Source organism: Sphingomonas pruni NBRC 15498 (genome assembly GCF_001598455.1).
Lineage (GTDB): Bacteria > Pseudomonadota > Alphaproteobacteria > Sphingomonadales > Sphingomonadaceae > Sphingomonas > Sphingomonas pruni.
Genome location: NZ_BCYZ01000040.1, coordinates 1 through 41,263, shown reverse-complemented (window position 1 = coordinate 41,263; position 41,263 = coordinate 1). Strand labels below are relative to the sequence as shown.

Here is a 41,263-nt window from a genome sequence, read left to right as displayed (position 1 = left end):
TTGGGAGAGGGAGGGAGCGCCGAAGGCGCGGAAGGGTGAGGGTGGCATCACGAACAAGTTCCGCCCGTCGGCGTGTGCGGCAGAGCCCGCCCGGCCGCAACGCCGGTAAGCTTGCCGTTATCAACCGCGACCTTGCCGTTGACGACGACGGTCTTCACCCCGGTCGCTGGCAGGGTTGGCTGTTCATAGGTCGCCTGCGCGGCATAGGTCTTGGGGTCGAACACGACCACGTCGGCGAACGCGCCCGGCTTCAATTCGCCACGCCCGGTCAGGCCGAACCATTTGGCGGTGACCGACGAACTGCGCTCGATGAAATCGCGCAACGAGATAACCTTATCGGCGACGACATATTTCGAATATTTGCGGGCGAACGTGCCCCAGACGCGGGGATGGCCGCTCGAGGCGTCGCTGTCGGTCATCACCCAGGGTTGCTTCATGAACGCGGCGATATCGGCTTCGCTCTGGTTGAACGAGACGACGCCGGCATCGTGTACCCGGATCGCCGCGATGGCCGCAGAGATCGGATCGGTCTTCATCGCCGCCGCGATCTCGTCGAGCCGCTTGCCGCGCCATTGGCCCTCGGTGATCAGCAGCGAATGCGGGCCGCCGCGCTTGCGCATATTCTCGGCGATGCCGTCGCGCAGTTTCTGCTTGAGGCTGGGATCGTCGAACCGCTTGATCAGCGCCGCCGTGCCGCCGTCCTGCGCCCAGAGCGGGATCAGCGAGGCGACCAGGCTCGTGCCCGACGCCGACCAGGGATATTGGCTGGCGGTGATGTTGACGCCCGCCGCGCGCGCGGCGTCGATCCTGGCGATGATCGCCGGCGCCATGCCCTGGACGTCGACGCCAAGCGCCTTGATGTGGCTGATATGGATCGGCATCCTGGTCGCCTTGCCGATGTCGATGGCTTCGTCGATCGCGGCGGCGAGCCCGACGGTATAGCTCGATTCGTCGCGGATATGGCTGTCGTAATAGCCGCCACGCTTGGCCGCTTCCTCGGACAGCGCGATCACCTCGTCGGTCTTGGAGAAACTCTGCGGCGCGTAGAATAGCCCGGTCGAAAAGCCGATCGCGCCTTCGCACATGCCCTTGGCGACCAGCGCCTTTTCCTTGTCGAGCTCGGCCGGGGTGGGCGCGCGCTTGGCGGCGCCGATCACTTGCTCGCGGATCGTGCCGAAGCCGATATAGGTCACGAAATTGACCCCGACCGGCTTGCTCTTCGGCATCGACAGCGTGCCGGCGACGTCGGTGCTGCCGCCGCCGTCATTGCCGATGAACGCGGTCGTGACGCCCTGGAGCAGGAAGGCGGGGATCAGCCGCGTCCTGGCATCGGCCGAGGCGAGCCACGGGCCGGCATGGGTGTGCGGATCGATGAAACCAGGGGCGACGATCATGCCGGTCGCGTCGATCGTCCGCGCAGCGGCGATCTTCAGGCTGGGCCCGACCGCGACGATCTTGTCGTCCTTGATCGCGACGTCGCCGGTGAACGGCGCATCGTCGCCGGTATAGACAGTGCCGCCCCGCAGGATCAGGTCGGCTTGCATGGCGGGGGAGGGCGCGGCGCCGATCGAACAACCGGCGAGCAGGGTGGCGGCGAGAGCGAGGCGCAGCTTCATGAAAGCGATCCTTTCGGGCGCGGCGGGTGCCGTCAAGGATGGGCTAGCGATTCCTCGGTGGTGGTATAGCTCGAGTGCATACCCTTGTCGGCCGGCACGTCGGTCGCGAAATAGGCGATACCGGTGCCGCTGGCGGGGTCGATCCACAATCCGGACTTGAGGCCATAGGCGTCGCCGAGGTGACCGACACGGCGCTTGCCGTCACCGAACAGGTCGTCATGGCATCCCGCCTGCGGTGTCGGGATCACGAACATGCCGAGGCCATAGCTGCACACCCAGCCGTCGCCGACGTCACCATTGCGGCCGTCATAGGTCCAGGCGGGCGTCTCCATCAGCTTGACCGAGGCCGGCGAGAGCAGGCGCACGCCGTCGACCTTGCCGTTGCCGAGCAGCATTCGCCCGATCTTCTCCAGGCCGCGCGCGGAGATGTGCAGGCCCGATTGCGGGGCGAACATCGCACCGTTGGCGCCTGCCTTCCAGCGCGACAGGTCGCAACTGCCGTCGCTCGCTGGCGTGACCGGACAGGCCGGGCGCTTGCCGTGATTGTCGTCCTTCGTAACCTCGCCGCCGCGGAACAGGACCACGCCGTGCGCGATCGTCGCGTCGTCGCACGTATCCCATTGGTAGCATGCTTCGAGCCGGAGCGGCTTGATCACCAGCCGGTCCATCAACCGGTCGAACCGCTCGCCGGTCGCGCGCTCCATCACCGCGGCGACGACCGGGAAGTTGAAATTGGTGTAGCGGAAGAACGTGCCGGGCGCGTGCGCGGCGTCCCAGGCCTTCGGATCGGCCAGGGTCGCGCGCATGTCGCCGTCGAGCGGCAGGACATAGTCGATCGTGTCGGTCAGGCTGGAGCGGTGCGAGAGCAACTGCCGCAAGGTGATCGGCGCGTCGGGAAAGGCCGGGTTGCGGAAAGTGTAGCCGAGCCATTTGGACACGTCGCTGTCGAGGTCGAGCTTGCCCTGCTCGACCAGCCGCATCACCCCGATCGTCGTCACCATCTTGGAGATCGATGCGATCCGCACCGGGTCGTCGGGCGTCACCCCGCGATTGACCGCGGGATCGGCGAAGCCTTCGGCGCGGGCGGACGTCTCGCCCTTGCGGTCGAAGGTGACGCGGACCGAGGCGACGGGTTGCGCCGCGCTCGCCGCGGCGAACAGGAAGAAGGACAGCATGGGGTGAACGCTACGTTCTGTTCACGTCAGCTGCAATGACCCCGTCCGCAGGATTGTAGTCATCCGTGAAGTCGTGCCGGAATCCTGCCCGGCGAGGGCTGACGTTCGGTCGGCGATGCTTTCGGCTCGCGGGCTTCATCCTTTGTTGGCGGTGAGAGCATGCAATGCCGGATCGATCAGTTCGTCGAGGAACAACGCGATCAGGCTGCTCTGGTTGTGGACGCCGGCCTTGCCATAGATTTTCGCCAATTGCGCCCTGACGGTACCTTCCGCCGAGCCGCGAAATGTCGCGATATCCGCAATGTCGCAGCCCTTCAGCGCGAACAGCGCGACATCGGCCTCGGCGGGCGTCAGTCGCCATTCCGCGAAGCGCAGACGCATCAACTCGCCCAATACGCCACGGGCCGCGGCAACCTGCGTTTCATCGGTGCGCGCACGCAGGACCAGAGTTCTGACGTGCCAGGCGCCGAACAGGATACCCGAAAATAAAGCCAGGACGGCGCTTGCTTCGGCGGCCAGGTGGGGTCCCAGGCCATCCTCGGCGACATCGCCGGCGGCGTCACTCAAGAAGAAGATCGCGGCGAACAGTTGCAGCATGACGACCATACCGAGGATAACGGCCGTGCGGTTCAATGCGCTGCGACGATCCTTCATCCTGTCCATGCCCACCATTGTATTAGCGTCGGCCGGGCATCATTCATGCAGCTAGGGCACGTCCGTTCCGGCGGGTCTCGACTAGAACGCCGCTGTGGGGAAGCGCGATAAGTAATTACAACAGGTGGACCCTTATCTAGCCGCCGCGTAAACGGCCTTGGTCTGCACCGGCTCCCGCCAACGCTGATCGAGCAATCGGCCAGGCGATAAGGGCCACAGGCGTCCGACGCTCGCGCGCTTTATTGGTGCGGTCGAATGCCCGCACTGATGGGTTTATTTGCTCAGCGTGCCCGGCGAGGCCGGAATGCTGGTGCTGCCGCCCTCTTCGAACGACCCCGCGCGATAGAGCAAGGTTATCGACACGCGGCGGTTGCGCGGATCGGCAGGGTTGTTCTCGATCATCGGCTCGCGGTCGGCGACGCCCTCGATACGATAGAAGCGATCCTCGATCAGTCCGCCCGACGCCAGCCGGCGGCGGGTCGCCTCGGCGCGTCCCGTCGACAGCATCCAGTTGTTCATCGCCAGCGGATTGCCATAGGCGAGATTGTCGGTGTGGCCGCGGATCATGATCGGGTTTTCCATCGCCTTGACCGATCCCGCGATCATCCCGATCAGGTCGCTCGCCGCTGGAACCAGCTGGGTCGTGCCCAAGGCGAACATCGAATAATCAGCGTCGTCGACCAGGTCGATGCGCAACCCGTCGCGGGTCTGGATGAATTTCACGTGGCTGGCGAGCTTGGCGAGCGCGGGCGACTTCATGGCCTGCTCGAGCTTGCGCTTCATCTGCTCGAAATTCTGATTGTCCTCGGCGGTCAGGCGCGCCTTGAGCGAGCCTTTCTCGCCCGATCCGATTTTCGCGCCGCCGGTCGCGCCGACCGGAATGGTTAGCGACTTGGTGCCGGTTTGCGAGGCGCGGTTCGGGTAATTGTCCTTGTCGGTGATCGACGACCCGCCGAACATGCCGTTCGAACCCGCGCTGTTCTCCTTCATGTTGACGAGCGTCGGGGAGAAGTAGTCGGCGATGCCCTTGCGCTGCTTCTCGGTCGTGGCGCCCAGGATCCAGAGCAGCAGGAAGAAGGCCATCATCGCGGTCACGAAATCGGCATAGGCGACCTTCCACGCGCCGCCGTGATGCGCGCCATGGGCCTCGATATAGATCTTCTTGACGATGACCTTAGGCGGCTGATTGCTGCCATGTGGAGCGCGCGCGGCGGCCATTATTTGGCGCCTCCGGCGCGGGGGAGCGGGCTGGCACCGTCAATCATAACTCAGCGCCCACGCAGGCCGTCGAAGACTTCGGCGAAAGCGGGCTGATTGGAATGGGCGATGCCGGAGCGCGCGGCCTCGATCACCAGGGGCTGCGGGTGGCCGTGGAGCGAAGCGATGATGATCTGCTTGACGACGTGATAGATTGCGGCGTCGGCGTCGAGGATCTGCTTGAGGCGCGTCGCCAGCGGACCGACCAGGCCATAGGCCAGCAACACGCCCATGAAGGTGCCGACCAGTGCCGATCCGATCATCGCGCCAAGGATCGTCGGCGGCTTGTCGATCGATCCCATCGTCTTCACCACCCCCAGCACCGCGGCGACGATACCCAAAGCGGGCAGGGCGTCGGCCAGGCTCTGCAGTGTCCCCTGCGGTCCCTCGACTTCGTGGTGGTGCGTCTTGATCGCGTTATCCATCACTTCCTCGACCGCGTGCACGTCGAGCGTGCCCGACGAGACGACGACGAGGCGGAGCGTGTCCGCGATCAGGTTGACCAGCGTGTGATCGGCCAAGAGGCGGGGATATTCGGCGAAGATCGCCGACGATTTGGGATCCTCGACATGGGGTTCGAGCGCGATCGGCCCGTCCATGCGCAGCATCTTCATCAGCTTCGAGACGAGGAAGATGACGTCGAGATAGTCCTGTTTCTTGTATTTCGGCCCCTTCATCACTTTCATGATGCCGCCGCCGAGCGCCTTGAGCTCCTTGGGCGAGTTGCCGATGATCAGCGCGCCGGCCCCGGCGCCGCCGATGATGAGCATTTCGTGGGGAATCGCCTCGAGCACCGGTCCCAGCGCCCCGCCGGTGAAGGCAAAGCCGCCGAAGACCATGGCCAGCAGAACAACGAGGCCGATTGCCGGAAACATCTTAGCTCTACTTACCCCCTGCAATCACGGCCTAACCGGATAACGACCGGTTCGATCGATGGTTAACCGGCTTTTCGTAGCCAACCGGTTAAGGATATTTCGTTTTCGACATTTTGCGCGTCCCGCGGGCACATGGCCGGTCCTCGCGGCATCGCTGCGAACACTTATTTGAGGAAGTTGAACAGCGACATGCTGGCCAGCTTGGTGAAGCTCGCCTGGGTGGCCTGCAGCACCGTCATGGTCTTCTGCAAATTGGTGATCGTCGCCGTGACGTCGGTGTCTTCCAGCGCCGATCGGGCCGCTTCGCGATCGGTCGCGACATCCTTGAGCCGCGAGGTTTCGAGGTCGACGCGCGCGGCGCGGGCGCCGAGCCCGGCCTGCACGCTCGCCGCCTGGTCGTTGGCCGCCTGAAGGGCGTCCCCCGCGCTGCCGGCGATCGCCGAAACGTTGCCCGATCCCCTGAGCGCGGCAGACAGCGAGGAAATGGTGGAAAGGATGTTGCCGCCGCTCGCGTCGACGAACACGCGCGCGGCCGAATCGCCGGGTTGGATCGTCTCGTTGGCGCCGACCGGGATCGATGTCGGGCCCGCTGCCGCAAAGCTGAACGTGCCGTCGGCATTCTTGGTCACGGCATCTGCGTCGCCATTGGCGAATACCGCGGCGCCGCGCGAATCCTTGACGTTGGCATAGCTGACCAGGTTGGTGACGATCGCGTCGAGCTGGTCGGCGATCGCCACGCGATCGCTTGCCGACAGCGTGCCACTGTTCGCCTTGACCGCGAGCTCCTTGGCCTGCTGGAGCGCGTCGGTGATCGAACTCAGCGTGCCGTCGGCCTGGCTCAGCGTCGTGCCGACCAGCGTCAGATTGCCGCCAAAGGCAGTGTCGTCGGCGGCAGCGCTGGCCAAGCCCTGCAGCCGCCGCCACGACACGGCGTCGTCCGATGGAGCGTTGATCCGATGCGTGGTCGAGATTTGCGTCTGCAAGTCGTCGGCGGTGGCGCCGAGTGTGCGCATGCTGTTCTGGTTGAACGTGTAGAATTGGTTCGTCGAGATCTGCATCGCGCTTACCTGATATCGAGGATTGTCTGGATCGTCTCGCGTGCGGCCTGGATGACGCGGCCGGTCGCCGCATAGGCCTGCTGGAACCGCATCAAGTCGACCGCTTCGTTGTCGAGATTGACCCCGCTGGCACTGTCGCGCGCGGCGATGGCATTGTCGTGGATGGTCGATTGCGCGCCTGCCACGGCCTTGCGTTGCGCGAGTGTCGCCGCGTTGGCCGTCGTCATGTCGACGATGCGGTTTTCGTACCCGGCAGAGGTTCGCAATTGTGCCAGCGCCATCAAATTGGTGTTGTCGCGCGTGCCGCCGCCGACCGCGGCCGCGGCGATGCCGCGCGGGTCGTCGAGCGACATCGTCATTTGCGCGGTGCCGCCGGTACCGAGCGCAAACATCGCCTGGCCGGGATTGCCGTCGAGATCGCGGCCATTGGTCTGGATCGCATTGACCCCGTCGGCAAAATTCTGGGCGATCGTTTTGAGTTGGGCCTTGGCATCGACCACGCGCTGCATCGAATCGGCAATGCCGGCCAGCGCGCCGCCGGTCGGGGCGAGCGTCTGCATCGAGGCACCGTTTAGGACGTTGAAGGTAACCGCGCCCGCCGCGTTGGAGGCGTAGACGACCGTCGCGGCCTGACCGGCATCGACCAGCACCGGCCCCGCTGTCCCGCCGCCGCGAACGGTGGCTCGGCCGAGCGAGTCGAACTGGACGTTGATGTCGGTCAGCGCGCTCATCTGCTCGAGCACTTGGTCGCGCTGGTCGAGCAGGGCCGCCGCGCCCGACGTGCCGGGGGTCGAGCGGCTGATGCCGTCATTGATGCGGGCAAGCGTCGCCGCCGCCGAATTCAGCGAGGACACCGACGATTGCGCGGTGCCGCTGAGATCGATCTGAACCTGGTCGAGCGCGGCTCCCGTACTCGAAAAGGCGTTGGCCGCTCCGGAGGCTGCTTCGAGCATCGAGGCGCGTGCGCCGAGCGACGTGGGATCGGCGGCCAGCGTGGTCGAGGCAGTGAAGAAATTGGACAGCCGGGTGCTGAGCTGGTTGCCGTCGAGCCCCGTTTCGATGCGGTCCAGCCAAGTCACGCTGGTCTCGGTCTTGGCGAGATCGGAGCCCGCCGTGCGAACCTGAGCGGTGGCATAGAAATCACCCGCGCGGACGATCCCGGTGACGACCGATCCCAGGCCGTTGATTGCAGAATTGGGGCTGGCCGCGGCAACCTCTGCCGTCGATGTGCTGCGACGCGAATAGCCGACCGTGCCCGAATTGGCGATGTTCTCGGAAACGGTGTTGAGCGCGACCTGATAGGCCTTGAGCCCGCTCGCACCGATCGACAGCATATCGCTCATGATGGGGTTCCTGCGTCAGGCGCGGGTGACGAGCTCGACGTGGCCGAAGCCGCCGCTGCGTCCTGCAGCGCCTTTTGCGATTTCGCGAGGAACTCGGTCATCGCCTTGCCGATGCCGATCGGCTGGTGTGCGGCCATGCTCTCCGCGACTTGCTTGTCCTGCATGTCGCGAAAGGTTTCCGAATTCTTGGTGTCGAGCAGGCCGCCGTCGTCGAGCTTGGCCTGGCGCATCGACTTGAGCATCATGTTGATGAACACCGCTTCGAACTGCTGCCCCGCCTTTTTAAGATTGGCGCGCGAGGTCAGCCGGCTGGTGTCGGTCGAGATGCCTGCGACCGGCTGGGCGGCGGGCTGTGTCGGGGTCGCGATGTCGGTCACAGGATGATCAGGTCCGCTTTGAGCGCGCCCGCTTCCTTGAGCGCTTCGAGGATCGCGACGAGGTCCGACGGCGTGGCGCCGATCGCGTTGACCGCCTTGACGATGTCGGCGAGCTTGGGCCCCGGGTTCATCAGGAACATCGGGCGCTTCTCTTCCTCGACATTGACGCCGGATTTCTGCTCGTTGGCGGTCTGACCCTGGCTGAAGGGTGCGGGCTGAACGACGGTCTGTTTCTCGTCGATGCGGACGGTCAGCTTGCCATGGGTGATCGCGGCGGCGCCGACACGGACGGTCGAATTGATCACGACGGTGCCGGTGCGCGCATTGACGATCACACGCGCCGGCGGCTCGGCCGAGGTGACGGTCAGGTTCTCGATTTCGCTCATCATCGTCGCGCGCACATCGGCACCGGCGGGGGCGTTGACCTTGATCGACACGCCGTCGACCGCTTCGGCGACACCGCCGCCAAACCGCGCATTGATCGCGGTGGCGACGTTCTGGGCGGTGGTGAAATCGGACCGGGCGAGGTTGAAGACCAAATTCGGCGCGCTCTCGAACCCGGTGTCGACCGTACGTTCGACCGTCGCGCCTTCAGGAATGCGGCCGGTCGAGGGGACATTGACCACGACGGACGATCCGTCCTTGCCCTCGATGCCCAAGCCGCCGACCGCGAGATTGCCCTGCGCCATCGCATAGATCTGGCCGTCGGCACCCATTAGCGGGGTCATGATCAGCGCGCCGCCACGCAGCGACTTGGCCTTGCCCATCGACGCGACGGTGATGTCGATCCGCTGGCCGGGCTTGGCGAAGGCCGGCAAGTCGGCGGTGATCATCACCACCGCGGCGTTCTTCAGACCGGGATTGACCCCGGCCGGGAGCTGCAGGCCGAAGCGCGACGCAACCGCCTTCATCGACTGCATGGTATATTCGAGATTGTCGTCGCCCGTACCGGCCAGGCCGACGACGATGCCGTAACCGGTCAGCTGGTTGCTGCGGATGCCCTGGAATCCACCCAGGTCCTTGATGCGATCGGCGGCGGCCGGCGTCGCGGCGAAACCGGTCATCAGAGCCAGAAAGACTAGCAGGGCACGCAGCATGGGAGACTATCCAATCATTCGATCAGGTCGGCATGTGGCATGGAGATGGTTAAGACGATGCTAACCATCAAAACGGGCTGATCACCGAGAAGAAGCGGCCGAGCCAGCCCTGGCGGCCGGCGCGGGCGACGTCGCCCTTGCCGGTATAGGCGATGCGGGCGTCGGCGACGCGCGTCGACAGCACGCGGTTGTCGGCGCTGATGTCGGCGGTGCGGACGATGCCCTTTATCTGGACGAACTCGTCGCCGCGGTTGAGCGTGACGCGCTTCTGCCCCTGCACCAGCATGGTGTTATTGGGATAGACCGCGACGACGGTGACCGAGACTTCGCCCGACAGCGAGTTCGACTGGTCGGCCGTGCCCTTGCCGTTGAAGTTGCGCGCACCGCTGACCGAGGCGTCGGTCGGTTTGAATAGCGACAGCGCCCCGGTGCTCGGCGGGGTCAGGCTGAACCCACCGCCCGAATCGAGCTTGGACGACGAGGATTTCGATGCCTGGGTATTCTCGACCAGGACGATCGTCAGCGGATCGCCGACCTTTCTCGCCACCGAGCCCTCGTAGAGCGCGGCATAGCCGTTCTGCGCCTGGAAGATCGATCCATTGGCCGGTACCGGCGGCGGTGCCACCGGCGGGGCGGCGGAATAATCCTCGGCCGGCTTCTTCTTGCCGAAAATGCCTGCCTGGGCCGGCGCGGCACAAGTGACGATGAAGGCGGCGGTGCCGAGGCCGGCGGCGATATTGGAGAGCGTGCGCATCAGATGTTCTGGTTCACATATTTGAGCATGTCGTCGGTCGCCGAGATCATCTTGGAATTGACTTCGTACGCACGCTGGCACTCGATCATGTCGACCAGTTCTTCGACGACGTTGACGTTCGACGCTTCGAGCATGCCCTGGCGGACCATGCCGCGGCCGTCCTCGCCCGGTACGCCGAGATTGGCGGCACCCGACGCGGCGGTTTCGAGCATGTAATTGTCGCCCTTCGACTGCAGGCCTCCCGGATTGGCGAAGGTCGCGACCTGAAGCTGGCCGAGCTGGGCGGGTTCGGTCTGGCCGGCGATCGTCGCGGAGACGGTACCGTCGGTGCCGACGGTGATCTGGGTCGCACCCTGGGGCACGGTGATGCCGGGCATCACCTGATAACCTTCGTTGGTCACCAACAGACCTTCGGGCGAGCGCGAGAAATTGCCGGCGCGGGTATAGCCGAGCTGGCCGCCAGGCAGCTGAACCTGAAAATAGCCGTCGCCGTCCAGCGCCATGTCGAGGCTGTTGCCGGTTGTCTGCATCGATCCCTGCGTATCCATCCGGGCGGTGCCCTGGATGCGTACGCCGGTGCCGAGATTGAGGCCGGTCGCGTATTTGCTGTCGTTCGACGATTGCGCGCCGGCGGCGGTGACCGTCTGGTAGGACAAGGTCGCGAACGACGCGCGGTCCTTCTTGAACCCCGTCGTGTTGACGTTGGCCAGGTTGTTCGAGATCACCCGCATCCGCATGTCCTGGGCGTCCAGGCCGGTGCGGGCGATGTGCATCGCTGCGCTGCTCATCTCATTCTACTCCTTAGCTCGGCATCCGCATCACGGATGCGGCGCTTTCGTCCATGTCCTTGGCCGACTTCATCAAATTGGCCTGTACTTCGTAGCTGCGCTGGTTCTCGATCATGTCGACCAGCGATTGCGTCATGTTGACGTTCGATTGTTCGAGCGCGCCCGAGATGCACTGGGCATTCTCGTCGGTCGGCAGGATGCCGCCGCCTTGCACATGGATCAGGTTGTCGAGACCCTTGATGGTCTGCGATCCTTGCGCGCTGGCCAATTTGATGCGGCCGATGACCTGCGGGTTCTTGGCGTCGCCGCCGACCGGAATGATCGAGATCGTCCCGTCCTGCGCGATCGAGACCGAGGTTGCGGGCGGCACGGTGATGGGGCCCCCCGACCCCATCACCGGGAAACCGTCGCCGGTTTCCAGAACGCCCGTCGCAGAGATGTTCAGATCTCCGCGGCGCGTATAGCCCTCCGTACCATCATTCGCCTGAACCGCCATCCATTGGTCACCCGGAATGGCAATATCGAGATTGCGCCCGGTGGTGGTGATGGCACCGGCGCTGCGATCGAAATCGGTCACTTCCTCCGAGGCCGGCTGGCGGCTGTCGAAGCCGGCGCCCTTGAGCATCAGGCTGTTGAAATTGATCTTCTCGGCCCGGAAGCCGATCGTCGACGCGTTCGCCATGTTGTTGGCGATCGCCGCCTGCGCCGCCATGTGGCTCTTCAGCCCCGACGCCGCCGTGTAGATCAGCTTATCCATGCTTCAGCCCCCAATGTCCTGCGATCATCAGCTACGGATGTTGAAGATCGTCTGCGAAATCTGGCTGGCGGTATCGAGCGCCTTGGCATTCGCTTGGAAATTGCGCTGCGCCGCGATCAGGCTGACAAGTTCCTCGGTGATGTCGACGTTCGACCGTTCGATGGTCGACGACATCAGGTTGCCGAAGCCGTCGCTGCCCGGCGAGCCGACCACAGGCGCGCCGGACACGCCGGTCGCCGCCCAGGTCGAATCGCCCAGCTGGCGCAGGCCAGCCGGGTTGGTGAAGTTGGCCAGCACGACCTTGCCCAGCGCCTTGACGTCGCCATTCGAGAAGCTTGCCTTGACCATGCCGTCGCCGTCGACCGTCACGCCCTGAAGCTGGCCGATCGCGGCGCCGTCGGCGCTGCGCGAGGTGACGTTGAATGCCGTCGGCGTCTGCGCGCTCGCCGCGCCCAGGGTGAAGGTGATCGTCTGCGCCGCGGTGGCGCCGGCCGGGGTGACCGGATCGAACGTCGTCGCACCGCTCGGCGCGGTCATCGCGCCGGTCGCATCGAACGACATGGTGATGTGATCCGACCCGCCCGAGGTCAGCGCCTTGTCGCCGATGAAGCTATAGGCCGACCAGGTCGACGGCGTTCCCGTCGTCTCGCGCTTGAAATAGGTGGTCATGGTCTGCGGATTGCCCGCCGAGTCATAGACCGTGGTCTGCGCCGACTGATTGTAGCTCGACGGGTCGAAGCGGTCGAAGGTCGCGGTGGTCGGCACCGCGGCGGTCGACGGCATATTGACCGTCATGCCGACATTCTGGGTCGGGCTCGGCGTGCCGCTGGTCGCCGGCAGCTGGAGGCTGATGGCCTGGCCAAGGCCGCTCGCGACGACCGCGCCCGATCCGTCGACCGGATAGACCTGGAGATAATTGCCCTGCGCGTCGGTGACATAATGGTCGGGATCGACCTTGAAGCCGCCGTTGCGGGTATAATTGACGTTCGAGCCGTTGAGCTGAGGCTTGATCGCGAAGAAGCCGTCGCCCGAAATGGCGAGGTCGAGCGCCGAGGACGACTGGATGAAATTGCCCTGGCTGAACTGCTGGACGTTACCCTTCACCATCGTGCCGGCGCCGACCATCATCGTCGGCGACAGATTGACGCTCGACGCGATGACGTCGGCGAACTCGGTGACGCTCTTCTTGAAGCCGTTGGTGTCGACGTTGGCGAGGTTGTGCGAGATCGTCGACATCTGGGTCTGGGCGGCGGTGAGGCCGGAAAGCGACGTGTAGAAGGACATGGTTCAGGCTCCTTGGGAGATTGGTTGGATCAGCCGATCTGGCGAATGGCGGAGAGGTCGACGTTGCCGATCCCGGCGACGTTGAGGACGGGGCTGCCCGAGCTGGGCATCGAGACCGAGGTGACCGGCGCCCAGACCAAAGTGTTGGTGGCCACCCTGGCGCCATTGGCATTGGCGTTGCTGACGACCTTGAACGGACCCGCGCCGGCATCAGTGCCGGCCTCGGTCTTGCCGTCCCAGTCGAAATTGACCGTGCCCTTGGTCTGCGCGCCGAGGTCGAGCGTCTTGAGGACGTTGCCGGACTGATCCTGGATCGTGACCTTGAGGTCGCTCGCTGCGCTATCGACCTCGACCGCGCCGGCAATGCCGCCGGTGGTGCGTCCGAACGCGGTGTCGCCCTGGGTCAGCACAGTCTTGCCGACATAAGCGAGCGCGTCGTTGGCCGAGGTGCCGGTCAGCTTGTCGGCGATCGACTTCAGCGTCGAGTTCATCTCGGAAATGCCCGAAAGCGACGAGAATTGCGCCATCTGGGCGACCATCTGGGTATTGTCGACCGGGTTGAACGGATCCTGGTTCTGCATCTGCGCAGTCATCAGCTTCAGGAAATCGGCCTGGCCGAGCGTCTGTCCGGATCCGGCCGGCGCCACCGTCGGCGTCGACGCGCCGGTACGGCCGATGCCGATATTGGCCAGCGTGGTATCGAAGGTCGAGGTCATCTCTTATTTCCCGAGCTTGAGGGTATCGAGGATCAGCGACTTGGCGGTCTGCATGACTTCGACATTGTTCTGGTAGCTGCGGCTGGTCTCCATCATGTCGACCAGCTCGCGGGTCTCATCGACCGCCGATTCCCAGACATTGCCGTCCTTGTCGGCCATCGGGTTGGCGGGATCGTAGCGCTTCGTCGGGTTCTCGCCGGCGGTGACGACGCTTTCGACGTCGACCGTCGACATGCCGCTCGCTTTGTCGAAGCTCGTGCGGAACACCGGCTTGATCGTGCGATAGGCCGTGTCGGCGGAGCTCGCGACCGACCCGGCATTGGCCAGGTTGGAGGCTGTCGTGTTCAGGCGCACGAGCTGCGCGCTCATCGCGCGGCCCGAGACCTGAAAGATCGTCATCGGTCCGTTGCTCATGATTATTCGCCCCTCAGCGCGCGGGTGATCTGGCCGATCCGCCCGTTCAGGAAGGAAAGGGTCGACTGATACTGGACGGCATTCTCGGCGAACGCGGTCTGCTCGGTCGACAGGTCGACCGTATTGCCGTCGAGGCTGGGCTGCGTCGGTACGCGATATTTGGTCGCGCCCGCGAGGCCGCCATCGGTCAACCCGCCGGGGCTGGTCGCCGCCGACAGCGCCTGTTGAAAGTCGATGTCGCGCGCCTTGAACCCAGGGGTCGAGGCGTTCGCGATGTTCGAGGCGAGCACGCCCATGCGCTGACCGCGCACTTCGAGCGCCGCCCCGTGTATCCCGAACAGAGTGTTGTCGGCCATTGCCGTCACCTCGCGTGAAATCCTGCGCGAGAGGTCAGCAAGGGGCGTGCCAATTGCCCGACAAAGGCGGATTTGCCGGTTTTCGCTCCACCAAGCCGACAGGAGCGGCAAAGCTTTGCCGGTTGCGGCAAGGTGATTTGCCGGTTTGCCGGCGTCACCGTCGCCCCGGCGGAGGCCGGGGCCGCTCGATTGCCGGGCTTCCCACCTGCTACATAACGGCCCCGGCCTCCGCCGGGGCGACGGATAAGAAACTGGCACCGCGCTTGCAGTAGATCGCGTATATGACGACGGATCCCATCACGCTCGGCGCTTTCCTCGATCCCGCCGCAATCGGCATCGTGGCTGGCGGCACCGTATTCGCGACCTTGTTGCGGACCTCGCTTGGCGATGTCGGGCGCGGCGTTGCCGCGCTCCGCGCGCTGACGCGAAAGCCGTTCGACGCGACACCCCTGGTCGACCAGGTCGCCGCGCTCAGCCGGATCGCGCGCCGGCACGGCATGCACGCGCTCGACCGCTCGGTGATCGCCGACCGCGATGTTGCCGCAGCGGTCGCCGAAATCGTCGACGGCGCGACGCCCGACGAGGTTACGCGCCAGCTCGACGAGCGCCGCCGCGCCCGCATCCTGCGTCATGCCGCCGCCGCCGATATGTGGGCGGGCGCCGCCGAGGTCGCGCCGGCAATGGGCATGGTCGGTACCCTCGTCGGGCTGGTGAAGATGTTCTGGGCGATGACCGACCCGGCGGCGATCGGCGCCGGAATGGCGGTCGCCCTGCTCGCGACGCTCTATGGCGCGCTGGTCGCCAATCTGATCGCGATGCCGGTCGCGGTTCGCCTGCGCCGTCGCGCCCGCGCAGAAGCCGAGGAGCGCACGCGGCTCGTCGCGCCGCTTGCCGCGCTCGCCGAAAAGGGGCGGATCAAGGCGCCGACCAGCTTCATGCCGGCGGCGGTATGAGCGAGACGGACCTGCTCGATCCGCCGCCCGCGCGGCCGCTCTGGCTATGGACGCTGGCCGACCTCGCCTTGTTGCTGGTCGGCTTCTTCGTGCTGGTCCAGGCGACCGATCGCCAGGCTTTGGCCAAGGGACTTCGTGAAGGATTCGGCGGCAAGCCGGCGACGGCTGCCGCGATCTCCACACCCGCCGATCCGATCCCGCTCGCGTCCGCCGCCGCCGGGTTCGCGCCCGGCTCGGCCAGGATCGTCATCACCGACGGCCTGCTCGACTTCGCGATGGAAAGCCTGCGCGATCCGCGCGTGACCCTGCGCATCGCCGGCAGCGCCGAGGGCACGAAAGCCGACAGCGACCCGACCACCGGCAGCGCGCAGATCCTGGCCAGCGACCGCGCCCGCGCCACCGCCAGCTGGCTGATCGCGCATGGCGTGGCCGCCGACCGCATAATGATCGCGACGCCGGGAACCGGCCGCCGCATCGCGCTGGTGACGATGAGCTTTACCGGCGATCCCGACAGGAAGAGACCATGACTCGAACCTTATCCCTCATAGCGCTGATGGTCGCGGCGAGCCCCGTCGCGGCGCAGAGTTTCCAGAGCACCACGCTGATCGATAAAGCCGTCGCCGGCTTCACCGGTCACGCGATCGGGGAGTCGGGGGGCGCGCGTACCCCGGTCGACACGCGGCTGAAGCTCGCGGTCTGTCCGATGGTCTCGCTCAACTGGCGGACGGACAGCCACGATTCGGTCGTGGTGACCTGCACCGATCCGCAATGGCGCATCTTCGTGCCGGTGATGATGCCGGCCACTCCGGCGCCTACTGCGACGCCGGTCGCGGCGCCCATCGTTGCGGCCAAGGCGCCGATCGTCATCAAGCGCGGCGATCCCGTCACGGTGGTGGCGGGCGATGGCGGCTTTTCGGTGACCAGGGACGGTGTCGCGACGACCGACGCTGCCGCCGGCGCCCGCGTGCTGATCCGCGTCCAGGACGGTAAGCCGCCGATCCAGGCGATCGCGGTCGAGCCGGGTAAAGCCGTGATTCCGGGCGCGGAATAATTTTTTCTAAAGAATTCGGGCAGGCGGACGTTCGATGATCCAGACACGCTTCAGGGTGGACAATGGTGGACTCGATCGGACCGAAGGGCTCAACGCCCAATGCCCGCATCGCTCCGGTGCTCGGAGCGGCGGCCGCCGCGAAGATCGCGTCGGCCATCGCTACGCCCGAGCAGCAGATGCAGGCGGCGCACCCGGTGGGCCAGCTGGCACAGGAACTCGCCGCAAAGCCTCCGGTGGATGCGGCGCGCGTCGACCGGTTTCGCCGGGCGATCGCCGATGGCAGCTTCCAGCTCGACCCGCAGAAGGTCGCGGACCGGCTGTTGTCGCTAAGGGGGGAATGGATCGATGACGCGGCGTGACGGCCTGATCAAGGTAATCGACCTGCTTCACGCCGAGATCGCGGCGATGAAGTCGAACGATGTCGACGCGCTCGACAAGGCGACCAACGCAAAGCTGGCCGCGCTCAACGAGCTCGCGGCGATCGACGGCGGCATGCTCGAGCCCGGCGTGCGCGAACTCGCGGAGGAAGCGCACCGCCTGAACGAGACCGCGCGGATCTATTGCAACCTGATGGCGGCAAATGTTCGTCGTCGCCTGCAAATTCTTGCCGGTGACGCTGCCGGTGGATACCGCGCCAACGGGCATCTCGCGGCATACGCGTAGTTTTAGTCTCGCGGCACCAGCCCGCTCCCCCACCCGGCCTCCCATAGAATACCCTGTTTGGGAGGCCGGGTGGGGGAGCGGGCTGGTCCCGTTTTCGGCGTAAGCCGACCAGTACGCCCAAAACTGGCACGCCCCTTGCTGAGTGTTCCCTGCAACAGGGAGCATTCAGTCCAAGCCCATGGGCGGCGTCGTAGCACTCACCGGAAATGTCGACCGCGTCAGGACGGCGATCGCGAATGCGAGCCGCTCGACCGGCATGGATTTCGACTATCTGCTTGGTCAGGCCCAGCTCGAAAGCGGGCTGAACCCAGGTGCGCGCGCCGGCACCTCTTCGGCGACCGGCCTCTATCAATTCGTCGACCAGTCCTGGCTCGGTATCGTCAAGCAGCACGGTGCGCAGAACGGCCTGGGTTGGGCGTCGAACGCGATCACCCGCTCGGGCAATCGCTGGGTGGTGAGCGATCCGCAAATGAAGAGCGCGATCCTCAACCTGCGCAACAATCCCGAAGTGTCCGCCACGATGGCCGCTAATTTCGCATCGGACAATCAGGCATCGCTCGAAAGCTCGTTGGGCCGCGGCGCCACCGGCACCGATCTCTACATGGCGCATTTCCTCGGCCTGGCCGGCGCCAAGTCGTTTCTCCAGACGATGCAGAGCAATCCCGGCGCATCGGGCGCGGCGATGTTCCCCGCCGCGGCGCGCGCCAATCGCTCGATCTTCTACGATGCCGGCGGCAATGCGCGCAGCCTGAGCGACATCTATCAGCGCTTCGCCGCCAAGCTCGACAAGGGTGCGGCCAAGGTCGGCGCAACCAGCCTGGCGTCCGATGCGCTCGACGGATCGGGCGCGACCGCCTTCGCCAAGGCCTATGGCACCAGCGCGTTCGAGACCGCCAGGGCCAATTTCGCCTCGCTCGCCGCGCAGACGGGGCTCGGCCCCAATGCCGAGGTCATCACCGGCAGCGGCGACACCAGCCGCACCGCCGCAGACTGGGCGAAAGCCGCGCTCGCGCGGGTCAACGGCGCCCAGGCCGGCGCCGCCATGCCCGCGGCCGATGCCAGCGCGGTCAACCTTCTACGCCCGACGCCCGACAATGCGCGGCTGGCCTATCTGATGCTTGCGAGCCTGGGAGCGTAACGCGTGCCGCCTGTCCTGAAGAATCTCCTCGCCGGCAACGTCCGCAACGCCGCCCTCCCAGGCGCGATCCTGCTGCTCGTCGTGCTCATGGTCGTGCCGATCCCGGCCGCCATGCTCGACATCTTCTTCGTCACCAATATCGCGATCAGCCTCGCGGTGCTGATGGTCGCGTTGAACGCGCAGAAGCCGCTCGATTTCTCCGCCTTTCCGACCGTCCTCCTCTTCGCCACTTTGTTCCGCCTCGGCCTCAACGTCGCCTCGACCCGCGTCGTTTTGGTCCATGGCCATGAAGGCGAGAGCGCGGCCGGTCACGTCATCGAGGCGTTCGGATCGTTCCTGATCGGCGGCGATTACGTCGTCGGCATCTTCGTTTTCTCGATCCTGGTGATCATCAACCTGATCGTGGTGACCAAGGGCGCGGGGCGCGTGTCCGAAGTGTCGGCGCGCTTCACCCTCGACGCCTTGCCCGGCAAGCAGATGGCGATCGACGCCGATCTCAATGCCGGCCTGATCACGCCCGACGAAGCCAAGGCGCGCCGGATCGAAGTGTCGACCGAGGCCGACTTCTACGGATCGATGGACGGTTCGTCCAAGTTCGTGAAGGGCGATGCGGTCGCCGGCCTGCTGATCCTGTTCGCCAATATCATCGGCGGCCTAATCCTGGGGCCGGTCAGCCACGGCATGTCGGTTGGCGCGGCCGCGCACAATTATATCCTGCTGGCGATCGGCGACGCGCTGGTCGCGCAGCTGCCCAGCCTGATGCTGTCGATCGCCGCCGCCGCGATCGTCACCCGCGTCACCTCGAGCCAGGATCTCGCTGGCCAGATCGGTACGCAGTTCGGATCGGCGCGTACCTGGACCCCGGTCGCCGGCATTCTCGGCCTGCTCGGCGTGCTGCCCGGCATGCCGCACCTCGTGCTGTTGGCCGCTGCGGGCATCGCCGGGTTTGCCGCGTGGAAGCTGCGCCAGATCGCGCATCGCCCGCCGCCGCCCGCGCCGGCCGCGCCCGCGCCCGATCTGTCGAAGATCGGCTGGGACGAAGTCAGCGACGGTATGCAGATCCATCTCGATATCGGCTATGGCCTGGTGCCGCTGGTCGACGAGCGCCGCGGCGCGCCGCTGATGGGCCGTATCACCGGCGTCCGCCGCCAGCTGTCGAAGGACCTCGGCTTCGTCGTGCCGCAGGTTCGCGTCCGCGACGACATCAACCTGGCGCCTTATACCTATCGCATCATCGTCGGCGGCGTCGTCATCGCCGAGGATCAGGCATCGGCCGATGAGATGCTCGCGCTCGATACAGGCCAGGGCGTCGGCGAATTGCGCGGCAAGAAGGCCAAGGACCCGACCTTCGGGCTCGACGCGACCTGGATCCAGCCGGGCGATGCCGACGCCGCGACCGGCCAGGGCTATCTGGTGGTCGATGCCGGCACCGTGGTCGCGACGCACCTCAACCATCAGCTCGGCCAGAATGCCGCCGACATGTTGGGCGCCGACGAGGTCCAGGCGCTGCTCGACGGTCTGAAGGAACGCAATCCGCAACTGGTCGCCGCCTTGACCCCGGCGCCATTGCCGCTGACCACCCTGACCCAGGTGCTCAAGGGCCTGCTGGCGGAAGGCATCAGCCTCAAGGAATTCCGTCGCATCGCCTCGGCCATCGCGGTCGCGGCACAGCGCACGGTCGATGCCGAAGAGATTATCGAGGCGATCCGCCCCGATCTCGGCGGGCTGATCATCCAGAAATTGTGCGGCGTGCACGAGCCGCTGCGCGTGATGACGCTGGAGGGGCAGCTCGAAGGGCTGCTCGGCCAGGCGGTCCGCTCGGACCCGTCGCGGCGTCACACGATCGAACCCGATCTCGGCCGCCGCATCGTCGACGCCCTGCAACAGGCCGCGGCACCGCTCGTCGCCGAAGCCAAGCCGTTCGCGCTCGTCGTCCAGCCCTCGATCCGCCTCGCGATCCGCAAGCTGGTCAAGACCTGCCTCCCCGACACTCCAGTGATGAGTTTCTTCGAAGTGCCTGAAGAGAAATCGGTCGAAGTCGTCGCCGTCATCGGCGCTCCCCAGGCGCTCGCGGCATGAGCGCGGAACCGATGCAGAGCGCGTTCGCCAACGCGCAACCGATCCCGGGGCCCCTGACCTATGGCCGCACCGGCGCCGATATCGACGCCTTGGTGCGCAAACATTCGCCGCTCGTCCGCCGCATCGCCTGGCACGTCCATGGCAGCATTTCGGGCGTGTGCGAGGTCGAGGATCTCGTCCAGATCGGGCTGGTCGCTTTGGTCGAGGCGATCCACGGCTTCGAGGATCGCGGCCAGGTGACGTTCGAACAATATCTCGCCACCCGTCTGCGCGGCGCGATGATCGACCAGCTCCGCCGCCAGGCGACGCTGACCCGCGGCGCGATGCGCCGGCGCAAGCAATATCAGGAGACGGTCGCGGCGCTGACGGTGGACCGCAAGCCGCCGGCCGAGGCGGACGTCGCCGAGAAACTCGGCGTCACCGTCGAGAAATTGCGTGCCGATTATTCGAGCGCGGAAGCGGTGCGGTTCGACTCGCTGGATGAGGTCTATACCGACGACGGCCCATGGTTCATGTCCGACGAACCCGACGCGTTCGAGCAACTCGCCGAGGCTGATTTGCGCGAAACGCTGGTCGGCGCGATCGCCGCTTTGCCCGAGCGCGAGGCGCAAGTGGTGCAGCTTTATTATGTCGAGGAATTGAACCTCGAGGAGATCGGGCATGTGCTCGGCGTCGGCGCCGCGCGCGTGTGCCAGATCAAGGCGTCGGCGCATGCAAAGTTGAAGAAGGCGCTGGCTCGGGCGGTTTGAGGGGGCCGAGCCGAACGCACGAAAAATTGGTGCGCGTGGCTATAACCATTCGTTTTGAACGTAATAGCGATTGCCAAGTTGGAATCTTCAATGTCCTCTGCCGGTCCGGGCAGGGGAGCATTCCATGAGTCGTGCGAAGGTTTGGCTGGCAAGTTCGGCGGCGACCATCATCGTCCTGTCGTACGGCGCGCTGGCGCAGGAGACGACGACTTATTCCTATGACGGATTGGGGCGGCTGCAGGGGTCGTCGATTAGCGGCGGGTCCAACAATGGCCGCAAGACCGGCACCTGTTTCGACCCGGCCGGCAATCGCACCCGGTACGACGTCGCGACGGCTGCGCCGGCGGCATGTCCGTCTTCGACGCCCACGCCGAGCCCTACTCCTTCGCCGACTCCGAGCCCGACGCCCACTCCAACACCTACTCCCACTCCCACTCCCACTCCCACCCCGACGAATCAGCCGCCGGTCGCTAATGCCGACTCCACGTTGTTCAATTGTTCGTCGCTCAAGACGTTGAACGTGACCGCCAACGACACCGATCCGGAAAATAACGTGCCGCTCTCGGTCGTCAGCGTGACGTCCGGGTCGCCGGGTATCGTCTGGGCATCTGTCGTCAGCGCGTCGTCGGTGCAGATCGGCGCCAACACGCCGGGCACCTACTCGCTGACCTATGTCGTCGCCGACAGCCTGGGCGCTACGTCGACCGGCAACATCTCGATCACGGTCACCGGCAATCCATCGACCTGCGCGACGGGGCCGTGATCAAGCCGGCGCGAAGAGCCGTCATATGGGAAGTTGCGAGCATATATCTGATTGAGCGGGGCAGCGATCATGAAGTTTGACTGGGTGGGCGTTGTTGTTGGCGCCATGGCGATGGTCTCGGCTGTGCCGGCTTGCGCGGGTGATATCATCCCGCCGAAAGTGCTCGCCGCTACGCCGAGCGGAATAAATGTCATCGACGCCGCCTACCAATATTCGGTGACCGATCTCAGCATCGGGCCGCTGACGCTGACCCGCTTTCATGTCCCCGGAAAATTGAAGCCGAACAATCCCTTGATCGGCACCAATATGTCGCACAATTTCGATATTTATGTCGCCTCCAACGACATCCGGAAAGCGCCATATACAATCAGTCCGATTGTTCATATCGGTCAATCCTCCAGCGGAACTTACGATCAGCTTTCGGGTAGTCTGACGAATGTCGCGGCGGGCAACGACGACGCGGTTCGGTCCGGTCAGCTCGCGTGGAGCGGCGGTAATACTTGGACGTCGGGCCATTATATCTACACCGATCGCGAAGGCGTCATCTATACCTTCACGAACGCCGTCCAGGCGGGCACGGCATACAATTCCGAACGCGTGGCTCAGATCGCATTTCCCGATGGCCGTACCCAAACGTTTTCCTATAATGCCAGCGGCCAACTCAAGCTGGTTTCGGATTCGTCCGGTTATGCGATCGTGTTCGACTATAATGCGGGTGGAGAGACATCGGCCGCGTGCGGCTTCGATCTGGCCCAGACCTATGTGACGGCCACGTCGACCTGCACGGGCGCGACCCTCAAGGTCAGCTATGGCTATGATGCGAGCAACAACCTCACCAGCGTAACCGCCGTTGACGGTCAGGTTACGACGTATCCAGGCAACACCCACAATAGCATAACCTGCGTCCAGCCGCCGGGCTATTCGACATGTAAAGTGTCGATCGCCTACACCACATTTCCCGGATATACGGCGACCGCACAGACGTTAGCGGATGGATCGACCTGGCAGGTGACAGGCGGTGTTCCCGAAGTCGTAAACGACCCGGAATATAATGCGGTGACCGATGGCGATACTATCGCCAGTTTCACCGATCCGGCTGGAAAGACGACGTCCTTTACCTTCACGAAGTCGTCGCCTCGCACGGTCACGGACCCTAATGGTCGAACGACGACGTATATCTATGTCGGAGGGCTATCGTATGTGTACACCGGGCTGCCCTATCACGAAGGGACGATGCTGATCGAAGCCGACATGCCGGAGGGTGACAAGTACCTCGCGGAGTATAATGGCCCTAATTTCAGTCTGTCGAAAGAAACGGCTGTCCCCAAGCCGGGCAGTGGCCTGCCCAATCTCGTCAAGCAATATGGCTATTCCTGCCCAGGGTACATTTTCACCGGGTCGTGCACGAAGCCGACGTCGATCATCGATCCGAAGGGCAATGAAACCGACTTCACCTACGCGTCGTGGGGTGGCGTGCTGTGGGAGATGGATCCCGCGCCCACGACGGGCGCGGCGCGGCCGCTGAAGCTCTACGCCTATTTGCAGATGTCGGCCTATGTGAAGAATTCGGGCGGGACATTGGTGTCGACCGGCGTCCCGATCTGGGTAATCAGCACGATGACCCAGTGCCAGACGGTGGCGGGCAGCAGCACCGCAGCCTGCGATACCGCGGCGACCGCGCCGCGTCTGCAGACGACCTATCAATATCCGACGGGAGCCGTGGCCGATAATCTGCTCCCGCGAGGAACCGAGGTGAAAGATCTGGTCACCGGCACGACCCGGCTAAGTTGCGTCACTTATGATTCGATAGGCAGAAAGATCAGTCAGACGAGTCCGCGCGGCAACACCAGCATCTCGGTGTGCCCGTGAGCGCCGGCGGGACGATGCGGCGGCTGGCCGCGCTCGCCGGTCTGGTGCTGGGCTTACTGCCGGCGGTTGCGCTCGCCCAGGCCCTGCCATCCGACTTCACGACGGGGACCCGTTACGATGCCGCCAATCGCGTGGTGGGCACGATCGCGCCGGATCCGGACGGCAGCGGACCGTTGGCGCCGCTGCTCTATGCGGCGGTCAGAAACACCTATGACGTCGACGGTCGGCTGACCACGGTCGAGAAGGGTCAGCTATCGAGTTGGCAGAGCGAGAGCGTCTTGCCATCGGCATGGCCGGTCTGGAACCCTACCCCCAAGACCGGCTTCCAGATCTTCACCAAGGTCGTCACCAGCTACGACGCCCTCGACCGCAAGGTTCTCGAGACGACCTCGGGTTCGGGTGATGGCGGTGCCACCTGGACGCAGACCGCAGCCACCCAATACAGCTATGATGCTGTCGGCCGGCCGGATTGCACTGCGGTCCGGATGAACCCCGCGACCTGGAGCGCGCTCCCAACTTCGGCCTGCACGCTAGCGACCACCAGCAGCACCTACGGCCCCGACCGCATCACGAAGAACGTCTATGACGATGCCGGTCAATTGTTGAAGGTGATCAAGGCATACGGCCAGACGACGGCCAGCGGCCTGCCTCAGTTGCAGCAGGATTACGTCACCTATACCTATACGCCCAACGGCAAGCAGAAGACGCTGAAGGACGCCGACGGCAATCTCACCACCTACACCTATGACGGGTTCGATCGCCTGGTCGCCTGGGCGTTCCCGTCGAAGACGGTGACCGGTAGTTCGGCGGCGTGCACGATCGGCACGATCGCCGAGGCGACCGACGGCTTCGGCAACACGGTGGCTGGTCCCTCGGAGACGCGCACTGCCGGCGATGATTGCGAGAAGTACGCCTACGACCGCAACGGTAACCGCGCCAAGCTGATGAAGCGCGACGGCAACGTCATCCGCTACGCCTTCGACGCGCTCAATCGCAATACGATCAAAGACATTCCCGGCGGGACGGTGAGCGACGTCTATTTCGCCTATGATGCACGGGGCCTGCAGCTATCGGCGCTGTTCGCGTCGACCAGTGGTGTTGGCATCACCCACACCTATGACGGGTTCGGTGAACTCAGCAGTACAACCAACAACATGGGCGCGACCGCCCGGACGCTCGGCTACACCTACGATGCCGATGGCAACCGGTCTCAGCTTACCTATCCCGACGCTTCGTACTTCACCTACGTCTATGACGGGCTCGACCGGCTGACGACGATCAAGGAAGCGGGGGCGACCGCCATCGTCTCGACGGTCTACAGTCCACAACAGACGGTCGCGAGCCAGACGCGCGGGGCGGTGACTACGACACTGGGCTACGACGCGGTATCGCGGCCGACGAATTGGGCTGACAATCTCTCCGGCACGGCAGACGATGTTACCAGCACGTTCGCCTACAATCCTGCGAGTCAGATCGTCACCAAGACGCGGTCGAACGATGCATACGCATTCAACGCCTATGTCAGCGTCAGCCGGCCATATGCGGTCAACGGACTCAACCAGTACGCGATCGCGGGCAGCGCGTCATTCACGTACGACGACAACGGCAACCTGACCGGCGATGGCACCAATAGCTACAGCTATGATGTCGAGAACCGGATGATCTCGGCCACGACCGCGATCGGGGCAATCACCCTCAAATACGATCCGTTGGGCCGTCTCTGGCAGTACGCCTTTCCTACCAAGACCTGGGAATACACTTACGACGGCGATGCCATGGTTATGGCGGTGAACCCCAACGCGACAGTGAAAATCGTCCACGGCCCGAACGAGGACGACCCGATGATCCAATATACCGGTGCCGGCTATAGCGCGCGCTCTAGTTTGCAGGCCGACTACCAAGGTTCGATCGTGTCGACGGCTGACGCGACTGGTGCCAAGACGTATATCAACACCTACGACGAATATGGCATCTCGCCGAGCACCAACGGCGGTCTGTTCCAATATACCGGACAATTATGGCTCGGGCAGTTGGGGCTCTATTACTACAAGGCCAGGATGTACTCGCCCACGCTGGGGCGGTTCATGCAGACCGATCCGATCGGGTATAAGGATCAGGTAAATCTTTACGCTTATGTCGGTAATGACCCGATCGATGGTCGAGATCCCTCTGGTACTCAGTCGTTCTGGGAGCGCGCCGGGCAAGTAGTAGAGGGCACGGCCGAGATGGCGGTCGGTGTGGTTGGAATGGTTGTGGGTGCCGCAGGAGACGGCGTCTCAGGGGCTGCTGAGGTCGGGACGGCAGGTATCGCAACTCCGATCGCCGTCCCGGCTGCGGCAGCGTCCACCGTTGTGATAGTGGCTAGCGGGGCCCTAGCGTATGATGGGGCTCGCCGAATTTCGAATGCGATTTCCCCTCGCGGTGCCACAATAAACGAAAATAATCGACGCCCAACCGCTGGGCAGCGGAGCCGGGCAGTCGATAGAAGTAGGGATGCCGACGGCAACCCTAGGTGTTATCTCTGCGGAAAGAAAACACAGCCAAAGACCGGTTCGGATAGTTCCTCGGAGATTGATCACAGACAGTCATGGAAAAACGGGGGCAAAACGGAGGATGATAATTTAGCTAACTCCTGCAGAAAATGTAACAGGGAAAAGGGTCCTCAGAATGAGGATGATTATAAAAAAAGGAAAGAAGCAAGTGGACGGTGATTTTGGAGTGATTGCGTGCAAGCATATCGCGGCTAAGATTCGGCCTTGCCTGTTAGTGTTTCACCATCAAGATGGTGATTGGTCATTTACTTGCGGGGGTAATGACCACGATGATGATTACGTTATGTTGCATTACCATCATTTAACCGATGACGATGCTAGTATAGATGGCATATCTGATCTGCCGCCGGGATGGCTCGCCGAACGGTCAGGCATCAGAGCTCTCTGGCGAAGAGAAAAGGACGAGGCGATAGATTCTGGAGAATAAAGATGTTGATGCTGACGGTGATCTGAGGAATTGCGCTAATTATAATACGGTGCCGGAAAAACGATGTATCTTGCTCTTGCGACTTAACAATTATGGCGCCGCGTGCAATAACCCGTCAATAATTACTAGTCCTGCGCTTGGCAGGAGAGGGTTGGGTAGTTCTAGCCTCCGTATGTTCGTCATCCGCCCATGGTCGCCTGGCAGGGACACTCACCGTCTGGTAAGCGCGACATCAGCCTGACCCGCAATCAACCTGCGATACCAATAGTACGACTCCTTCGGCGTTCTCCGCTGCGTAGCGTAATCGACGCGCACCAAGCCGAACCGTGGTCCATAGCCGTCGGCCCACTCGAAATTGTCGAGGATCGACCACACCAGATAACCGCGCACATCGATACCGGCATCCATCGCCTTCCTGACTGCGCGGATATGGGCGTCGAGGAACGCGATCCGGTCGGCGTCATGCACCGCACCGCGCGCGACAGTGTCGGTGAAGGCCGCGCCGTTTTCCGTAATGACGATCGGAGGCAAAGCGCTGCCGTAGCGATCGCGTAACCCAAGCAACACATCAATCATGCCTTGCGGATCGACTGGCCAGCCCATCGCGGTGCGCTTGAATTTCGCCGGCGGCCGCGCTTCCTCGATCGGCTGGGCGCTGCCCGGCGGACTGACGCGCATGAAGTTGGTATTGTAATAATTGACGCCGAGGAAATCGAGCGGCTGGGCGATCGTCTTGAGGTCGCCGTCCCGCACCGCCGTCGCGGTCAGGGCGTCCGGCAATTCCGCAGGGTAGCGGCCGAGCAGCAGTGGATCGACGTGCAATCCCCAATAATAGAGCGTCATTGCCTGCGCTGCCGGCTCATCCCGCGCCGGATCGGCCGGTCGTACCATCGCCAGATTCTGGGCGATGCCGATCTGCGCCTTGCGTTTCGCCGTCGCGCGGAGCGCTTGGACGGCTTTGCCGTGCGATAACAGCAAGTGATGCGCGACCGGAAAGGATTGCGGCATATCGAGCTTCAGTCCCGGCGCATTGACGCCGAGAACGTGCCCCAGGACATGGTGCATGAAGGTCTCGTTATGCGTGATCCAGCGCGGCACGCGATCGCCGAGATGCTCCGCCATGATCTGCGCATAATCGGCGAAGCGATCGCAGGTGTCGCGGTTCTGCCAGCCGCCGGTATCCTGTAGCTTTTGCGGCAAATCCCAGTGGAACAGGGTCGGCATCGGCGCGACGCCCTTGGCCAGCAATTCGTCGACCAGCCGCGAGTAGAAATCGAGCCCCTTCGGATTGGCCGCGCCACGGCCCTCGGCCTGGATCCGCGGCCAGGCGATCGAGAAACGATAGGTCCGCGCGCCGAGCTGGCTGATCAGCCCCACGTCCTCGCGATACCGATGATAGTGATCGCACGCGATGTCGCCATTGGCGTTACCCGCGACATTGCCGGGCTGGCGGCAGAACGTGTCCCAGATCGACTTTCCGCGACCGTCCTCGTTTACCGCGCCTTCGATCTGATAGGAGGACGCTGCCACCCCCCACAGAAAATCGGGCGGGAAGGCCGGCATGGCGGGTTGTACCCCGGACTTCGACGCCGCGATCAGCCCAGGTGCCGCAATCGTCGCGCCCGTCGCCAGTACGAATTCACGCCTCCGCATGCTCGCCTCTCCCATCTCCCCATTGTCTCGGCCGCAATGGCACGAGCAGGGGTGACCGAGCCGATCAAAGAGCGCGCGAAAACAATAGTCAACGCTATATTTCGGCGTGACGTTGCGCCGAGATAAAACCTAAATCTCGTGCGCTGTCCGCCTGTCCGCGGGCGCTTCCTCTCGCTCCGTCATCCCATAGTCGCGCAGCACCGCCGCTACCCGCAGCCGATAGTCCGCGAACACCCCATCCCGCCCTGCCGCCTGCGCCTGGCGATGGTCCTCGGTGTTGCGCCACGCCGCGATCGCCGCTTCATCACGGAAGAAACTCAGCGACAGGATCTTGCCGGGATTGGTCAGGCTCTCGAATCGCTCGACCGAGAGGAATCCGTCGATCGCCTCCAATTCGGGCTTCAGCCGCGCCGCGATGTCGAGATAGGCGTCGCGCTGTCCCCCGGCGGGCTCGACCTCGAAGATCACCGCGATCACCGGTCGACCCGCGTCAGGAAGATGCGATCCTCGCGCCGGATGAAGCGCTCGCCTTGTGCGAAGGCGAAGTTCTGGCGGCCGAGCGGGTGATCCTTGAGCCGCGCGCGATAGGCTTCATACTCGGCCAGGCTCTCGATGTTGTAGACGCCGTACGCGGTGGTCGCCGATCCCTCGTGCGGGGCGTAATAGCCGATCAGATCGGCGCCGCATTCGGGGATCGCCTGGCCCCAGGCGCGGGCATAATCGACGAACGCGTCGCGACCCCAAGGCTCGATATCGTAGCGGATGAAGCAGGTGATCATTCGGTCTTCTCCAAAGTGTGCAGGCACTTTAGCGATTCCGGCCGCGGCGATGGTTCGGTACAGAACGAACCATGAGAGAAGGCCCCTATATCGCCGAAATCGCCGCTTTGATCGGCGACCCGGCGCGCACCAACATGCTGACGGCGCTGATGGACGGGCGCGCGCTGACGGTGAGCGAGCTGGCGCAGGTCGCCGGTATCACCTTGCCGACCGCCAGCGGGCATATCGCACGGATGGAGACGGCGGGGCTGCTCGCGGCGGAGAAACAGGGGCGACATCGTTATCTTAGGCTGCCGGGGCCGGACGTGGCGACCGCGCTCGAAGCGTTGATGGAGCTTGCCCAGCGCACCGGCGCGGTCAGGGTGCGGACGGGGCCGCGCGACCCGGCGCTGCGCGAGGCGCGGGTGTGCTACGATCATCTCGCCGGGGCGCGCGCGGTGGCGGTGGCGGCGAAGCTGGCAGACGCGGGGATGATGGTCGACCACGGCCTGACCGACGCCGGCCGCACGTGGCTCGCCGAGCGCGGGTTCGTGCGCGGCGACGGGCGGCGGCCGTTCTGCCGCACCTGTCTCGACTGGAGCGAGCGGCGGCATCATCTCGGCGGGGCGCTCGGCGCGCAGATATTGAGCCGCGCGCTCGCCGAGGGCTGGGCGCGGCGCGGCGAGGGCAGGGTAATCGATTTCGGCCAGCGCGGTGGCGCGGCGTTCGACCGGCTGTTCGGGCTTTAGGGTGTCGACATTCAGTTTTCGAACTCCCCTCCCTGCTTGCAGGGAGGGGCTGGGGGTGGGTGCGCGCGTCTGCGCGCCCATAGACTCATGGACCTGTCGGCAAAACAGCGCCGGACGAGGCATCGAGCCTCGCCCGGCGCTCAACCCACCCCTTGATCCCCTCCCTTGCAGGGAGGGGAGAATCGTAACGTCGATACGTCCTAAATCCCGGCAATCCCGCGCAGTGCCGCCGCGTCGAGTACGCGCAACGACCTATATCCCGGCACAACCCAGCCGCGTTTCGCCAGCGCCAGGATATGCCCGCTCGCCGATTTCCGGCTGAGCCCGCACATTTCGGCGAGATCGGCTTGCGTCGCCGGCACCTCGCCCTGGTCGTCGGCCAGTTGCGCCAGTCGTGCCGCAACCCGCTCGCGCGGCGACAGGCAGAGGTTGAGCGCGGCATTATGCACCGCGACGTCGAGCTGGTCGTAGAGCAAGGCCATCGTCGCCGGCCACGCGCCCGGCTGGCGCGCTGCGATTCCCGGCAGGGCAGCGTCGGGCACCAGCAGCACGCGCGCTGCGCGCTGCGCGCGTGCCGTCACGATCCGTCGTCCGCCGCCGAAGCGTCGCGACTGGCCGATCGCCTGGCCCGGCCCCGCCAGCCCGAGCAGCACGTCGCGATCGGGACCGACGCTCGCTTCCAGCCGCAGCACGCCCTCGACAACCAGGCACAGGCCCGGCTCCTCGTCGCCTTCCGAATAGATCCACTGCCCGGCATCGAGCGCGGCGATGCGGCCGGCTGCAATCAGTTCGGCGGCGAGCGCCGGGTCGAGCGTGGCAAACCAGCGGCCACGGCGGAGGGCGTCGAGCAATTCCATCCGCCAATTGCTACGATCGTAGCAATCCTGGTACAAGCCGCGCGATAAGATCGCCGGCAAAGGAGAGGAATCATGACCATCCAGATTCGTCCGATCGCCGACCATTGCGGCGCCGAAGCCAGCGGCATCGACCTGCGCGACCTCGACGACAGCGGCATCGACGCGCTCAAGGCGGCGGTCGCCGATCGCGGCGTGTTGTTCGTCCGCGACCAGGAGCTGACGCCTGAGGACCATATCGCGTTCGCGCGCCGTTGGGGCACGATCGACATCAACAATTACTTCCCGGCGAATGGGGGCCATCCGGAGATCGCCGAGGTGCGCAAGGCGGAGACCCAGACCACCAATATCGGCGGCGGGTGGCATACCGACCACAGCTATGACCAGGTGCCGGCGATGGGCTCGATCCTGCTCGCGCGCGAAACTCCGCCGACCGGCGGCGACACGCTGTTTTCCAGCCTGGGCGCGGCGTACGACTCGCTATCGGACGGGCTGAAGGCGACGCTGGACGGGCTACGCGCGGTGCATTCGGCCGATCACATTTACGGCCATGACGGCATCTACGCGAAGACCGACCAGGCCGCCGATCTCAAGGGACATGAGATCCACGCCGCCGCGGTCCATCCGGCGGTGATCCGCCATCCGGTTACGGGGCGCAAGATCCTCTACGTCAATCCCGCCTTCACGCTCCATTTCGAAGGCTGGACGCGCGAGGAGAGCATGTCGTTGCTGGCGTATCTCTATTCGGTCGCGATGCGGCCGGAATTCCAATGCCGTCTGCAATGGGCGCCAGGCTCGCTCGCGATCTGGGACAATCGTTCGACCTGGCATTGCGCGATGAACGACTATCAGGGGCATCGGCGACTGATGCACCGCATCACGATATCGGGGGTGGCGCTGAGTTAGGGTGGCAGGCCCAAATTCCCTCTCACTCTGGGAGAGGGAGGGAGCCGCCGCAGGCGGCGGAACGGAGAGGGCAGCATCAAGCCTTTCCGCCTGCCCTCACCTTCCCACTCGGCTGCGCCGAGCGGGCCCCTTCCTCTCCCAAAGGGAGAGGAGTTGTCTTGCTCGCGCTCTTCCCGAGCTATGTATCGGTTAGGATAGCGGGGTCAGTAAGATACGTTTACCGCTACGTGCCGCCGCCGCGACGGTGTTCATGAAGGTTGGGCCATTACCTTCTGCAACAAAAGCGACTTCGCGGCAGTCTTCGTCCACCTCCGTGGCTCGGTAGCGGTCCATCAAATACCTTGCGACGGACAAGAAGCTCGTGGCTGGCCCTGACTGACACGACTGACACCGCAGAACGTAACTTCCATAATGGACGATCATCCGCAGATCGGTGGATCCACACGTCTCGCAAGCAGGCTCTTCGGACATTCCTCTGGCTCCGTCTTCGAGGCCGCCCCCTATTTCATCAGCACCAATTCCTCCGCCATCGTCGGATGCAGCGCCACAGTCTGGTCGAAGGCATCCTTGGTCAGGCCTGCCTTCACCGCGACCGCCGCGGCTTGCAGGATTTCCGCCGCCTCCGGCCCGATCATGTGGATGCCGAGGATCTTGTTGGTCTCGCCGTCGCAGATCATCTTGTAGAGCGCGCGCTCGTTGCGGCCGGCCAGCACGTTCTTCATCGGGCGGAAGTCGCTGACATAGACTTTGACCGATCCGTATTTCTGCTTGGCCTGGCTCTCGGTCAGGCCGACGCCGGCCATTTGCGGATGGCTGAACACGGCAGCGGGGACGCAATGATAATCGACACGGGTCGGCTTGTTGCCGAAGATCGTATCGGCGAACGCCTGGCCTTCGCGGATCGCAACCGGGGTCAGTTGGATACGGTCGGTGACGTCGCCCACCGCGAAGATGCTGGGGACGCTCGAGCGATTGTCCTCGTCGACCCGGATCGCGCCTTTCTCGGTGAGCTCGACACCTGCCGCGTCGAGGCCGAGATTCTCGGTATTGGGCACGCGGCCGGTCGCGAACATCACGCAATCGACCTCGATTGGCGCATGGTTCGACATCGAGACCTTGAGGGAGCCGTCGGCCTGCTTCTCGATCCCTTCGAACTTGGCGTTGAAGCGGAAATCGATGCCCTTCATCATGCTGATCTGGAGCAGGCGGTCGCGGATCTGCTCGTCATAGCCGCGCAATATCTGGTCGCTGCGGTTGATCAGCGTCACCTTGGCGCCGAACTCGTGGAAGATGCCGGCGAACTCGTTGGCGATATAGCCCGCGCCCGCGATCAGGATGCGCTTGGGCACGCTTTCCAGGTGGAACGCCTCGTTCGAGGTGATGCCAAATTCGTGGCCGGGGCAGGTCGGAATGTGCGGCCGCGCGCCCGTCGCGATCAAAATGTATTTGGACGTGACCTCGCGCCCGGACGCCAGCCGGATCGAATTGGGGCCGGTCAGCTCGGCGCGCTCGTTGATCACCTCGACCTTATGGCTGTCGAGCGTGGTGTTGTACGCCTTGCTGATCCGGTCGACTTCCTCGAACACGTTGCCGGTCAGTGTCTTCCAGTCGAACTTGCAATCGGCCGGCACGTCCCAGCCGAACCGCCGCGCGTCCATCAAATCCTCGGCGAAATGCGCGCCATAGACGAGCAATTTCTTGGGCACGCAGCCGCGGATCACGCAGGTGCCGCCGACGCGATATTCCTCCGCCGCCGCGACTCTCGCGCCATGTGCCGCCGCCACCCGCGCCGCGCGCGTACCGCCGGATCCGATACCGATGACGAACAGGTCGTAGTCGTAGTCAGTCATTCATTCTTCCTTCCGTCATCCCCGCGAAAGCGAGGACCCATCTCCAACACTCACCGCCAACATGCCCATCGTGCTTGCGGCGCTCGCACGAGATGGGTCCCCGCTCTCGCGGGGATGACGGTGGGGAGATTCATCCAAATGCCCGCTTGATCAGATCCTGGGTCGAAACGTCGAAATCGCCGCCACCCTTGGCGGCGGCCTTGGCCATTTCCTTGCCGAGTTCGACTCCGAACTGGTCGAACGAATTGATCCCGAGCAGCACGCCCGACACGAACACGCGATGCTCGTGATAGGCGATCAGGGCGCCGAGGGTGCGCGGATCGAGCTCGTCGAGCAGCAACGTGGTGGAGGGGCGATCGCCCGGATAGGCGCGGGCGAGGTCGTCGGGATTCTCGCGGCCCTTCATCAGCGCGGCGCCTTGCGCGAACATGCTGTTGAGCAGGGTCTTGTGGTGATCCTCGCTCAGCGTATCGGCCTGCTCGATGACGCCGATGAATTCGAGCGGGACCAGGTGCGTGCCCTGATGGAGCAACTGGAACACCGCATGCTGCTGGTCGGTGCCGACCCCGCCCCAGGTGATCGGCGCGGTCGGCCGGCCGACCTTCTTGCCGTCGATCGTCGTGCCCTTGCCGTTCGATTCCATTTCGAGCTGCTGGAGGTAGGACGGGAGCAGCCGGAGCCGCTCGTCGTAACAGAACACGCCGCGCGTCTCGCAGCCGAAGGCCTGGGTGTAGAGCAGGTCGGCAAAGGCGGCGAGCGCAGGGACGTTCTCGTGCAGCGCCGACAGCCGGAAATGACGGTCCATCTCGGCCGCGCCTTCGAGCAGTTCGGAAAAGGCGTCCCAGCCGAGCGCCATCGCCGCTGGAAAACCGATCGAAGACCATAGCGAGTACCGCCCGCCGACCGTATCGGCGAACGGCAGGACGCGCGTCTCGTCGACGCCCCATTCGATCGCCTTGTCGGGATCGGCGGTCAGCGCGACGACGCGGCCATAGGGGTCCTCGACCCCACCCGCCTGCATCCACTCGATCACGCTTTCGGCGTTGAGCATCGTCTCGGTGGTGGTGAAGGTCTTGGAGGCGATCGCGAGCAACGTCGCGCTCGGGTCGAACCGCTTGAACGCTTCTTCCAGCGCCAGCCCGTCGACGTTCGAAACGATCGCTACCTCATAGCGATTGGATTCGCGCCCCAGCGCGTCGATCAGCAGGTCGGGGCCTAGCGCCGACCCGCCGATCCCGACATGCAGGATGTTGCGGATCGGCCCCAACGCCTCGGCCTCGATCGCATCGATCAGCGCGCGCATCCTGGCGTGAAGCGCCTGCGCCTTGGCGACGTCGTCCTTGTCGCCTTCGCCGCGCTCGGCCGTGTGGGTGACGGCGCGGTCCTCGGTGACGTTGATCACCTGGCCCGAGAACAACGCCTCACGCTTGCCGGCCAGATCGCTCGCCTTGGCCAGCTTCTCGAACGCCTTGATCGCTTCGTCGGTCAGGTGAGTCTTCGACCAGTCGAAATGGATGCCGGCGACGTCGGCCGAATATTTGCCCAGCCGCTCCGGGTCGTCGGCGAACAGCTTGGTCAGGGGGATGCGCTTCAGCGCCTCGATCTCGCTCCAGTCGGCCATGTTTGGGTTCCTTGTTCGACTCCGGGGCCTCAATGGGCGTTCCGGCCGTCCCGTTCAAGGAACCACGCCGCCGCGCCACGGTCATACGTATGCTTGACGCGCGCTGGCTGCATGCGCAAACCGCGCGCCATGACCGATATACCTCAGGCGACCCCGTCCGACGCCGCGCCCGATCCCGTTGTGGCGCCCGCCGGCACGCCTGCGCCGCCCGTGAAGAAACCCAAGAAGGAAGAGGATTGGAAGGACACGCTCAGCTTCATCGTCAAGCTGGTCCTCGTCGTCGTGATCTTCCGCAGTTTCCTGTTCTCGCCTTTCTCGATCCCGTCGCAGTCGATGCTGCCGCGGCTCTATATCGGCGACTATCTGTTCATCTCGAAATGGAATTACGGCTATTCCAAGCATTCGCTGCCGTTCAGCGTACCGCTGATCCCGGGGCGCATCTTCGGCCGCAACCCGACCCCCGGCGACGTGGTGGTGTTCAAGGCGCCGCCAGGCAACGACCAGGATTATATCAAGCGCGTCATCGGCCTGCCCGGTGACACGATCCAGATGCGCCATGGCCAATTGATCCTGAACGGTGTCGCGGTGCCCAAGGTGCGCGTCGCCGATTTCGTCATTCCGCTCACGCCCAATTATCCAGCCGGCAAGGAATGCCCGGCGGAATTCCAGGCGACCGACAGCGCGGGCAAGCCGATCTGCCGCTACATGCAGTTCAAGGAAACCCTGCCCAACGGGGTCAGCTACAATGTACTCGATCGCGGCGAATTCCCCGATCGCGACGATACCGACGTCTATAACGTGCCCGCCGGCCACGTTTTCCTGATGGGCGACAATCGCGACGATTCGGGCGACAGCCGCTTCCCCGCTCAGGAAAATGGCGCGATCGGCATGGTCCCGCTGGAAAATCTGGAAGGCAAGGCGGTCGTCACCTTCTGGTCGACCGACGGCAACGCGCAATGGCTGCTGCCCTGGACCTGGTTCACCGCGGCGCGCTGGAGCCGGCTGGGGCAGGGGTTTTGACCACTGCCCCTGGATCGGGGATAGCCAAGTGACGACCCAGGACCTTGCCGGCTGGATCGCCGAGACCTTCGGCCATCGGCCCGGCGACCTTGCGCGATTCGAGCGCGCGCTGACCCATGGCAGCCAGGCGAGCGCGAATTACGAGCGGCTCGAATTTCTCGGCGACCGCGTGCTCGGGCTGGCCATGGCCGAATGGCTGTACGAATTGTTCGCCGACGAGCCGGAGGGCAGTCTGTCGAAACGCCTCAACGCTTTGGTCACCGGAGCGGTCTGCGCCGATGTCGCGCGCGAGATCGGGGTGCGGCCGTTCCTCGGCCTGGGCAAACAGGCGCGTGATGACGGCGCCGCCGACAGCGACAATGTGCTGGGCGATGTGATGGAGGCGCTGATCGGCGCGCTCTATCTCGACGCCGGCTTCGCGCCAGCGCGCGATTTCGTCCGAGCGCGCTGGGCCGACCGCGTCCATGCCGATGCGCGCGCGCCGCAACACCCCAAATCGGCGCTGCAGGAATGGGCCGCCGCGCACAATCGCAAGGCGCCGGTGTACGAGGTCGTCACGCGGTCCGGCCCGCAGCACGCGCCGCGCTTCACCGTGCGTGTGTCGCTCGGCGCCTTCGCCAGCGCCGACGCCGAAGGATCGAGCAAGCAGGAAGCGGAAACCGCCGCTGCCCGCGTGCTGCTCGCGCAGGTGCAGCCATGACGGAGCCCCAAACCCAACATTGCGGCCTCGTCGCCGTGCTCGGTGCGCCCAATGCCGGCAAGTCGACCCTGGTCAATGCGCTGGTCGGGCAGAAAGTGGCGATCGTAAGCCCGAAGGCGCAGACCACGCGCACGCGATTGCTCGGCGTCGCGATCGAGGGCGAGACGCAGATCCTGCTAGTCGATACGCCCGGCATTTTCGAACCGCAGCGCCGGCTCGATCGCGCGATGGTCGCGGCGGCCTGGGGCGGGGCCGAAGGGGCCGACCTGATCGCGCTCGTAGTCGACGCCAAGGGTGGTCTCGGCCCCAAGGTCGTGCCGATCGTCGAAAGCATCGCGGCACGCCGGGAGCGCAAGTTCCTGATCCTCAACAAGGTCGACATCGCCGACAAGGCGCGCCTGCTCGTCCATGCTGAGAAGTTGAACGCGATCACCCATTTCGACGAGACCTTCTTCGTCTCGGCCTCGACCGGCGACGGGTTGCCGGAACTCAAGAAGGCGCTCGCCTACACCATGCCCGAAGGGCCGTGGCATTTCCCCGAGGACCAGGTCAGCGACGCGACCGAGCGCGCGCTGGCCGCCGAAGTGACGCGCGAACAGCTCTACCTCCAGCTCCATGCCGAATTGCCTTATGCCAGCACGGTCGAGACCGAGGCTTTCCAGGAACGCGAGGACGGATCGGTCGAGATCCGCCAACAGATCCTGGTCGAACGCCCGACCCAGCGCGCGATCGTGCTGGGCAAGGGCGGCAGCCGGATCAAGGAGATCGGGGCGCGGGCGCGGGCGCAGTTGAACGAATTGCTCGATCGCCCGGTGCATCTCTATCTCCACGTCAAGGTGAAGCCGGGTTGGGATGAGGACCGCGAGGTCTATCGCGACATCGGGCTGGATTGGGTCGACTGACCCTTCCATCGCCCTAGCACGCTTTCCGTCACCCCAGCGAAAGCTGGGGTCTCTGGCGGTTTATGCGATGCGGCTTGAGATCCCAGCTTTCGCTGGGATGACGGAGTGGGTCAGGCGAGCATCTGACCCACCCACTCCGGCACCAACTCGCCCGCCGGTCCCAACCGACCCTCGTGGAACCACGCGCTCCCCTCGGATCGGTCGAGGTTAAGCTCCAGCGTCCGCGCCCCGTGATACTTCGCGGTCTGCACGAATCCCGCCGCCGGATAGACCGCGCCCGATGTCCCGATCGACACGAACAAATCGGCACGGGAAATCGCCCGCTCGATCACGTCCATCGCGTACGGCATCTCGCCGAAGAACACGATATCGGGCCGCACCGCCGGCGCGCCGCACGACGCGCAGATCGTCCCCGGCGGCATATCGCCGTCCCACGCCTGCCGGTGCTCGCACGCCGCGCACAGCGCCGACTTCAACTCACCATGCATATGGAGCAATCGCTTCGCGCCCGCGCGCTCATGCAAATCGTCGACATTCTGCGTGACGATCAGCAACTCGCCCGGCCACTCGGCATCGAGCCGCGCCAGCGCTTGATGCGCCGCATTGGGCTCGACCCCAGCCAGCGCCGCGCGCCGGAGGTCGTAGAAGCGATGCACCAACTCGGGATCGCGCGCCAACGCCTGCGGCGTACAGACATCCTCGACCCGATGCCCTTCCCACAACCCGCCTGGCCCGCGAAACGTCGCGATGCCGCTTTCGGCGGAAATGCCTGCGCCGGTCAGGACGACGATGTTGCGGATGTCGGTCATTTAGCTGTGCTAAGCGATAGCCGCGTCAACCGCTATTGGTGGTTAGGCGATAGGCAGGCTCTGCACGAAATAGGATCTAGCTGTCGCCGGTTTTCGCAATGCGCAACTGGGTCGCCCTGATAGTCAGCGCTCCCTTCTTCCCATCATACGGAAGGACCTCCCCGGTCACGAATATTGTTGGCTGAACGAAGCCTGGAATGATTTCAGGCGAGGACCGCACGACGCGATCGTACGCTCGAACCACAGCCTCGTCCGTAATCGTGAGAGGCACTTGCGGGCAGCCGTTACCCGGGCCCTTACCCGACACGCTTGCTCCACACTCAATGCAGCCATCGCCTTTGTAAGCGAAGAGAACCGCCGTGCCTTCGACCCTGTCACCCACGGATAGGGACCAGCATCGGTCCGCAGATATGTGGAGCGTCTTTGACCCACAGGATGACAGCGCGAATGCGCAAATTATCGAAGCGATCGGTCCCCGCATTTAGGCGTCATCTCAGGAATGCGTGATGCTCGCAATCGGGGCGATAGCAGATCGGTCGGCCATTCACCCGTCAGAGCACCGGCCAGCGTTTGTGATCGAACCCCGCGATCCGGCAGCCTCTTTACAAGGCGCCGATTTCCGCGTGACACGACGCGATGACCGATTTCGCGACGACCCGACGGCTGTTCCATCTTCCGGAGGGCGTGCTCTATCTCGACGGCAATTCGCTCGGCCCGCTGCCGGTGGCGGCGGAGGCACGGGTGCGGGAGGTGCTGACGCGCGAATGGGGCGACCAGTTGATCCGCGCGTGGAACAGCGCCGACTGGATCGGGCTGCCGCGCCGCGTCGGTGATCGCATCGGGCGGCTGATCGGCGCGCCGGAGGGGAGCGTGGCGACCGGCGATACCTTGTCGGTCAAGGTGTTCCAGGCACTGGCCGCCGCGCTGGCGCTACGGCCCGACCGCAAGGTGGTGCTGTCCGACACCGGCAATTTCCCGTCGGACCTCTATATCGCCAGCGGGTTGATCCAGGCGCTCGGCGGTGGGCTCGAACTGCGGCTGGTCGAGCCCGAGCAGGTCGCCGACTCAATCGATGAGAGCGTCGCCGTGACGCTGATCACCGAAGTCGATTACCGCACCGGTCGCCGCCACGACATGAAGGCCCTGACTTCCAAGGCGCATGCGGCGGGCGCGGTGACGGTGTGGGATCTCGCGCATTCGGCCGGCGCGGTACCGGTCGACCTGACCGCGGCCGACGCCGATTTCGCGGTCGGCTGTACGTATAAATATCTCAACGGCGGCCCCGGCGCGCCTGCCTTCATTTATGTCGCGCCGCGTTTCGCCGACAGCGCGCGGCCGATCCTGTCGGGCTGGATGGGACATGAGGCGCCGTTCGCCTTCGATCTCGACTATCGTCCGCATGCCAGCGTCGAACGGATGCGCGTCGGCACGCCGCCGGTGCTCGCGCTCGCGGTGCTCGATGTCGCGCTTGATGCCTGGGCCGGGGTCGACATGGCCGATGTCCGCGCTGCCTCGATCCGGCTGAGCGAGCGGTTCATTGCCGAGGTCGAGACGCGCTGCTCCGATCTGACGCTCGCCTCGCCGCGCGATCCGCATGCGCGGGGCAGCCAGGTCTCGTTCCGCCACCCGCAAGGCTATGCGATCATGCAGGCGCTGATCGCCAACAACGTGATCGGCGATTTCCGCGCGCCCGATCTGATCCGCTTCGGCTTCACGCCGCTCTATCTGTCCGAGGAGGATGTCGTCGCGGCGGCGAAGGTACTCGAACGCGTGATGACCGAGCGCTTGTGGGACGACCCCGCTTATGCGACGCGATCCAAGGTAACATGACAGACGAACCTACACATGCCGGCGTCGCCGCCGGCGCTGAAACCGATTTCGCCGGCAAGATGGCCTATGGCGACTATCTACGCCTCGATTTGATCCTCGGCGCGCAGCAACCGCGCTCGGCCGCGCATGACGAGATGCTGTTCATCATCCAGCACCAGACGTCGGAGCTGTGGATGAAGCTCGCGGTGCACGAGCTCGAATCGGCGTGCGATGCGATCGCCAACGACAAGTTGCCGCATGCCTTCAAGATGCTCGCGCGCGTGTCGCGTATCCTGGAGCAACTCAACAATGCCTGGGACGTGCTGCGCACACTGACGCCGAGCGAATATACCGAATTCCGTGCCGATCTCGGCCAGTCCTCGGGGTTCCAGTCGCATCAATATCGCGCGATCGAATTCCTCTGCGGCAATCGCAATGCGGCGATGCTCAAGCCGCACGCGCACCGAGCCGAAGTCATGGGCGAACTGGAAGGCATCCTGGCGCGGCCGAGCCTGTATGACGAGGCGATCCGCCTGCTCGCGCGCTACGGCTTCGACGTCGGTCCGGAGCGCGCCGATCTTCGCGAACAGCGCGGCGAAAGCGACAAGCTCCGCAGCGCCTGGGCCGAAATCTATCGCGACCCCGATACGCATTGGCCGCTCTATGAGCTTGCCGAGAAACTGGTCGATCTCGAAGATTATTTCCGGCGCTGGCGGTTCAACCACGTCACCACGGTCGAGCGCGTGATCGGCCTCAAGCGCGGTACCGGCGGGACGCAAGGCGTCGCCTATCTGCGCCGGATGCTCGAGGTCGAGCTGTTTCCGGAGTTGTGGCACGTCCGCACCGAACTTTAACCGTTCGCACCAA

The 41,263-nt window shown here is 64.6% G+C and carries 41 protein-coding genes; 18 read left to right on the top strand and 23 right to left on the bottom strand.

All coding sequences use genetic code 11. From position 1 onward, the window contains the following. Positions 1-47: 47 nt before the first annotated feature. The 16 genes from SPR01S_RS12835 to flgB form a co-directional block, all read right to left on the bottom strand. Positions 48-1,616, bottom strand: coding sequence for an N-acyl-D-amino-acid deacylase family protein (locus SPR01S_RS12835; RefSeq protein WP_066590193.1), 1,569 nt, complete (start codon positions 1,614-1,616; stop codon positions 48-50). 32 nt (positions 1,617-1,648) lie between these two features. Beyond that, complete coding sequence (locus SPR01S_RS12830; RefSeq protein WP_066590191.1) at positions 1,649-2,791, bottom strand: serine hydrolase domain-containing protein; 1,143 nt, start codon at positions 2,789-2,791, stop codon at positions 1,649-1,651. A 135-nt stretch (positions 2,792-2,926) separates the two neighbouring features. Next, a complete protein-coding gene (locus SPR01S_RS12825; protein WP_066590190.1) occupies positions 2,927-3,454 on the bottom strand; it encodes a helix-turn-helix transcriptional regulator in 528 nt (175 codons plus the stop codon). 264 nt (positions 3,455-3,718) lie between these two features. After that, positions 3,719-4,663 carry a flagellar motor protein MotB gene (locus tag SPR01S_RS12820; protein WP_066590189.1) on the bottom strand — a complete coding sequence of 315 codons (945 nt, stop codon included), beginning with the start codon at positions 4,661-4,663 and terminating at the stop codon, positions 3,719-3,721. Between the two features lie 50 nt (positions 4,664-4,713). Next, positions 4,714-5,577, bottom strand: a complete 864-nt coding sequence (gene motA, locus SPR01S_RS12815) for a flagellar motor stator protein MotA (RefSeq protein WP_066590188.1) — start codon at positions 5,575-5,577, stop codon at positions 4,714-4,716. Between the two features lie 164 nt (positions 5,578-5,741). Next, positions 5,742-6,635 carry a flagellin N-terminal helical domain-containing protein gene (locus SPR01S_RS12810; RefSeq protein WP_066590186.1) on the bottom strand — a complete coding sequence of 298 codons (894 nt, stop codon included), beginning with the start codon at positions 6,633-6,635 and terminating at the stop codon, positions 5,742-5,744. Between the two features lie 5 nt (positions 6,636-6,640). Continuing rightward, positions 6,641-7,978, bottom strand: a complete 1,338-nt coding sequence (gene flgK, locus SPR01S_RS12805) for a flagellar hook-associated protein FlgK (protein ID WP_066590184.1) — start codon at positions 7,976-7,978, stop codon at positions 6,641-6,643. After that, positions 7,975-8,355: a rod-binding protein gene (locus SPR01S_RS12800; RefSeq protein WP_066590182.1), complete on the bottom strand. Its 381-nt coding sequence runs from the start codon at positions 8,353-8,355 to the stop codon at positions 7,975-7,977. Before SPR01S_RS12800 ends, flgK begins: the two co-directional genes overlap by 4 nt. Next, a complete protein-coding gene (locus SPR01S_RS12795; protein ID WP_066590181.1) occupies positions 8,352-9,452 on the bottom strand; it encodes a flagellar basal body P-ring protein FlgI in 1,101 nt (366 codons plus the stop codon). Before SPR01S_RS12795 ends, SPR01S_RS12800 begins: the two co-directional genes overlap by 4 nt. Positions 9,453-9,519: 67 nt before the next feature. After that, positions 9,520-10,206 (bottom strand): flagellar basal body L-ring protein FlgH, encoded by a 687-nt coding sequence (locus SPR01S_RS12790; RefSeq protein ID WP_066590180.1) that lies wholly within the window; start codon positions 10,204-10,206, stop codon positions 9,520-9,522. Continuing rightward, positions 10,206-10,994 (bottom strand): flagellar basal-body rod protein FlgG, encoded by a 789-nt coding sequence (gene flgG / locus SPR01S_RS12785; protein ID WP_066590179.1) that lies wholly within the window; start codon positions 10,992-10,994, stop codon positions 10,206-10,208. The genes SPR01S_RS12790 and flgG overlap by 1 nt, the downstream gene beginning before the upstream one ends. A 13-nt stretch (positions 10,995-11,007) precedes the next feature. Next, positions 11,008-11,751 (bottom strand): flagellar basal-body rod protein FlgF, encoded by a 744-nt coding sequence (gene flgF, locus SPR01S_RS12780; RefSeq protein WP_066590178.1) that lies wholly within the window; start codon positions 11,749-11,751, stop codon positions 11,008-11,010. 27 nt (positions 11,752-11,778) lie between these two features. Then, positions 11,779-13,035 (bottom strand): flagellar hook protein FlgE, encoded by a 1,257-nt coding sequence (locus tag SPR01S_RS12775; protein ID WP_066590176.1) that lies wholly within the window; start codon positions 13,033-13,035, stop codon positions 11,779-11,781. 29 nt (positions 13,036-13,064) lie between these two features. Further along, complete coding sequence (locus SPR01S_RS12770) at positions 13,065-13,751, bottom strand: flagellar hook assembly protein FlgD (RefSeq protein WP_066590174.1); 687 nt, start codon at positions 13,749-13,751, stop codon at positions 13,065-13,067. A gap of 3 nt (positions 13,752-13,754) precedes the next feature. Then, on the bottom strand, positions 13,755-14,165 hold the full coding sequence (flgC, locus tag SPR01S_RS12765; RefSeq protein WP_066590173.1) for a flagellar basal body rod protein FlgC: 411 nt from the start codon (positions 14,163-14,165) through the stop codon (positions 13,755-13,757). Positions 14,166-14,167: 2 nt separating this feature from the next. Further along, positions 14,168-14,521, bottom strand: coding sequence for a flagellar basal body rod protein FlgB (gene flgB / locus SPR01S_RS12760; protein ID WP_066590171.1), 354 nt, complete (start codon positions 14,519-14,521; stop codon positions 14,168-14,170). Between the two features lie 281 nt (positions 14,522-14,802). On the opposite strand from flgB, the gene SPR01S_RS12755 reads away from it, so the two are divergent. From SPR01S_RS12755 to SPR01S_RS12705, 11 genes are all read left to right on the top strand, one after another. After that, positions 14,803-15,474, top strand: coding sequence for a motility protein A (locus SPR01S_RS12755; protein WP_174531893.1), 672 nt, complete (start codon positions 14,803-14,805; stop codon positions 15,472-15,474). After that, positions 15,471-16,001 carry an OmpA family protein gene (locus tag SPR01S_RS12750; RefSeq protein WP_066590169.1) on the top strand — a complete coding sequence of 177 codons (531 nt, stop codon included), beginning with the start codon at positions 15,471-15,473 and terminating at the stop codon, positions 15,999-16,001. The genes SPR01S_RS12755 and SPR01S_RS12750 overlap by 4 nt, the downstream gene beginning before the upstream one ends. After that, on the top strand, positions 15,998-16,525 hold the full coding sequence (locus tag SPR01S_RS12745) for a flagella basal body P-ring formation protein FlgA (protein WP_066590167.1): 528 nt from the start codon (positions 15,998-16,000) through the stop codon (positions 16,523-16,525). Before SPR01S_RS12750 ends, SPR01S_RS12745 begins: the two co-directional genes overlap by 4 nt. A 62-nt stretch (positions 16,526-16,587) precedes the next feature. Next, a complete protein-coding gene (gene flgM / locus SPR01S_RS12740) occupies positions 16,588-16,884 on the top strand; it encodes a flagellar biosynthesis anti-sigma factor FlgM (protein WP_066590165.1) in 297 nt (98 codons plus the stop codon). Next, positions 16,871-17,188: a hypothetical protein gene (locus SPR01S_RS12735; protein ID WP_066590161.1), complete on the top strand. Its 318-nt coding sequence runs from the start codon at positions 16,871-16,873 to the stop codon at positions 17,186-17,188. The genes flgM and SPR01S_RS12735 overlap by 14 nt, the downstream gene beginning before the upstream one ends. 178 nt (positions 17,189-17,366) lie before the next feature. Then, positions 17,367-18,326 (top strand): hypothetical protein, encoded by a 960-nt coding sequence (locus SPR01S_RS12730; RefSeq protein ID WP_066590158.1) that lies wholly within the window; start codon positions 17,367-17,369, stop codon positions 18,324-18,326. 87 nt (positions 18,327-18,413) lie between these two features. Continuing rightward, positions 18,414-20,405 (top strand): flagellar biosynthesis protein FlhA, encoded by a 1,992-nt coding sequence (gene flhA, locus SPR01S_RS12725; RefSeq protein WP_245661989.1) that lies wholly within the window; start codon positions 18,414-18,416, stop codon positions 20,403-20,405. Next, complete coding sequence (locus SPR01S_RS12720) at positions 20,402-21,154, top strand: sigma-70 family RNA polymerase sigma factor (RefSeq protein WP_066590152.1); 753 nt, start codon at positions 20,402-20,404, stop codon at positions 21,152-21,154. The genes flhA and SPR01S_RS12720 overlap by 4 nt, the downstream gene beginning before the upstream one ends. Positions 21,155-21,278: 124 nt before the next feature. Next, positions 21,279-21,917: an Ig-like domain-containing protein gene (locus SPR01S_RS21910; protein ID WP_174531892.1), complete on the top strand. Its 639-nt coding sequence runs from the start codon at positions 21,279-21,281 to the stop codon at positions 21,915-21,917. A gap of 69 nt (positions 21,918-21,986) precedes the next feature. After that, on the top strand, positions 21,987-23,786 hold the full coding sequence (locus tag SPR01S_RS12710; protein ID WP_157082243.1) for a hypothetical protein: 1,800 nt from the start codon (positions 21,987-21,989) through the stop codon (positions 23,784-23,786). Between the two features lie 14 nt (positions 23,787-23,800). Then, positions 23,801-26,497, top strand: a complete 2,697-nt coding sequence (locus SPR01S_RS12705) for an RHS repeat-associated core domain-containing protein (protein WP_157082242.1) — start codon at positions 23,801-23,803, stop codon at positions 26,495-26,497. A 478-nt stretch (positions 26,498-26,975) separates the two neighbouring features. Here the strand turns inward: SPR01S_RS12705 and SPR01S_RS12700 are convergent, their stop codons facing one another. The 3 genes from SPR01S_RS12700 to SPR01S_RS12690 form a co-directional block, all read right to left on the bottom strand. Further along, positions 26,976-28,418 carry a GH1 family beta-glucosidase gene (locus SPR01S_RS12700; RefSeq protein ID WP_218016754.1) on the bottom strand — a complete coding sequence of 481 codons (1,443 nt, stop codon included), beginning with the start codon at positions 28,416-28,418 and terminating at the stop codon, positions 26,976-26,978. Positions 28,419-28,547: 129 nt separating this feature from the next. After that, the gene (locus SPR01S_RS12695) at positions 28,548-28,895 is read right to left on the bottom strand and encodes an antibiotic biosynthesis monooxygenase family protein (RefSeq protein WP_066590141.1); all 348 of its coding nucleotides are present in this window, start codon (positions 28,893-28,895) and stop codon (positions 28,548-28,550) included. Further along, a complete protein-coding gene (locus SPR01S_RS12690; protein ID WP_066590139.1) occupies positions 28,892-29,197 on the bottom strand; it encodes an NIPSNAP family protein in 306 nt (101 codons plus the stop codon). Before SPR01S_RS12690 ends, SPR01S_RS12695 begins: the two co-directional genes overlap by 4 nt. Before the next feature lie 71 nt (positions 29,198-29,268). Here SPR01S_RS12690 and SPR01S_RS12685 point away from each other — a divergent pair, with 71 nt between their 5' ends. Then, positions 29,269-29,925: an ArsR/SmtB family transcription factor gene (locus SPR01S_RS12685; RefSeq protein ID WP_066590138.1), complete on the top strand. Its 657-nt coding sequence runs from the start codon at positions 29,269-29,271 to the stop codon at positions 29,923-29,925. A gap of 200 nt (positions 29,926-30,125) precedes the next feature. Here SPR01S_RS12685 and SPR01S_RS12680 read toward each other — a convergent pair whose 3' ends face one another. Then, positions 30,126-30,842, bottom strand: a complete 717-nt coding sequence (locus tag SPR01S_RS12680; RefSeq protein ID WP_169803432.1) for a Crp/Fnr family transcriptional regulator — start codon at positions 30,840-30,842, stop codon at positions 30,126-30,128. A gap of 12 nt (positions 30,843-30,854) precedes the next feature. Between SPR01S_RS12680 and SPR01S_RS12675 the strand changes: the two genes are divergently transcribed. Continuing rightward, positions 30,855-31,685: a TauD/TfdA dioxygenase family protein gene (locus SPR01S_RS12675; RefSeq protein ID WP_066590134.1), complete on the top strand. Its 831-nt coding sequence runs from the start codon at positions 30,855-30,857 to the stop codon at positions 31,683-31,685. 500 nt (positions 31,686-32,185) lie between these two features. On the opposite strand, the gene gorA is transcribed toward SPR01S_RS12675, so the two are convergent. Further along, the gene (gene gorA / locus SPR01S_RS12670; protein ID WP_066590133.1) at positions 32,186-33,535 is read right to left on the bottom strand and encodes a glutathione-disulfide reductase; all 1,350 of its coding nucleotides are present in this window, start codon (positions 33,533-33,535) and stop codon (positions 32,186-32,188) included. A gap of 130 nt (positions 33,536-33,665) precedes the next feature. Continuing rightward, positions 33,666-35,156: a glucose-6-phosphate isomerase gene (pgi, locus tag SPR01S_RS12665; RefSeq protein ID WP_066590131.1), complete on the bottom strand. Its 1,491-nt coding sequence runs from the start codon at positions 35,154-35,156 to the stop codon at positions 33,666-33,668. 129 nt (positions 35,157-35,285) lie between these two features. Between pgi and lepB the strand changes: the two genes are divergently transcribed. The 3 genes from lepB to era are packed head-to-tail and all read left to right on the top strand — an operon-like array spanning position 35,286 to position 37,778. Next, on the top strand, positions 35,286-36,176 hold the full coding sequence (lepB, locus tag SPR01S_RS12660) for a signal peptidase I (RefSeq protein WP_157082240.1): 891 nt from the start codon (positions 35,286-35,288) through the stop codon (positions 36,174-36,176). 28 nt (positions 36,177-36,204) lie between these two features. After that, positions 36,205-36,876 carry a ribonuclease III gene (gene rnc / locus SPR01S_RS12655; protein ID WP_066590129.1) on the top strand — a complete coding sequence of 224 codons (672 nt, stop codon included), beginning with the start codon at positions 36,205-36,207 and terminating at the stop codon, positions 36,874-36,876. Beyond that, on the top strand, positions 36,873-37,778 hold the full coding sequence (gene era, locus SPR01S_RS12650) for a GTPase Era (RefSeq protein ID WP_066590128.1): 906 nt from the start codon (positions 36,873-36,875) through the stop codon (positions 37,776-37,778). Before rnc ends, era begins: the two co-directional genes overlap by 4 nt. 110 nt (positions 37,779-37,888) lie before the next feature. Here the strand turns inward: era and SPR01S_RS12645 are convergent, their stop codons facing one another. Next, positions 37,889-38,587: an NAD-dependent deacylase gene (locus SPR01S_RS12645; RefSeq protein WP_066590126.1), complete on the bottom strand. Its 699-nt coding sequence runs from the start codon at positions 38,585-38,587 to the stop codon at positions 37,889-37,891. A gap of 636 nt (positions 38,588-39,223) precedes the next feature. On the opposite strand from SPR01S_RS12645, the gene kynU reads away from it, so the two are divergent. Both kynU and kynA read left to right on the top strand, forming a co-directional pair. Further along, a complete protein-coding gene (gene kynU, locus SPR01S_RS12635; protein ID WP_066590122.1) occupies positions 39,224-40,417 on the top strand; it encodes a kynureninase in 1,194 nt (397 codons plus the stop codon). Then, positions 40,414-41,250: a tryptophan 2,3-dioxygenase gene (gene kynA, locus SPR01S_RS12630; RefSeq protein WP_066590121.1), complete on the top strand. Its 837-nt coding sequence runs from the start codon at positions 40,414-40,416 to the stop codon at positions 41,248-41,250. The genes kynU and kynA overlap by 4 nt, the downstream gene beginning before the upstream one ends. Positions 41,251-41,263: the final 13 nt, after the last annotated feature.

Bases quoted from the DNA above. Each gene is read 5' to 3' on its own strand.
- SPR01S_RS12835 (WP_066590193.1), bottom strand. From the start codon at position 1,616: ATGAAGCTGCGCCTCGCTCTCGCCGCCACCCTGCTCGCCGGTTGTTCG.
- SPR01S_RS12830 (WP_066590191.1), bottom strand. From the start codon at position 2,791: ATGCTGTCCTTCTTCCTGTTCGCCGCGGCGAGCGCGGCGCAACCCGTC.
- SPR01S_RS12825 (WP_066590190.1), bottom strand. From the start codon at position 3,454: ATGGACAGGATGAAGGATCGTCGCAGCGCATTGAACCGCACGGCCGTT.
- SPR01S_RS12820 (WP_066590189.1), bottom strand. From the start codon at position 4,663: ATGGCCGCCGCGCGCGCTCCACATGGCAGCAATCAGCCGCCTAAGGTC.
- motA (WP_066590188.1), bottom strand. From the start codon at position 5,577: ATGTTTCCGGCAATCGGCCTCGTTGTTCTGCTGGCCATGGTCTTCGGC.
- SPR01S_RS12810 (WP_066590186.1), bottom strand. From the start codon at position 6,635: ATGCAGATCTCGACGAACCAATTCTACACGTTCAACCAGAACAGCATG.
- flgK (WP_066590184.1), bottom strand. From the start codon at position 7,978: ATGAGCGATATGCTGTCGATCGGTGCGAGCGGGCTCAAGGCCTATCAG.
- SPR01S_RS12795 (WP_066590181.1), bottom strand. From the start codon at position 9,452: ATGCTGCGTGCCCTGCTAGTCTTTCTGGCTCTGATGACCGGTTTCGCC.
- SPR01S_RS12790 (WP_066590180.1), bottom strand. From the start codon at position 10,206: ATGCGCACGCTCTCCAATATCGCCGCCGGCCTCGGCACCGCCGCCTTC.
- flgG (WP_066590179.1), bottom strand. From the start codon at position 10,994: ATGAGCAGCGCAGCGATGCACATCGCCCGCACCGGCCTGGACGCCCAG.
- flgF (WP_066590178.1), bottom strand. From the start codon at position 11,751: ATGGATAAGCTGATCTACACGGCGGCGTCGGGGCTGAAGAGCCACATG.
- SPR01S_RS12775 (WP_066590176.1), bottom strand. From the start codon at position 13,035: ATGTCCTTCTACACGTCGCTTTCCGGCCTCACCGCCGCCCAGACCCAG.
- SPR01S_RS12770 (WP_066590174.1), bottom strand. From the start codon at position 13,751: ATGACCTCGACCTTCGATACCACGCTGGCCAATATCGGCATCGGCCGT.
- flgC (WP_066590173.1), bottom strand. From the start codon at position 14,165: ATGAGCAACGGACCGATGACGATCTTTCAGGTCTCGGGCCGCGCGATG.
- flgB (WP_066590171.1), bottom strand. From the start codon at position 14,521: ATGGCCGACAACACTCTGTTCGGGATACACGGGGCGGCGCTCGAAGTG.
- SPR01S_RS12755 (WP_174531893.1), top strand. From the start codon at position 14,803: ATGACGACGGATCCCATCACGCTCGGCGCTTTCCTCGATCCCGCCGCA.
- SPR01S_RS12750 (WP_066590169.1), top strand. From the start codon at position 15,471: ATGAGCGAGACGGACCTGCTCGATCCGCCGCCCGCGCGGCCGCTCTGG.
- SPR01S_RS12745 (WP_066590167.1), top strand. From the start codon at position 15,998: ATGACTCGAACCTTATCCCTCATAGCGCTGATGGTCGCGGCGAGCCCC.
- flgM (WP_066590165.1), top strand. From the start codon at position 16,588: ATGGTGGACTCGATCGGACCGAAGGGCTCAACGCCCAATGCCCGCATC.
- SPR01S_RS12735 (WP_066590161.1), top strand. From the start codon at position 16,871: ATGACGCGGCGTGACGGCCTGATCAAGGTAATCGACCTGCTTCACGCC.
- SPR01S_RS12730 (WP_066590158.1), top strand. From the start codon at position 17,367: ATGGGCGGCGTCGTAGCACTCACCGGAAATGTCGACCGCGTCAGGACG.
- flhA (WP_245661989.1), top strand. From the start codon at position 18,414: ATGGTCGTGCCGATCCCGGCCGCCATGCTCGACATCTTCTTCGTCACC.
- SPR01S_RS12720 (WP_066590152.1), top strand. From the start codon at position 20,402: ATGAGCGCGGAACCGATGCAGAGCGCGTTCGCCAACGCGCAACCGATC.
- SPR01S_RS21910 (WP_174531892.1), top strand. From the start codon at position 21,279: ATGAGTCGTGCGAAGGTTTGGCTGGCAAGTTCGGCGGCGACCATCATC.
- SPR01S_RS12710 (WP_157082243.1), top strand. From the start codon at position 21,987: ATGAAGTTTGACTGGGTGGGCGTTGTTGTTGGCGCCATGGCGATGGTC.
- SPR01S_RS12705 (WP_157082242.1), top strand. From the start codon at position 23,801: ATGCGGCGGCTGGCCGCGCTCGCCGGTCTGGTGCTGGGCTTACTGCCG.
- SPR01S_RS12700 (WP_218016754.1), bottom strand. From the start codon at position 28,418: ATGCGGAGGCGTGAATTCGTACTGGCGACGGGCGCGACGATTGCGGCA.
- SPR01S_RS12690 (WP_066590139.1), bottom strand. From the start codon at position 29,197: ATGATCACCTGCTTCATCCGCTACGATATCGAGCCTTGGGGTCGCGAC.
- SPR01S_RS12685 (WP_066590138.1), top strand. From the start codon at position 29,269: ATGAGAGAAGGCCCCTATATCGCCGAAATCGCCGCTTTGATCGGCGAC.
- SPR01S_RS12675 (WP_066590134.1), top strand. From the start codon at position 30,855: ATGACCATCCAGATTCGTCCGATCGCCGACCATTGCGGCGCCGAAGCC.
- gorA (WP_066590133.1), bottom strand. From the start codon at position 33,535: ATGACTGACTACGACTACGACCTGTTCGTCATCGGTATCGGATCCGGC.
- pgi (WP_066590131.1), bottom strand. From the start codon at position 35,156: ATGGCCGACTGGAGCGAGATCGAGGCGCTGAAGCGCATCCCCCTGACC.
- lepB (WP_157082240.1), top strand. From the start codon at position 35,286: ATGACCGATATACCTCAGGCGACCCCGTCCGACGCCGCGCCCGATCCC.
- era (WP_066590128.1), top strand. From the start codon at position 36,873: ATGACGGAGCCCCAAACCCAACATTGCGGCCTCGTCGCCGTGCTCGGT.
- SPR01S_RS12645 (WP_066590126.1), bottom strand. From the start codon at position 38,587: ATGACCGACATCCGCAACATCGTCGTCCTGACCGGCGCAGGCATTTCC.
- kynU (WP_066590122.1), top strand. From the start codon at position 39,224: ATGACCGATTTCGCGACGACCCGACGGCTGTTCCATCTTCCGGAGGGC.
- kynA (WP_066590121.1), top strand. From the start codon at position 40,414: ATGACAGACGAACCTACACATGCCGGCGTCGCCGCCGGCGCTGAAACC.